This is a genomic window from Acinetobacter sp. ANC 4654, from assembly GCF_002135425.1.
In the GTDB taxonomy this organism is placed as follows: Bacteria; Pseudomonadota; Gammaproteobacteria; order Pseudomonadales; family Moraxellaceae; genus Acinetobacter; species Acinetobacter kyonggiensis.
Map to the genome: position 1 here is coordinate 1 of NZ_NEGL01000008.1, position 57,671 is coordinate 57,671.

Here is a 57,671-nt window from a genome sequence, read left to right on the forward strand (position 1 = left end):
AAATCTTAACAATCCAACCAACTTATTGATTTATCAGAGGTTTTATTTAACATCACCGCCGATGGATACGCATTATAGGGGAAAAAAATTCCTGCGCAACCCCTTTTTCAATCTTTCTCTATCGGATGGGTGTTTATTCTACAAAAAAGCTTTTTTTGATTACTTAATGTCCATTTTTATCACTATTTTTATACTCTTTTTTTAGTTAAACTCATTCTTACCACATATTCCACCTTAAAACCCCTTCAAAATGCCTTCACTAAAACAAAAAATTATCCTATTTTTACTAGCATTGTCATACATAAGCCCAAGCTATGCAGCTCCTCATCAAAATAACGGTATTGCTACAACAACTTTTTCAATTTTAAGTTATTCAAGATTAAGTAACCCATCTAATATTTGCATCATTAGTAATGAAGCACTTGCCACTCAATTTAAAATCCACAACCAACAAAACAATCTGCAATATCAAATTTACTCAATCAACACCAATGAATTGGCAAGCACCTCTTGCCAAGCAATCATCTTTTCCTCACTCACAGCCCAAGAAGAACAACATCTTCTCAATACAGCTGTGCGCTATCCCGCACTATCTATTAGTACAAATAATCTCAATTGCGAGATAGGAAGTGCTTTTTGCCTTTATAAAAAAAATAAGCATTTAAGCTTTAAAATCAATTTAGAAAGTTTAAGTCAATCTAAAGTTCATATTGATCCGCGCGTTTTACTTTTAGCAAAGCCAAGTGAGCAGCAATAATGAAAAGAATAAACAGCATTACCTCGCTACAGCAGCTATTTAAACGCTCACAACTCGCTATCTTTATTCTTACTTTTACAATTTGCACTATCATCTTTGCAGTCATTTCCACCTACACAATGGAAACTTACGCCAATCGCAATTTACATATTTTATCGGAAGCTCTGGGTGAACGGATTCAACCCGCTGTTGTTTTTAAAGACCAAATTACAATTGCACAAATCCTTGCAGAATATTCAGAACAATATCCCATTCGCTCGATTCAAGTTTTAGACAATCAAAATAATTCACTTGCGCAGATCAAACATACTGAAAACCCAACCTTCTCAAGTCAGGTCATTTTAGATCACCTTTTCTTTAATCAACCTGCAACCATTAACATTCAACATGACCAAGAAAATTATGGAAAATTAATTGTTTATGGCAATTCATCCGCTTTAGTGAGTTTCTTTTACAAACTACTATTGGGTTTAGCATTAGGCTTTCTCATGATGCTTGCTGTTCTTTTCTGGTCTGTCAGCACCCTCTATCAACACCTTATGAAGTCACTACAGCCAATTGTCGAAACAGCACAGATGATTAGTGAAGAAAAAAACTATCAATTACGCTTAGCAGATTCAGATATACAAGAATTTCAAGAGCTTAATATTGCTTTCAATGAGTTGTTAGAAAAAATCCACACATCAAGCCAACAGTTGCAAACTGAAAATATTAAACTCAGCCATCAAGCACATCACGATGAACTCACCCAACTTCCCAACCGACATTATTTTTACCAAACTTTATTCAATTTATTCGACTCTAAACACCGAGAACATATTGCTTTATTTTTTATTGATAACAATAACTTTAAAGACATTAATGACCAATATGGCCATTTAGCGGGTGATGCGGTACTGCAAGAAATGGCAAAGCGATTAAAATCCAACTCACGTCAAAATGATTTTATTACTCGCCTTGGCGGAGATGAATTTGCGATTATTGTCCACAATATTCAACAACCGCAACAATTAGCCAGCATTTGTGAACATTTGTTAAGTTGCAGTAAAGCACCGCTTATTTTCGAAAAATCTGAAATTCATTTCAGCTTCAGTATTGGGATTGCTTTTGCAAAAAATGCAACATCCCCAGAAGAACTCATTACTCAAGCCGACAGTGCAATGTATCGCGCAAAAACGTTACCGCACCACTGGTTTATCTCCCCCAACCTAAATAACACATAGGCCCAAGCAGATGCATGTCAAAATAATCAAGACAACTTTCACTATTTTATTCTGTACTTTTTTAACAGCATGTATGAATCTCGGTCAGCTCAACTACAAACAAGTACATATGTTAAAAAAAGAGGGATTTTCACTAACAAATGAAGGCTGGACACTCGCACTCCCCGAAAAACTACTGTTTGGTTTTGACAGCACAGAAATTCAAGAATCACATAAAGCATCACTCAACCGACTATCTTCACAATTGCAAAAATATGATTTAGATAAATTAAAAATCATTGGGCATACCGATGACATTGGAAATGAAAGTTACAACCAAACACTCTCAGAAAAACGCGCGCAAAATGTTGCCAATGTTTTTATTCAAGCTGGCTATAAGCAACAAAATATTCAAACGTTTGGACGTGGCCCAAGCCAACCCCTAGTGCAAAACAATTCCAATGAAAATCGAGCAATCAACCGTCGTGTGAATATCATTATTATTCCGTAATTATTTTTTTAATATAAAAACCCTCCCATTCAAGAGGGTTTTATTTTTTCACATTAAATTCCACAAATTTTAGGCATAAAAAAACCGCATTTAAGCGGATTATTTATATCATCTTTTTAAAGATGGTCGGAGCAGTAGGATTCGAACCTACGACCCCCTGGTCCCAAACCAGGTGCGCTACCAAGCTGCGCCATGCTCCGAATTGGGGTGAATGATGGGGCTCGAACCCACGACAACCGGAATCACAATCCGGGGCTCTACCAACTGAGCTACATCCACCGTTACAACATTTTAGATTCTAAAATATCAAGCTACCAAATGGTGCGCCTGACAGGATTCGAACCTGTGACCATCCGCTTAGAAGGCGGATGCTCTATCCTACTGAGCTACAGGCGCATGACCTATGATACCAAAATATCATTAAACCTTCGCCTTGAAGAATTGGTCGGAGCAGTAGGATTCGAACCTACGACCCCCTGGTCCCAAACCAGGTGCGCTACCAAGCTGCGCCATGCTCCGATTCATCTTAGCTTCGTACTACACATCGTGCGGTACGGTGTGCATTCTAGGCGTGACGCTTAATAACGTCAACACCTATATTCAAAAAAAATCAAAAAATCGCTTCAAATGTATATTTATCAAGCATGTTAGACATTTTATATACAAATATTAGCGTTTTAAACTGGCACTGAAGTTCAACATGCGATCTAGCGGCAATTTAGCCCGTGCTGCCAGTACAGGGTCAACGTGTATTTCTTGATCAGAGTTTTGTAAAACCGCTAAAATCCCATCCAATTCATTCATTGCCATCCAAGGACAATGTGCACAAGAGCGACAAGTTGCCCCCTCACCTGCTGTTGGTGCTTCAATCAAAATCTTATGCGGCACCGCTTGTTGCATTTTATAGAAGATGCCACGATCCGTTGCCACGATTAAACGCTCATTTGGTAAAGTCTGTGCGGCTTTAATCAATTGAGAGGTACTACCGACAGCATCTGCAACATCGACCACCGACTCTGGCGACTCTGGGTGCACCAATACTGCTGCATCTGGATACAATGCTTTCATATTGGCAATGCCACGCGCACGGAATTCCTCATGCACAATGCAAGCACCGTCCCAAAGCAACATGTCCGCACCCGTTTTCTTTTGAATATAGCGCCCCAGATGTTGATCTGGCGCCCAAATAATCTTTTCACCCAAGCTATCTAGATGTTCAATAATTTCAACCGCACAGCTTGAAGTAACCACCCAATCCGCGCGTGCTTTAACCGCAGCAGAAGTATTGGCATAAACGACAACAGTATAATCAGGATGTGCATCACAGAATGCTGTGAACTCCTCTACAGGACAACCCAAATCTAAAGAACAGGTGGCTTCTAAAGTTGGCATAAGCACCGTTTTTTCTGGAGAAAGAATTTTTGAGGTCTCCCCCATAAATTTCACACCAGCAACCACCAAGGTTGAAGCCTCATGATCACGGCCAAAACGCGCCATTTCTAATGAGTCTGAAACACAACCACCCGACAGTTCAGCCAACTCTTGAACTTCAGGATCGCAATAGTAATGTGCGACAAGGACAGCATCGCGTTTTTTGAGTTCTGCAAGAATTTGCGCAAATTTTTCCTGTTTGACCTCATCACTCAAATGAATATCTTTAGGCTCGCCTAAACGATCTAAATGCGCCTGCACAATCGATTTAGCCTCATTGGCAATTAAATTGGTCGCATCATTCATAAAAACGTCTTCTCTATCCTTAGTGCCTGTTCACTTACAAGCAATACACTCAATTCACTGATCAAAATGGCATCATGCTTTTTTGATCAAGCATTAAAAACTTTTCATTACAAAAAAGCCTCACAACGGAGGCCTTTCATTCAACCAAACTTAAGAACGGTAATCTGCGTTAATCTTGACATAGTCATAAGAAAGATCACAGGTATAGACCGTATCTTTTGCCTGTCCTCGCCCTAAATCGACACGAATAGTGATTTCGGCTTGAGACATGACACGTGCGCCAGCTTCTTCCGTATAGTCCGCTGCTGCACCACCATCTTTACAGATTTGTACATCATCCAACCAAACTTGGATTTTTTCAACGTCTAAATTTTTAACCCCTGCATAACCAATTGCGGCAAGGATACGTCCCCAGTTTGGATCGGATGCAAAGAAAGCCGTTTTAACCAAGGGTGAATGCGCAATGCTATAAGCAATATCGCAACATTCTTGCGTATCTGCACCACCTTCGACGGCAACAGTCATAAATTTAGTCGCACCTTCACCATCACGTACAATCAGTTGTGCTAAACGCTTCATCACGCGGGTGAGAACATCCAAAACCACCTTATAACGCGCATCATCGACTGATGTAATTTCTGTGCCGCCCGCTTGACCTGTAGCAACAAAAATACAGGAGTCATTGGTTGAGGTGTCACCATCAATCGTAATACGGTTAAATGAAACATTTACCGTGGTTTTTAATAGCTGTTGTACCAATTCACGACTAATCGGGACATCAGTTGCTACATAACCCAACATGGTCGCCATATTCGGACGAATCATGCCTGCGCCTTTAGAAATACCAGTCATGGTATAAGTAATACCATCCAACTCAAATTGTTCAGATGTACCTTTAGGCAAAGTATCTGTGGTCATAATACCAGTCGCGGCATCTAACCAAGCATCATCCTTCAGTGTATTAAGTGCAGGTTGTAAACCTGTCAATAAACGCGCTAACGGAAGCTGTTCACCAATCACACCGGTTGAAAAAGGCAGAATTTCGGTTGCAGATACGCCTGCAAGCTCAGCCAATTTTGCACAGGTTGCTTCAGCATTCGCCATGCCAATTTTGCCTGTACCCGCATTGGCATTGCCCGTGTTAATCACTAAATAACGTGGATTACCAAGCTGAAGATGTGCTTTACATACATGGACTGGCGCGGCACAAAATGCATTTTGAGTAAATACACCCGCAACATTTGAACCTTCTGAAAATTCAAAAATGACAAGGTCACGTCGGTTCTGATAGCGTACATAAGCTTCAGCTGAACCAATTTTTACACCTTTAACCACATGCATTTGTGGCATTGTTACGTCGCCCACCGCCATTTTTAAACTTCCAAATAAGTGCGTGATAAAATGACAGCTTAGTAGAAATTGAATAAAAAATCGAGCAGAACACTTTGTTTGATTTATTTTTTATTGAATTGCACTTTCAAAGCATAAAAAAACCAGTCCGAAGACTGGTCTAAAAAAGAAACTGCGCTTAATTTGAAGCTAATTGTGCAGATTCTGACAATAATGCCTGTTTCGCTTTTTCTTGACTCGCTGTGGATAATGCAGGATTAGAAGCCACAATACGATTTACATTTGCTGCATTCGCAGCAGTTACAGAGGTAGTTTTTAAAATCACTGGACGTTGATTCGGATTCGCAAAAGTATAACGAATCCCTGTACGCGGGCTCATTACTGTGATGTTGTCATCTTTAACCACTGCTTGAGCCGTGGTTGCCCCACGAGCAGCTTGCACTTTATCGACAGTGGTGGTTTGAGCCGTATTTGCAAAAGTCAAAGTAGGAAGCGCTAAAGCTGCAATCATCAATGTTTGTAATACTTTTTTCATTGTCTTTCCGCTTTTCAGAGTTAGATATGCAACTAAATACCATTTAATCTCGCTCTCTGCAAACATATTCACATATTGAAAAACTAAATGGCATATCCAAATTGAATAAAAAAAGCCACTTTAATATATTGTCGCTTAATACAGCAGAGCAATCATTAAAATGGCTGTGTAATCAAGGTAAAATTAAATTTTACCGTGACATTGCTTGTATTTTAGACCTGAACCACATGGGCAAGCCGCATTACGACTTGAAGGTGGAATGATGTTTTGTTCATCAACAGCGCTAAATTGGAAAGTGCTGTCTTCTGACAATGTGATATCACCCGTCAAACCATCCACTTCGGCATGAGAAAGGTTCAATTTCATCGCTTCAGCTTGTGCTTGTTTCTGTGCTTCCATTTCAGCGAGTTCTTCAGCTGTAGGCACATGCACACGTGAAAGATCGGTAATCACATCAGATTTAATCACAGCCAGCATATTCACGAACAAGTTAAATGCTTCTTTTTTATACTCTTGTTCTGGATTTTTTTGTGCATAACCACGTAAATGAATTCCTTGACGCAAGTAATCCATGGCTGCCAAATGGTCTTTCCAATGACGATCCAAAGCACTGAGCATAAAGTGACGTTCAAGCATGGCCGCAGATTCAGCACCCATTTGTTCACGGCGATTACGATAGCGATTCACAATTTCATCAGAAATTCGTTCCACCAAGGCTTCTTCATCTAAACGACGATCTTCTTCCAACCATTGGTTCACAGGTAAATCAATACCGAGGTCATCACGTAAGGCACGTTCTAGACCTGCAATATCCCATTGGTCATGAATTGATTCAGGTGGAATATAGTTTTCAATTACACCTTTCATCACTTCGTGATGCATTTCTTCAATGTAATCTTGCAAAGTAGTTTCAGCAAGTACGTCATCACGTTGTGAATAAATGATCTTACGTTGTTCATTATTCACATCATCGTATTTCAACAAGTTCTTACGAATGTCAAAGTTACGTGCTTCTACTTTACGTTGCGCATTTTCAATTGAACGTGACACCATTTTATGTTCAATGGCTTCATCTTCTTGCAAGCCCATTGCTCGCATCATGCTGACAACACGATCACCCGCGAAGATACGCATCAAGTCATCTTCTAATGACAAGTAGAAACGTGAAACACCTGGATCACCTTGACGACCTGCACGACCACGCAACTGGTTATCAATACGACGTGATTCGTGACGTTCTGAACCAATAATATGTAAACCGCCAGAACTGAGCACCATCTCATGGTATTGTTCCCATTCGGCTTTTAAGCGTGCTTCATCTTCAGTCGTATAATTTTCAATTTTAGCAAGTTTGGCTTTCCAGTTACCGCCGAGCAAAATATCAGTACCACGACCTGCCATATTGGTAGCAATGGTCACCGCATTGGGTGAACCTGCTTGCGCAATAATATCGGCTTCACGCTCATGTTGTTTCGCATTCAATACTTCATGAATAATGCCCGCTTCTTTTAATTTATCAGACAAAATTTCCGAGGCTTCAATGGTCGCTGTACCAATCAAAATTGGCGCAACACCCGCTTCATGAATATTTTGAATTTCTTGAATGATGGCATCGTATTTACCATTACGATTTAAATAAATTAAATCGTTCATATCATTACGGATCATTGGTCGATGTGTTGGAATTAACACCACATCCAAACCATAAATTTCTTTCATTTCCGCAGCTTCAGTATCGGCTGTACCCGTCATACCAGACAGCTTTTTATAAAGACGGAAATAGTTCTGGAACGTCGTGGTTGCCAATGTCTGGTTTTCAGGTTGAATTTCTAAACCTTCTTTGGCCTCAACTGCTTGGTGCAAACCTTCTGACCAACGACGACCTGGCATAGTACGGCCAGTGTTCTCGTCGACAATAATCACTTCACCATCATGAATGATGTATTGAACATTGCGTTGGTATAGATAATGCGCACGAATTGCCGCAGTCACATGATGAACCAAGTTTAAGTTTGCTGCCGAATAGAGGCTTTCTCCTTCAGCCAACAACCCCATACCAATCAGTTCATCTTCCACTGTTTCAAAACCAACTTCAGTCATTTCAACTGAACGTTGTTTTTCATCAATCCAGAAGTGTCCACCATCGGCAACTTTTTCTTCTTTCTGTGCACGAAGTTTAGGTGGAATACTATTAATTGCAGCATACAATTGTGAAGAGTCATCACTTTGACCCGAGATGATCAAGGGGGTACGTGCTTCATCAATTAAGATCGAATCGACCTCATCGATAATGGCATAGCTGAGACCACGTTGTTTTTTCTCAGCCAGTGAAAACACCATATTGTCACGGAGGTAGTCAAAACCGAATTCATTATTGGTACCATAGGTAATATCAGCACGATAGGCTTCAGCTTTTTCTGTCGGATTCTGCATCGAGTAAATAATACCAATGCTTAAGCCTAAGAATTCAAATAATGGGCGGTTTAGCTCGGCATCACGTTGTGCCAAATAGTCATTTACCGTGATGACATGTACACCTTGACTGCTAATCGCATTCAGATAACACGCTAACGTTCCCATGAGGGTTTTACCTTCACCGGTACGCATTTCTGCAACTTTACCTTCGTGAAGGGTAATACCACCAATCAACTGTACATCGTAGTGGCGCATCCCCATGATTCGCTTTGCCGCTTCACGACAAACAGCAAATGCTTCTGGCAATAATTTATCCAGACTTTCGCCTTTGTTATATCGTTGTTTGAATTCTTCAGTTTTAGCAGATAAGTCTGCATCGCTTAGTGCAGATATCGTCGGCTCGAGCGCATTAATCTTATCTACGATTTTACGCATGCGTTTGAGTTCGCGCTCATTTTTGGTACCGAAGATGCCTCCGATCAGACTTGCCAACATGAATAGACTCTCTAAATCTTGCTTGTCAAATGAATAAATTTTTTCTCAGTCGTTATTATGGTGCTAGAAATTTGAAGTACAAGGGCTTTAGACAAAACCAATAAAATAATTCTGCTCGCTCGTTCTAGCACGTGACAGCCAAGGGAAATCAATGTAACAAATTTTAAACAACCAATATAGTCATAGAATTCGTCATTTATACAGTTTTTACAAATCAAATCCGGCTGCTATATTCCATATACTCATAAAGAAATATCAAAATGCTATTTTCCTTGGCAAAAGAAATGCGCCATATTCGATCTCAGCAAAGTTCATAACAAATAATTTGAGGCGATAAAGATGACATTACGTTTAGGCGATACTGCACCGAATTTTGAGCAAGACTCAAGTGAAGGCTTGATTAATTTTTATGATTATTTGGGTGATCATTGGGGGATTTTATTTTCCCATCCCGCTGATTATACCCCTGTATGTACCACTGAACTTGGATTTACTGCAAAACTGAAAGATGAATTTAGCAAACGTGGGGTGAAAGCCATCGCCCTGTCTGTCGATGATGTTGAATCGCATCACGGATGGATTCACGACATTAATGAAACTCAAAATACTACGGTGAACTTTCCCATTCTTGCCGATAAAGACCGTAAAGTTTCAACTCTATACGATTTCATTCACCCCAATGCCAGTGAAACACTTACTGTACGTTCTTTAGTGATTATTGATCCAAATAAAAAAGTTCGCTTAATCATTACCTACCCAGCATCGACAGGACGTAATTTCCATGAAATTTTACGTGTCGTAGACTCGCTACAACTGACAGATCAACATAAAGTTGCCACACCAGCCAATTGGCAACACGGTGATGATGTGGTGATTGTGCCTTCGCTGAAGGATGAAGATGAAATCAAACAACGCTTCCCTAAAGGCTACACAGCGGTTAAACCATACTTGCGTTTAACCCCACAACCTGAGACCAAATAAGACATTGTCTTATTTGTCGCAAGGCAAACGAAGTGCGTAGTAAAGGATAAGTGGAGCACCGCTCCACCCTGAGGAATATATTCCGCAAGAAGATGAGAAGCTGTGCTTCGAGTACAAAAATAAAGACACTGTCTTATTTTGTCGCAAGACAAGCGAAGCGCGTAGTTTCGGATAAAGAACACAATGCTTTAATTGCAGCGCAAGGCAAACGAAATATGGAGTATCGAAAATAAAGCCAGCATCGCTCGCTAGAAATACAGGATTAACATGACGAGCCAAATCCTGATTGTTCTACAGCCTGTCTATGACTAATACTGATCAGCTAAGGGGTTTTACAATTAACTTCTTAGCTTTTTAGTTATTCGCGACGGAGTCTTATCGTTTTAAATCAAATTTTTGGAGCTCATTTTTTCTTTTGTTTCGCCAAAAGAACCAAAAACATTTGTCATCCGCAAAACTCGTCAAATACCTTTTATTGACCGATTAACCGCAGAAACCTTACTGTTTCAATCTTGCGGTGTATACACCTCATGCCTCGAACAGTTGCGGATGACATTTCCGTGAATTACATAACATCATGAATTTAAAATAAACAAGCCAATCAATTTCTGAACTAACTGGCATTATGTCTTATGACAGGCTTTTTATTTGACTAAGGAGTTGAATTACAAAATCAAGTTGGTATTTATTTTACAGTCCGTTTATAAATACGCTTACTTAATTTTAAGAATAATGACTGTGATCTATAATATTCATCATTTACATTGCGGCACCATGTGTCCTGTTTGTGCACCGCTTTTTGGGCAAAAAGGTTTACATGCCAAAGTGGTTTGTCACTGTCTGCTTGTTGAAACAGATCAAGGACTGGTACTGATTGATACCGGCTTAGGCATCCAAGATTATCTACACCCCCAAGCCCGTTTAGGCAGTTTCGCTGCACGATTCGGGCGTATAGAGCATGATTTAGAACTGACTGCCATTGCCCAGATTCAACGCTTAGGCTTTAGCCCTCAAGATGTCAAACATATCTTGGTTTCACATCTCGACTTTGATCATGCCGGTGGTATTTCAGACTTTCCGCATGCCACCGTACATGTGCTCTCGACGGAATATAATGCGACACAAAGTTTTTTCTCACTTAAAAATAAAGCGCGCTATAAAATCCAACAATTTAAACAACACCGCTACTGGAATTTCATCGAACCAGAGCAAGGTGAAGCATGGTTTAACCTGCACCAAGTGCAAGGATTTCGCTTATTTCAAGATGAAATTTTAATGATTCCATTATTGGGTCATAGCAAGGGTCACTGTGGCATTGCGATTAAGCAGCAAGATGGCTGGGTGTTCTTCTGTGGCGATGCTTATTTTTCACATCTACAGCTAAATCCCCAAAATAAACTCAGAACGCTGGCTAAATTAGAACGTATTTTTGCTGAAAATAATTCGATGCGTTTAGATAACTTACATAAAATCCAACAACTCGCACAAAGCCAAAAAAATATCGAAATTATTTGTGCACATGATCCTGTTGAATTGGAACGCTATCGAGCATGATGAAAAGAACCCTACTCGCTATTCTTATCAGTAGCTCAAGTCTAGTTGGATGTATCACTACACCCACCATTTCAGCGCAACAGCGTCCGCCCCACTGGGGCAAAATCATTCATCAACCCGATAATTTTTATCAAATCAGTGAGCAGCTATTTCGTAGTGAACAACCTGATGCTGAACTGATTCCACAATTAAAGGCGCACAATATTGATGCTGTGATTAATTTAAGATCAAGAAATGCAGATTTAGCTGTACTGCCAACTACAGATTTTCAATTGATTCATATTCCAATTAATACGTGGGCAATGAACCGTGACGATTTATTGCAGGTGATGCAACACATTCAGCAAGCCAAAGCCCTGAATCAAAAAGTATTGATTCATTGCTATCATGGCTCTGACCGCACGGGTGCAAGTGTTGCCATGTATCGCATTATTTTTGAAAATTGGCAAACTGAAGACGCACTGAATGAAATGAAATATGGGGGTTACGGCTTCCATCCTGTTTGGGTTCATATTGAAAAAATATTTAGCCCTGAAAATATAAAATGGATTCGACAACAACTGTCGAATCCATTTTAATTTTTGCTTTAATCTCTATTTAGCGTTTCTCGAGTGGTACCCAGTCAATCACCCATGCTGATTTCATGCCTAAGCTTGTATCACTGGTAATTTTCTTCCGTGCTGAATCTGCAACCTCTCGATTTTTAGCAGGCCCGACCATAATTCGAATCCCTTTCGAGGTTGGGCTTTTGGTAACCTTATAACCTTTGGCACGTAATTTAGATGCTACTGCATCTGCATTGGCTTCATTTGCAGCCAATGCCACTTGCACCATCCATTGTTTATCACCATTTTCCAATAGATCGCGGGCTTTTTCAGCCTCAGCCTTTTTCTTTAAATCTGCCTCATGCTTGGTTTGTGCTTGTTTTTTCTCAGCCTCTTTCTTTTCTGCTTCTTTTCTTGTGGCTTCCTGCTTCTCAGCTGCTTTACGTTTTTCCTCAGCTTGTTGTTGCGCTTTATCCTCTACTGCTTTTTTCTCAGCAACTTTCTTTTCAGCTAACTTTTTTTCGGCTTCAGCTTTACGTTTATCTTCAGCTATTTTTTTATCAGCATCAGTTTGTTGTTGAACTTTCTGCTGTTGTAACTTTTTTTCAGCACCAAGCTTCTCTTCAGCCAAACGCTTTTGTTTTACTTTTTCATCTTCAATCAGTTCAGGAGGAATATTATCCGAACTTTGCTGTGCGCCTGTACGATGTGCATTTAAAGCTGCATATTCTTCTGCTGCCTTACGTGCAGCTTCTGCTTCTGCTTGTTGCTGCATGACTAAAAACTCTGCTGCACGTACTTCTTGTTCTGCAACTGCTTTTTCACGTGCCCGACGTTGTTCTTCAAGCAAACGTTTTTCGGTTTCAACATCAACCGTTAAAGGTTGCAGCTGAACCATTTCTCCAGTTGTAGCAGGCTTTTGCTGCTCGATTTGGGAAGCATGTTCTGGGGTTTTAAATTCATTTTGATATATTTCGTCTTTACCCTTCAAGAGCAATGCTGCCAATAAAACACCACCACCTAATAAAACAACGCCACCCATCCAACGTTGTGTGCTATTCATTGACATTCTTCCAAATACTCCCATACCGCTTCTAAGGTATGAAATGAACCACATACCAAGATCAGCTGATTATTTTTCGTTTCATTCAGCGCTGATTTAAAAGCCAATTGAACACTTTCAAAGTGTTGTACTGTTTCACCCTGTAATGCCTCATCAAGCTGTGCTCTTTCAGCTGCTCGCGGAACAGTTAAGGGGGCAATTTTCCATGTTAAAACAGTATCTTTCAATAACTCTACGACAGAATTGATATCTTTATCTGCCAGCATTGAAAAAACACCGATCACTTCTGTGTACTGTTTATTGTATTCTAAGTATTTTCGCAACTGCTGTAACAAAAATTTAACACCATGCGGATTATGCCCCGCATCAAAAATAACCGTTTTATCTTGAATTTGACAGATTTCAAAACGACCTGCTAGTCGTGCCTGTTGAATGCCTTGTACAATCGCTGCTTGGCTAACCGTTAAACCACTGAGCAAAATGGCAGCAACTGCCGTTGAAATATTTTCTAATGCTAAAGAGCCGAGAGGAAGTTTTAGGGTTGTACCTGAGGATGAAAACATCCAAGTTTGACCATCGTCGCTATATTGATAACAATAATCACGCTCTGCTACATAAAGTTGCGCATGACATTCATCGACTTTATTTTGAATCGCCTGTGGCAGTGATTGTAAACCACCAAAAATTACGGGAATATTCGGGCGAATAATTCCGGCTTTTTCAAAGGCAATTTTTTCAATCGTGTCGCCTAACCAATCGATATGATCTAGACCAATATTGGTAATCACAGCCACATCTGGGTCTACGACATTCACCACATCTAAGCGACCACCCAAACCGACTTCTAAAACCCAAACATCACATTGTTGATGTTTAAAAATTACAAAAGCAGCCAAAGTGGTTGCTTCAAAAAACGATAAGCTTAAATCACAAGCACGACGTGCTTGATCCACTTGTACAAACGCATTCACCAAAGTCTGGTCATCCACTTCAACCCCAGATAACTTCACCCGTTCATTAAAACGGTAAATATGTGGGGATTGATATAAACCGACTTGATAGCCTTGCGCATTTAAAATGGCAGCTAAAGTCGTGGTGGTTGAACCCTTACCATTGGTTCCTGCTACAGTTAGGACTTTTGCCTGTGGTTGTGTCACTCCGAGCTTTTCAGCCACAGGAATGACACGTTCTAGACCTAAATCAATGCCCGTAACGTGAACATGGCTCCAATAATTGAGCCATGTAGTTAAAGAGTCTGTTGCAAGTGGTGCTGTGTTCAAGGCAAATTCATCAGTTTCGCGACAATACGATATACAGTATCACGTAATGCGTGACGATGAACAATTTGATCGATTACACCATGATCAAGCAAATATTCAGCACGTTGGAATGGTTCTTCCAATGTTTCACGTACAGTTTGCTCAATCACACGTTTGCCCGCAAAACCAATCATGGCTTTCGGTTCAGCAATATGAACATCACCTAACATCGCAAGTGAAGCCGTTACACCACCATATACTGGATGCGTCAATACCACTAAATACGGTAAACCTGCATCTTTCATACGTTGAATCGCTGCTGAAGTTCGTGCCATTTGCATGAGTGACAACATGCCTTCTTGCATACGTGCGCCACCCGATGCAGCGAAGCAGATTAATGGTTGTTTGTCTTTAATCGCACGTTCAGCCGCCTGTACAAAACGGTCACCCACAACCGTACCCATTGAACCGCCCATAAAGTCGAATTCAAATGCACATGCAACCAAAGGAATACCTTTCAACACACCTTGCATCACCACCAATGCTTCAGTTTCACCAGTTTTCTTTTGTGCTTCAGACATACGGGCTGGATATGGCTTGGTGTCCACAAACTTGAGTGGATCTTTCGCAACAAATTCTTGACCCAATTCATTTTGAACTTGGTCAAAGAACCACGTTAAACGTTCACGTGCTTTCATACGCAAATGTTCGTCACATTGCGGACAAACATAAGCGTTAAATGATATCGCTGTACGTGTCACCAGTGCGTGACATTCAGGACATTCGATGGTTGGTTCTGTAAACGTTGCTTTGAGTGCAGTTTGCTCATCGGGTGTGTGAATACCCGGAACATGACGTTCCGTCCACGGCGTCGCTGGGCTCAGAATTTTGCCTGATTTCACTTCTTGATTCATACTAACTCATCGAGCGCTGCTCGAAGCTCCTTGACTTTATTAACCGTTTCGACAACAGCTTGTTCTGGCGCTAAGTTCGCAAATTGTTTGACAAAAGCACTACCAACAATTACCGCATCAGCCGCTACACCCATTGCTTTCGCAGAGGCAGCATCGCTAATACCAAAACCCACACCAACAGGAATATCAGTCACAGCTTTAATTTTTTGGATACGAGTCGCAGCTTCAGAGACATCTAAGGTTGCAGCACCCGTTACCCCTTTCAAGGACACATAGTAAATAAAGCCACTGGCTTGATTCGCCACATATTGAATACGTTCATCGGTAGATGTTGGCGCAAGCAAGAAAATTTGATCCATGTTGAATTTTTTCAACACGTCATCTAAATCTTTTGCTTCTTCAGGTGGTAAATCCACCAAAAGTAAACCATCTACACCGCATTCATTGGCATAAGACACAAATTTTTCATAACCAATCACTTCAACTGGATTTAAATAGCCCATTAAAACGACGGGTGTTTCTGTGTCTTTTTGACGGAACTCTTTCACCATATTCAAAGCATCTAAGGTATTGGTTCCGCCTGCCAATGCACGTTCTGCTGCAAGGGCAATCACTGGACCATCTGCCATAGGATCTGAAAATGGAAGACCAAGCTCAATCACATCTACACCTGCCTCAACCATCTGGTGTAACAATGGAACCGTTACTTGCGGATGAGGGTCACCAGCCATCACATAAGAAACTAGCGCCTTACGCTGTTGAGATTTAAGCTGTCCAAAACGAGTGGCTAAACGTGACATAAGGGTATGCTTTCCTTGAATTATTTTAAAACTGAGGAGTTGGCTTTGTAGAAACACAAGACAACGCATTGTAACGCTATTTTTTACTCATTGAATAGAGTCTGAAAACTTCACGATACACTAGACTGACAATCTCATTTTTTCAGAACAATCCGAGAACACCATTTACTGATATTTACGATTTTTTCTCAATGATCAAAGATGCCTAATTTTGCTATTTAAAAAAATACCCAACATTAAGATAAACTTATTTTTATTGGTAAAAACTTGATAAAAATAACTAAGTTAGCTTTTACATTTAATGTTTTATGAAATAGCAAAACCTGCACTATACTACACACGATTTTCCTTTTTTCTATTTTATATGACTCCCAACTCCCAAGGTAAAGTGCAGGCGCGTGCGTTGGCACTGCTACCTCTTATTGTATTTTTAGCCATTTTTTTAGGCAGTGGTATCTATCATTCCATGATTGGTACTGAGTTTGCTTTTTATCAAGTTAAAGCACCTGTGGCAGTGCTGCCTGCTATTATTCTTACAGTGTTGATTTACCGTGGCAAAGTAAATGTCGCGATCGATGAGTTCTTAAAAGGCGCCAGTCATCCCAACTTGGTTTTGATGTTTATGGTGTTTATGCTGGCAGGTGCATTTGCCAGTACCAGCAGTGCGATTGGCAGTGTGGATGCAACGGTTCAACTGGGGCTCTCGATTATTCCACCTGCGTTCGTGTTACCGATGCTGTTTGTCATTTCGGCATTTATTGCAACAGCAATGGGCACTTCGATGGGCACCATTGCGGCGTGTGCCCCGATTGCTTTCGGCTTTGCACAAGTGACCAACATTGAAGCCGTTTATGCGATTGGTGCAGTGGTGGGCGGGGCAATGTTTGGTGATAATTTATCCATGATTTCAGACACCACCATTGCAGCTACCAGCAGTCAAAAAGTACAACTCCGCGATAAGTTCAAAGTTAATGTATGGATTGCAGTTCCTGCGGCCATCATTACCATTTTAATTTATATATTGACCAGCCATACTTCACAAAATATTGTATATAAAGATTATGACCTCTGGCTCATTCTGCCTTATGTCGCTGTATTTTTACTGGCTTTTTCACGTTTACACGTCCTTGCCGTTTTAACCCTTGGGGTCGTACTTTCAGGCTTGATTGGTCTGGTTGTCCGTCCAAATTTTGATTTATTACAGCTCAACACATCCATCTATGATGGCTTTGTGAGTATGTTTGAAGTTGCATTACTGTCTATGTTTTTAGGCGGTTTGTCTGCTCTCATGCAAAAAGAAGGCGGGCTACAATGGTTAATTGAACGCATTTACAGTGTGACCCGTTTGCTAAAAGTCGGACGGCAACGTGCAGGTGAATTGGGAATCAGTTTCCTTGTGCTGTTCGCCAATCTTTTTGTGGCCAACAATACCGTTGCAATTATTTTATCGGGTGATATGGCACGTGAAGTGGCAAAAGAATACGGTGTAGATCCGAAACGTGCTGCGGCCTTAATGGATATATTTTCCTGTATTGTACAGGGCTTGATTCCCTACGGTGCTCAATTACTCTTGGCATGTTCGATTGCAAAACTATCGCCCGTAGAACTGATTGGTAATATTTACTATTGTTGGGTATTGGCGATTTTTGCAATTTTAGCGATTGTATTTCGCTTTCCAAGATTCAAAGCGGCTTAAACATCAGCCCGATAAAAAAATGATCTGAAAAGGTAATGCTCGTCAGTTAAGTATTGTTGAATCCTCCCCTTGCGAAACAGTGTTTCTCATCCTTTTTCAAAGGAGGGAGTATCTGGAATTCAATACCTTATTGAATTATGCTTAACTGATCAGTATTCATCTTAAATAGGTCGTTTTTTTATGGCGCACGTTATTCTTTGAGCTGTTGCTTTCGCTGCAATAGCGTTTGACCATTATAGGCTTTATAAGCACGTGCCAAAGCAGACTGGTCTGAATAGCCCAAATATATTGCAATTTCAGTCAAGCTCATATTTTGCAGTAACAATTGCTCACAGCGCTTCATTCGCTCTATTTCAATAATTTTTTTAAACGATGAATTTTGCTCATTCAATTGACGTTGTAGTGTTCGTGAAGAGATATGTAATGCTGTGGCAATTTGCTCAATTTTCGGCACACTATTTTGTAAGCGCAAATATTCAGCCACTCTCATATGCAGCTGTTGATCTAAAGTTTCATAACTTAATCTAGACGCAATCGCCTCTTCAGCTTGCTTGGTGAGTAAATGAATCAGCGATGGATCGGATTGGTACGGTTGTAACTCTAAACTGTCTAAACTCAATACCAGTTGATAATCCGTTTGTTTAAATAACACCTCACAACCATAAAACTTCTGATATGCATATAGACTCATTTGCGCTGCATGAGCAAAATGTAAAGATCTTAAAATAGGTTGACTTAAACCAAAAATTTGTCGTGCTAATTGCACAATACAGGCAAAAGTCATTTCATGAATTAAGGCATATTTTTCATCAATATTGGGCCATGCCAAATGAATTTCATCCCCATGTTGATAGACGTGTACCCGCGTTGCCGCAGAACCATCAATCACCAAACGACTAAAACGCATTACATAATGAATCGCCTCTGCTACGCTTTTACTTCTCGATGCGATATAACCTAAAACCCCAAAATGCTCAGGTCGTATATGCCGCGCCATTTCAAAAATCAGTTGTGGGCAATCAAGATGCTGCTGCGTGCGCTGGATGATCTCTAAGAAGAATATATACGATGACTGTGTATCGATAGGCATGTTTAACACCTGACGTAATTGTGCTTGATCCTGTTGAAGAAAATCGAGTTGCAACCCATCTAAACCACGTTCTGCCAAATACATTTGCCAGAGTTGAAAATAGCCATTCGGTATCTGTATTTCGTGCATGGCTTTGCTCTATATGTTCGGACTATTGTGACAGGCGATCTTTTTATTCTGTCGTCAAATGTATAAAAATTGGCAATTACTGTCAAAACAAAATCCAAAAAGACCGACATACTGCAATTATTCAAGGCGATTTAAGTAAAATAAAATGAATGCCATTGTCCAAAATCCAATCACTCCTGTTGTTCGTAGTCATCTCGATTTTAAACTCAATGAAATCCCACGTTTTTGGTTTGGGGGAGATCCCTTTATTACCCGTATGTTTGATGCGTTAAGCCTGACTTTCCCAGATGGCGAGCGCTATTTTATTCAATCCGTTCGTTTGTTCCGCGATCAAATTACTGACCCAGATTTAAAGCAACGCGTTGCGGACTTTATTCGCCAAGAAGCACAACATGGTATCGCCCATGACCAAATGAATCAGGTCATGAAAGAGCAAGGTATGCCTGTTGACCTGTTTATTCGGCGTTTAACGAAAATTTTTAAATTCGAACTGGAACAGCGTTCACCTCAATACAACATTGCCATGACCGCCGCAGCTGAACACTTGACTGCACTCATGGCAGAAACTTTTTACAATAAAAAAGCAACCTTACGGGATGCTCACCCCTATGTTCGCGCACTCTTTGCTTGGCATGCGATTGAGGAAATGGAACATCGGGATGTCGCTTTTGATGTCATGAAACAAGTCGGCAATGTACCTGAATCCACCCGTAAATTTACACTGGCATGGACCACCTTGCTGATGCTTGGTTTTACCATTTACCGTACCAATGTGATGTTAGAATATGACGGGTTTACGCCATTACAACGGCTCAAAATGAATATTCGAGGATTGCCTTGGTTTTTGGGTAAAAATGGCATCTTTAGAAGAATGGGCAAGCAATACCGCGACTGGTTTAACAAAGACTTCCATCCTAACCAACATCCTGTCATTGCCCAATATGATGTTTGGGTAAAAACCCTAGAAGAAACAGGTGATCCAATTGCCGCAGGAGAAGCTTTTTGGCAAGCGGCTAAAGATTAAAAATATATTGATTCATATTGACCAAGTCCCTATCCATAAGGACTTGGTCTTATTGTTTATGCTATAGCATCTTACCATTTGGCATAATGCTGCTCTAACAAGCCATATTCATTTAACAAGACAATTTCTTGCCCATCTTGCTGAATCGTGCCGCTAATTTTAGCTTGCCATTGGCTAAATTGGCTTCCGACTAATCTTAAATTAAGATTTTCATAGCGTCGCCATCCCGTCTTCACATCCAAATTTAATTTTTCATCGAGTGAACGAATCGTCCAATGCCCTTCATCTTGATGTTGAAATAAAACATCGCTTAAAGGATACAAAACCCCATTCACCCACAAACAATTTTCATTGCCAAAACTTTCATTTACCCCAGAAGCTAAATTTAAGCCAATGCGATTATTATTCGCATCCCAAAAATTACATGACAACCAAAACCAAGCTGTTTCTGGGCGTAGAAAACCACAGGTGTCATCTAAAGAAGCAAAAGTTCTTTCATTAAACTGGATGGTTTCACCCTGCTTATTTATAAAAAAACCTTCGCAAGCTAAAGTCGTCAGTTTTTGCGTATACGTCCAACCATTAATGCCTGTTGGGCTACACATACTCAGTGGATCTGTTCCTGCACAAAAAATTCGCGCGCTGAGTTTAATTTCACCATATTTAGTCACATGGATATAACGCACGCCATTGGCATGCTGAATATCAATTTGAAAAGGAGACTTAGAAAAAAAACTTTGATTATAAAGCGGTTGTTCATCAACAACGGTATGACGGGATAAAAAGTTAATTGCATTCCATTCTAAAACTTCATGGGTCATATGGTTATAAACATATACAAAGCCATGACCTGCCCAAGCAATATCAGCAATGGCTAAACCAATGGTGTAGTGTTCATGCTGAATACAACAAAACTTAAATTTTTTATATTTTAGCCGCTTACGCCAACCTGTAAGCACTTCACCATAAGGCGTTTTATATTGATATTTATTTAAATCGATAATCTTTGGAAGAGCACTGAAACGTCCATAATTCGGTTGTCCATTTGATTGAATCAAATCCATTTATCAAATTCCATCTAGCTAAGAGATCATAAATTCCATAATCTTATTATGCCTATAAAAATATATGAAAACAGTGTCATTAATCGTTATTTATCCAAAATTTGCAAAAACTTCATCTCATTCTTTTAAGTTGATTTATGCATAAATAATATTGATTAATCATTAAGATACGCCTATTAATCATTGAGCATTAAATAGGTGTTTTCCCACTGATTCCCTGAAAACTCACCTTCAATTAATTGCACATAACGACCATGTACTTGATCAATGGCAATACAATCATCCACATCTAATACGCGGTCTGTATGTTGTTTTTGCCAATGCTGTGCAAAGTGGGCTTTGCCACGTTGTTTGGCCACCATTGCATTTTGTGCAACCACTAAAACATAGCGATGCAACTCACCAAATTCAAGTGCATCATAGCCGCCTAGGTTAAGCAAATAGAGTTTTTGATCGGCTTGATTCGGTGCAGCATCGGTAAATTGAATTTGATAATTTTGACCTTCAAATGCCACACCATAAATCTGTGCCCAAGCATCAATATGTAAACCTTTTTGTTCACCAAACCATGCAGTTTTAAGTTGTGGGTAAATGTCTTCAAGCGAATCACCCACGGCTAAAACCACATCATGAACTTCTGTGTTGGCACGGACATGACGACCACCGAGCATGACAATAAATAAGCTGGGCATGTTCTTCCCTCTATTCAATAATTTCTCTTACATCGCAAAATGATTAATCTAAATGATACACGCCAAACTTATCAGCAACTGTTCGAGTCAGACTAAAATTAAATAAATCATGTTTCTGCGAAGTATAAATCACATGATGGGATTCGACGAGTTTTGCTGATGGATCGTATTTTGGTTACTTTTTTAAAAGTAACATTACCAACTCCTACCATGAGATGAATAAACGGTAAGACTCCGTCATGATAAAAATAATGATAGATTAAAAGTATGGGAGACGCGGAGGCGACATGGATGTCGCCGTTTTACTGTGCTGCAAGGATGCAGCATCAGTAAAACAAATGGTTTTGCTTACTTTTGCCAAAACAAAAGTAAGATATTTCCTACGCAAACCAATCACAATTCATCACTTAAAATGAGGAAGTGCATTTATAAATTTTCCCTCTTTTAAATTACCTAAGCCATTTTCATTAAAGTAAATAAAAAATCGTGCTGAGCTTTTACCCAACACGATTCTTTAAATCCCCTCTCCAAACCTCCTCCAAATAGGGAGGCTGCAAAGAAGTAATTACATCTCAACCATTTCCACGCCATCAATACGCGCAACCGTCATCAAGTCTTTATCACCACGACCTGAAACCGTCGCAATAATAATTTGATCTTTTGACATGGTTGGCGCAAGTTTCGTCACATACGCCATGGCATGTGAGCTTTCTAGCGCAGGAATAATCCCTTCAATTTGGGTCAAATCACGGAAGCCTTGTAATGCTTCTTGGTCATTGATGGGCACATATTCAACACGGTGCATATCTTTTAAGAAACTGTGCTCAGGGCCCACACCCGGATAATCCAGCCCAGCCGAAATCGAATGCGTTTCAATGATCTGACCTTGATCATCTGACATTAAATAGGTACGGTTACCGTGCAACACGCCCACATGACCTGCATTTAATGGTGCAGAATGCTTGCCTGTTTCAATGCCATAACCTGCGGCTTCAACACCATACATTTTCACATCTGGATCATTCAAAAATGGATAGAACAAGCCCATTGCATTTGAACCACCGCCTACACAGGCCACGAGTGCATCAGGCAGACGACCTGCTTGTTCCTGAATTTGCTTACGTGCTTCACGACCAATAATCGATTGGAAATCACGAACCAATTGTGGGTATGGATGTGGCCCTGCAACCGTACCAATCACGTAGTACGTTGAATCCACATTGGTCACCCAGTCACGCATCGCTTCGTTCATGGCATCTTTCAATGTTTTAGAACCACTTTCTACCGGTACAACGGTTGCACCGAGTAAACGCATACGATAGACGTTCATCGCTTGACGTTTTACGTCTTCTGCGCCCATAAACACAACGCATTCAAGACCTAAACGTGCTGCAATCGTTGCCGTTGCTACACCATGCTGACCCGCACCTGTTTCGGCAATAATCCGTTTTTTACCTGAAAGTTTGGCAAGAAGCGCCTGACCAATGGTGTTATTTATTTTGTGTGAACCTGTATGATTCAAGTCTTCACGTTTTAAATAAATTTGCGCACCGCCTAACTCTTTTGACCATCGTTCAGCATGATATAACGGACTTGGACGACCCACGTAATACGCGAGGTCACGGTCGAATTCTGCCAAAAACTGTGCATCATCTTTCATACGGAAATAGAGTTTTTCTAAATCCTGTAATGCAGCCATTAAAGTTTCTGACACAAAACGCCCGCCATGAATACCAAAATGCCCTTGTGCGTCAGGGAATTGGGTATAGTCAATCTTATTTTGCTGATCCACAATGGACTCCTTGCATAAAGCGTTCTATAAGTTGTTGGTCTTTAATACCTTTTGCGGACTCTACGCCTCCGCTGACATCAACTGCGTAAGCCCCAGTCGTCGTTATAGCGTCTTTAATATTTTCAGGGTTTAAACCGCCTGCCAAAATTAAAGGAATATCCAGTTTCGGGAACTGTGACCAATCAAATTGGTGCCCTGTTCCGCCTTTAAGCTCAGGATGCCAAGCATCCAATAATACTGCGCTCGCACCGACGTGTTGATAGCTTTTTATCACCTCTACAACATCTAAATCGGGTTTCACTTGAATAGCTTTATACCAGCGTCGACCCGTTTTTTGTGCAATCGCCTGACATTGTTCAGGTGTTTCATCACCATGAAATTGAATCATGTCCAAGGGTACTTGTTGCAAGACCTGCGCAATTTCATCAGCTGTTGCATTGACAAATAAGCCCACCGTTTGCACATAAGCAGGCACATGCTTTACCAGCACCTTGGCTTGTTCAAGCGTGACATTACGTGGGCTTGGTGGATAAAAGACAAATCCAATAGCATCTGCACCTGCCTGTACAACAGATTGAATATCTTGAATTCGTGTAATTCCGCAAATTTTGGCGCGCGTTCGCATACAGTTTTGGCTCTGGTTTTAGCTCTGTTTAAGCCCAATGTATAAGCTATATATAAATCTTGGACGAATCATTGTAATGCAATTTTAAAAGCTTGAGTAAAGTTCATCCCGAATATTATTTACATACATTGTGTAATTCACATACAAACTTTATACTGCGCGCAAAATGCAACAAGTCTAAGCATTCGCTTTAGGGAAGTTGGTGAAAACCCGACACTGCCCCCGCAACGGTAAAAATGAAAAACATATCAATGAAATCTTTTTTAAGATTGACGCCACTGCACTGAAGGTGTGGGAAGGTGGATATGCAAATATCAACGCTTTGATATTACATTTTAGTCCGGAAACCTGCTTGTTGCTCCTTTAACTCAATCATTCACGGGGGGTGAATGTATGGAGCGTAAAAACATGTCTACTCTTTTTCAACCTACTGCGCTTGTAGGCGCTATCGCTATTGCGATGGGTTTCTCCACTGTAACTTCTGCACAAGCAAATACCGATTCTGTTAATACCTCTTTAGAAACTTTAGTGGTTACCGCATCTCGTTCTGAAGAAAAAATTAAAGATGTACCTGCTCGTATTTCGATTATTGAGCCACAAATTCTTGAACAGTCGCCAATAGCAGCTTTACCAGATTTATTAAAAACAGATCCAAGCATTAATGTTGTTCAATCTGGTGGTTATGGTCAACAAACCTCTATTTTCCTTAGAGGATCTAACTCGAATCAAACCTTAGTGTTACGTGATGGTGTACGTTTAAATACGGCAACAACTGGTGCAGCATCTATACCATTTATAGATACCACTGATATTAAACAAATTGAAATTCTTAAAGGCCCTGCATCTGTTTTATATGGTACAGATGCGATTGGTGGTGTAATTCAATTCGTTTCAAAAACACCTGAAAAAACGGGTGCATTTATTACAGGTGAAATGGGTGAAAATAAAACTTACAAATCACTTGTTGGGGCTGATTTAGCAGAAAATGATTTTTATGCACAAATTCGTGGTCAACGCTTAGAAACTGATGGTACATCTGTATTTAACATCAATGATAATCGCAAATATAGTTATGATCAAAAAGGCTATAGTGCAAAACTTGGTGTAAACAAAGAAGCTTATGCTGCTTCTATAGACTATAGCCAAAATGAAGGAAATAGCCAATATTACAATAATGGCAATTTGGCAAATCAAGATTTTGAAAATGAAATCATCAATTTAAAAGGTCGTATTAACCCGATCCAAACACTTGAAGTAAATGGACGTCTTTCACAATTTAAAGATAATTTAGATCAAAGAACATCTAGTGGCTTTGTACACAGTACAACTCAAGAAGCTGAAATTTATAGCAAATGGAATTTCACATCTGCACAAAATGTTTTATTTGGTGTAACTCATCGTAATACAGATGCAAAAACTCAAGCAATTGATGAAGATATCGACTCTACAGGCTATTATATTCAACATCAATATGAAACCGATCGCCTACAAACACAAGTGGGCGTACGTGTAGAAGACAATGAAAAATTTGGTACACATAAAGTTGCTCAAGGTAGTATACGTTACCAGTTGCTTCCGAATACAAGCATCTATACTAATATAGGTTCTGCATTTAAATCACCAACGTTAAATGACTTGTATGGTTTTGGGGGTAATGAACTGCTTAAACCAGAAGAAAGTATTTCTTATGAAATTGGCATTGATCAAGTATTGCCGCTCAATATTTTAGTTGGCGCGTCTGCCTTTTATACTGAAGTTGATAACCTAATCAATTCTATTTGTGTGAGCACTTGTGACGGTGACTGGGTAACAACATTCCCAGTCTATCAAAACCAAAACGTTGACCAAGCATCAATGACTGGTGGTGAGTTAACTGCACAATGGAAAAATGAACAATATTTCATTAATTCAGGATACACTTATGTGAAAACTGAAGATGAAAAGAAAAATACTGAACTACTTCGTCGCCCACGCCAATCATTGACAATTTCTACAGGTCTACAAAATGTAAATTATGGTCTCAGTGCAGCATTGGTTGCAAAATCTAAAGCAAAAGACTTTAACCGTGACATTCCAGGTTATGCACGTGTTGATTTAAACGCTTATTGGAATATCAATCCAAGTATTAAATTATTTACGAACATTGAAAATGTCGGTGACGTAAAATATAAGACTGTTCATAGTAGCGGTGAGAAATACTATATCAACGGCGGTCGCCTAGCTTCTGCTGGAGTTACTTTCCGTTATTAATTTAACCTAAAGCCTCAAAAATACATTTAAAACAGCGCAGTTTATGGATAATGTTCTGACCGACATTATCCTTTTTTATGACTTAAAAATTTTAGGAAAAACTATGGGCCACCGTTTAAGCAAAATTTACACCCGTACAGGCGACTCAGGCACGACAGGTCTTGGCGATGGTTCACGCGTTGCCAAAGATGATTTGCGTATTATTGCTTTAGGCGATGTTGATGAACTCAATTCTTGCATTGGTATTTTACGTGCACAAATTACTGTCAGTTCAATTGAAGATAAAGCCGCTTGGGACAAATCTTTAAGCTTAATTCAACACTGGTTATTTGACCTGGGTGGCGAAGTCTGCATTCCAAACTACAATATGGTCTTGCCTGTTGCAGTTGAATTTTTAGAAAATGAAATTGACCGTATGAATGAAGACTTACCTATGCTCAAAGACTTCATTTTACCTGCGGGCACTTTGGCATGTAGTTATGCGCATCAAGCACGTTCAGTATGCCGCCGTGCAGAACGCAGCCTGATGACCGTACATAGCCGTGACCAAAATATTCAAGCCACTTCATTACAATTATTAAATCGTTTATCCGATTGGTTATTTGTCGCTTCACGCACTTTGCAACGTGCTGAAGGCGGTAGTGAAGTACTTTGGCAAAAAAATATTAATGAGACCATTTGAAATGCTCCTCATTAAATAGCATCTATTTAAATAACCGCAGACCATCCCTCAAAAATGTTCTGCCTAAATGCAATTCACAATTGTTCGATATATGAGGTGCATTGCACCGCAAGATTAAAAGTTGAATGTTTCTGCGATAAATTAACGCTCCAAAGAATATTCAACGCGTTTTGTGAATGGCAAAGTTTTTATTACACTATGTTTTAGCTCATTTAACGCTTTAAACTATCAGACTGTGTCGTAATAATAAAAACTCTGTAATGGAAAATCAGATATGAAAATTATCGGTCATCGTGGTGCACGTGGTGAAGCTCCTGAAAATACGTTAGGAGGCTTTCAATACATTCATGACTTAGGTATTCGAGCCGTTGAATTTGACGTTCGCCAACTTAAAGATGACGAACTAGTGATCATGCACGATGACAATTTTATCCGCACCACAGGTATCGATAAAAATCTTTATGAATGTACTCAGGCAGATTTAAACATTTATAATCAAGCCTCTATTTGGCTAGATTGGAAAAAAATTGAAGTCACTCCCACACTGCAACAATCCCTAAAAATCATGCACGACTTTGAACACCTTGAAGTTGAAGTCAAAGCCGTCACAACCATGCAAGAAGCTGAAAAACTGGTATTGCAATTAGAAAAGCAATTAAGTGGCTTTGAACACACTGCTGTCATCACCAGTTTTGACCTTAAAATTCATCAAGCCTTACAACAGCAACAATCCATCTTTAAACGAGGCTTACTGGTTGAAGATGATATTAAAGAACAAGCCATTGAACAGGCATTAAACTTAGGTTGTGGTCAAATCGGCTGGATGAATCAACTTGCAACTGATGACATCATTCAAGCCACACAAAATGCTCAACTCAACATTAGCGTGTGGACAGTCAATGCTATTGAACGTGCAAAGCATCTTCAACGTTTAGGCATTGATGGTTTAATTACTGACTTTCCTAAAATGATGCTAGAACACTTATCTGTATGACATCCACCAGATCCACTGATGTCACTTTTTTGCAATGAATGTGCTTTATTTCATAATAATAAATGCGCACAAAACAATCTATTTCGACATCATCAACAGTAAGGATAAATAAGATAACTCCAAACAGAACAAGCTCTTACTTTATGCTTCAAATATCATTTTTTAAGCCCTATCGTCGATCTTTAAATAAGCGGTCTTAGTCTTCGATAAAATCAATCAAATCTACTTATTATTCTGTTACTGTTTAGTACAATACAACTGTAGAATAATGCTAGTGCATATTTATTCGCTCATGCTAATATGACCAAGTTTTAATCCCTATAAATTGTATTGAATTAACAAATTCATTTATACCTTACCTTTACAAGGTTCTAGGAGTGCTGTTGGAGATGAATGCTCCCTTACCCAAAGCCCCAATTAACTGGATTGCAGTGTTTGCATTGGTACTTTTACCAATTGTGGCTGTAATCGCTATCCCTTTATATGCTTATCATCATGATTTTAGCTTAGGCGCATGGATCAGCTTATTTGTACTACTTGGTTTAAGTAGTTTAGGGATTACTGCGGGTTATCACCGTTTATGGGCCCATCGTGCCTATGAAGCGACCTTACCATTAAAAATCATTTTAATGCTTATGGGGACTTTTGCCGTTCAAAATAGTATTTTGTTTTGGGCTTCAGGTCATCGTACGCATCACCGTCATGTTGATGATATTGAACAAGATCCATATTCAATTAATAATGGCTTTTGGTATGCGCACATTGGATGGATGCTTCGTAACTATCCAGCAGCAGAATCAAATTATAAAAATGCACCAGATTTGTTAAATGACAAAGTGGTGATGTTCCAAGACAAATATTACATTCCGCTTGTCGTTGCTGTACATGTCGTGATTCTGACCACGGTTGGTTGGGCAGTTGGCGATATGTGGGGCGTATTATTATTGGGTGGTTTGCTTCGCCTGATTCTAAGTCATCATGTCACCTTCTTCATTAATTCACTTTGCCACATGTGGGGAAAACGTCCTTATACCGACGAAAATACTGCACGTGACAACTTCTGGTTAGCTATTGCAACTTGGGGTGAGGGTTATCATAACTACCACCATATTTTCCAATATGACTACCGTAATGGTGTGAAATGGTGGCAGTACGATCCGACGAAATGGTTGATTTGGTCGTGTTCAAAATTAGGTTTAGCCAAAAACTTACGCCGTATTCCAAGCTTTAATATTAAAAAAGCAGAATTGGCAATGCGCTTTAAATACGCTGAACAAGATTTGGCTGTTTATGGGCACAATGTCAATGAAGATATGGCCACTGCCAAACTCCGCATTGCACAGGAATATGAAGCGTTTACCCAAACATTAAATGACTGGGCAAAGCTGAAAGAACAAGAAATTCAAGCCAAGAAAGCCTCTGTCGCTGAAAAAATTCAGCAAATGGATCACAAACTTAAAGTGGATTTCCAATTGGTTGAACAGCGTCTTGCACACCACCGCAATACGTTAAAAATCCTGATGCGCAGTGTTAAAAAGAATCCTATTTCTGACTAAAATACTGTTCCGATAAAGCCCCCATTTTTGGTAATGCCAGTCAGTTAAGAAAATGACTGGCATTTTCTTTTGTAAATCCTAGATTTTATCGGATACACAGAAACGTCATCCGCAACTGTCTGAGGCAGGACTACATTGGCAATATATTGTTTTTGCAATTTTTTTGTTAATCCTCGGTAGTTGGCGAGTTTTGCGGATGACAAATGTTTTTGGTTCTTTTGGCGTATGAGAAACATTGTTTCGCAAGGAACGAACGAGCTCCAAATATCTGATCCAAAATGGTAAGACTCCGTCATGAATAACCAAAAAATTAAGGAAATTAAAACTGAACAACATGCAGGTGAACATGGTCATGCCCTATGGCGTACACAACAATTTGACAATATTCGGGTGCGGATTGTGGAATATTCAGCAGGTTATTTAGCCTTGCACTGCAAATAAAGCAGTGCTTTATTTTTGTTCATGGTGCTTAAAAGGGCACATCCTATTCTGTCTTGAAGGTGAATTACATACTGAACTTGAGGATGGTCGTAGCTTTACATTGACCGCTGGCATGAGTTATCAAGTTGCAGATCATGCCGAAGCTCACCGCTCCTCCACAACTACTGGTGCAAAACGCTTTATTGTGAATTAATCCTGTTTTAATCGTGCATCTATATCAAGTATAGTAAATCAACCCCCATTCAGTATTTTCCACTATGCAATTCAATCCCCGCTATCCTTTGCTCAATCCCAAGCTTTTTCATCAGCAAATGCCAGTTCCGCTAAAAGGGGCAAAAGCAGGTCATTTCAATGCTGCTTTGGCAGAGCAATTGCAATGGTCTGAGGCAGACAAACAGTCTTGGGTTGAAATCTGTAGCGGGCAAAAAACCTTTGCTGAATTTAAACCCCTTGCAATGGTCTATGCAGGACATCAGTTTGGACAATGGGCAGGACAATTGGGTGATGGACGTGGCTTACTGATTGCTCAAATTTTAGATAAAAATAATCAAACCATTGACCTGCATCTAAAGGGTGCAGGCTCGACCCCTTACTCACGTATGGGCGATGGTCGTGCAGTCTTGCGCTCTGTTATTCGTGAATATTTAGCGGGTCATGCACTGAATAGCTTAGGCGTAGCTTCAAGTAATGCCGTGGGCTTTACCTCGTCGGCGCAAGGCGTACAACGCGAAAAATTAGAACTTGGCGCAATGATGCTGCGTACTTCAGACTGCCATATTCGTCTGGGTCATTTTGAGTGGATTAATCAATATCAGCCTGAGCTATTAACAGACTTTGTGCAGAAATGTATTGAATGGCATTATCCTGAATGCCTTGATACTGAACAGCCTATTTTAGCCTTTGCCACCAAAGTCATTCAGCGCACCGCAGTAATGATTGCAAAATGGCAATTGGTCGGTTTCGCCCACGGCGTGATGAATACCGATAATCTTAATATCACGGGTTCCACGCTCGACTTCGGTCCTTATGGCTTTATGGAACGCTTCCGTCCCAATTGGATTAACAACCATTCAGACTACAATGCACGTTATACCTACCAGCAACAACCCAGTATCGGGCACTGGAATTTATGGACATGGCTCAATAATCTTATTCCACTTGCCCCTGCGGGAAATAAAGAACAATTTAAAGAAGATTTGGCCCAATGTTTAGAGCATTTTGAAACTACATTTTTAGAACATTACACGCTTGGACTATGTCAGAAAATGGGGCTACCCAGCTTCCATAAAGACAGTTTTGATTGCAGCATGGCTTTTCTTCGCATTCTGCAAGCAGAACAACTCGATTACACAGACAGCTTTATTCGTCTACAAAACAAGAGCTACACTGCCCTGCGTGATGATTGCTTAGATACCCGTCAGTTCGATACTTTTCTGAGCCAATATCAAAGCATTCGAGCAAACCAAGCAACTGATGAGCTAGATGCGGAAATGTTTAAAGTGAATCCACAATATACTTTACGTAATCACATGCTACAAAAAGCTATTGAGCTGGCAGAACGCAACGATTTCTCTGAAGTTGATCGCTTATTTAAACTATTCAATACACCATATACAAAACAAGAACTTTTAGAACAAGCTTCAGATTTAGCCCCACTACCAAGTGATGTACCTGAAGTGATGGTGAGTTGTTCTTCATAACAAAAAACGGAGCAATATGCTCCATTTTTTGTTGCGGTATTTTAAAGTTGAAAGGTTTTACCAGTGATATTGGGCATATAAAGAAGCACTAAAACGATGTGCCTGATTGCTGTCTAAATCATCGGTCATATATTTAGCACCAAAATTTTTATGCTGTACTGATAATCCCAAAGCATGTGTTTGCGGCTCTATATGTAGACCATATTTTAATTGTTCCGTTTTCCAAAAAGCATTCAGTTGAGCTAATGTTATATATTCATTTGAAAAACTACTAATGCTCGCACTCCAAGGCTTAGTTTGTACATCATAGCTAATTTCCGAACTTAATTTAAAAGGCAGTTTTTGACGATACTGTTTACTCTTACTTAATTGCCCATTTAAATCCATTCGAGGACGTTGATTTTGATCATAATGAAGGTTATAGCGCGTAAATGGAGCGTTATCCCAATACAAATAACTGAATAAATCATCGACCTGAAGATTAATTTTCCAATCTTTTTTGATTTGTCCATGTAAAGCAAAATCTAGGGCATAGCCATAACCTTGACTCGTTCTTCCATCCCAGCCCAATTCATCTTCTTTTAATGCAGGACGGTCATAACTATAGTCCAATGAACCATTTAACCAAGCGACTCGATCCATCAATTCGGTCATATTGGTTGTTTGACCAGTTGCTTGGAATTTACCATCTACATAATGACGTCCGATAAGCGCGGTTGCCCCTGTCACAATGGTCCAATCAGGATGAACCTTCCAATCATAGGCAAAACGAGTTCCCACTGTGTCGACATGTTGAGCTTCTAATGCTAATTGATTGTATTTGTTTGCATCAATTAACTGATCATTTTCAATTTGATAATAAAGCCTTGCCATATCATCACTAAAATGAATCTGATAGTCATAAGCCCAAATCCAACCAACAGTCCAATTATCCTGTTTAGTTTCTAATTTCATTTTCGCATGTGCAAAAGCATTATTCCCTTTTTTTAAATTAGGTGTTTCCCAACCATTTAAAAAGGCATGTACGCCAACAGGTTCACTATAAACATCTGCATTTACACTGTATTGAATCGTTTTTTCCGCATAAGCAGAGCATGGCAAACTTAGGGCCAATATGAATAAATATTTTTTCATTAGATATAAAAGAAGACAGCAAATGCTGCCTTCTTCTCAAGTTAAGTTTTAGATTAGGGAGCAATATAAGTTATTGTGTCATCAGTAAATTTCACGACATATTGCCCAGATGAATTTTTAGTTATAGCACCATAGCTTTGACCAGCGACTTTAATAGCAGATGAAGTAAACTTGTTTATATCTGCTATTTCTAAAGATGCGCCATTTTTATGCTTAATCACACCCGCAATAATTTGATGTTGTTGATCTAAATCTAAGTCATTTGCAGTTAACTCAATATCCAATGCATTTTTATCAACGACTACGGCAACAGTCGCTGTACCTTTGGTAAACTCAGCACGTTTTGCGGCAATATCAATACTAAATGGTGTAGGTGCTGCATTGGCGCCTTTTAAATTACCGCTTAATTTGACATTTAAATTCGCATTGATGAAATTAGTCGATGTTTCCTGTCCAGCACTCACATCAATAGCTTTAGATAAATCATTATTCAAATTGAATTTGGCTTCTAAATTCAACGATTCCTGCTGATAACCTACAAGACCTTTCAGTACCAACTCGGATGGAATCAATTGTTCAAGAGTCTCAACACCTTTATTAAATTGAACTTTTTTTGCCACAAAAGATAATTCACTTAAAGCAACTTTCACATCCATACTTTCAAAAACTAAACCTTGTAATTTCAAAGTCGCTTGATCTGGAATGCCTTCACGGTTTTCCATGGTATCTGCCGTAGCATAAACCATAGATGCAGTACTATCGGCGGTGAAACTAAATTTTGCTTTCTGAGCAGCACTATTTACTATTTCAATTACTCCACCATTCGCAACTTTAAAATTATAAGTACTCTGACTTGCAATAAATGGAGCTTCAATAACCATATTAGTGACATTTATATGTGTTTGATCATTGTAGATAAAATTATTCTTGTCTTTCAGCCAAGCTGGATTATTAAATTGCCAATTGGTCGACGTTTTAAAGCCATCCCAGTACCCAACATCAGCAGAACCATTTACTTTTACAGAACCCGCACTCACCTCAATACTTAAGGTGTTGTTTTTTAAATCATAATTAACAAAAGATTTTCTAGAAATAGCATAGTCTTCAAGTAACTTTTCTAAATCAGTAGAACTATATTGTTTAGATTGGCCATGTGCATCTTCAAGTGCTAATTCAGAAAGTAATGTAACCATTTCCGTTGCACGGCTCAAATCTGGAGATGTATCATTTATGACTTGTGTAGGAACTTTATATTGATCAGCAATATTTTGAAAACCATCATAATAAGAAACAATAGCATTGGTTGTTTTGACAAGTTGTTTTGCTTTTTCTAAATCTGAAGCAGGTGTCGTTACCTGTCCACCATCTGCACTACCAGATAAAGATGATCCACCACCACCGCCACCACAAGCGACTAAAGACAAACTACACATCATCGCAATTAATGTTTTTTGCAACATTATAAATCCCTCGAATTAAATTTTATATTTAGAATGAATTAAGCGAACGAAAATATCTTTTTTTGAACAAAAATTCAACTTATTAATTGGTAATTTATTATTTTTAATAGAATTTATTAAAAAATTTATAATGACCACCAGATAAAGATATAAACTAAAGCAACGGAGCTTTCATAATTTCGTTTCAGCATGTCATGTCAAGCGGTGATACCTCTAAAATACGTCAATCTAACAAATGTGTTTTCTACTAAGTGACTAATTTTATATAAATACCAATCCATATAATCATTGCTTGTTTTTGTATTATAGTTCTTTGGAATATTCGTCTTAGTTTGAGTTTTTTAATTTTGGTTCTGGCAGAGAATCTAAGTCATCAGCTTTATCAATACAACGTACTCCTGTTTGATCTAAATCGAATAGATTGACTAAATCAGAAGTAATGTTGATCTCTTGTATTATTCCATCACCAATCATGACTTCAATAAAATTACCAAAGGCTACGACCAATCTCTTGGTTTTAATCTCCTGTAGCAGGTTAATGTTCCGAATATGCGTAGCATCAATAAAATGCCCATTTCAAATCAACCTTTTTTGATCGTAAACTAAAATCATTTTAGTGATTTACTGCCCTTATATCTGCTCCTAAACTGCTTAAACACAAACTAAATTTACCAAAATATTCATTTAAATCAACTCAATATCTACCTGCTCGCACGCTATAGAGCATAGTTTTAATGAAATTTATGAGATTTTATTGAAGATAAAGATTAAAATTACGAAGAATACTTTTTAGCTTGATCCAGTGTTGCTCCCTCAGTATGGTAGGAGTCATAGCGAGTATTCAATTTTTGGGTAATTCAATTTTACAAACTCGCTATTTTTGAACAACAAATGGCAACAGCCCCTAAAATTTATCCACAAACCCTTTTAATTATTGAACTTTATGTTCAAATAATATGTTTGAACCCACAATGAATAAAAAATACATTCTTGCACTAACTTTTATTATTCTAATCATCATGACTGGTGCTGGCCTTTATTTAAAATATCAAAAATTTATTCCAACCCTATCCAACCAAGTTCAATTTCCCAATACATTGTCTGATATAGAAATCACTCATATCCGTAAGCAAACACCAATTAGTAGCATCCATGTTTATAAAGCAGCGCGCTTGGTCAAATTATTACATCAAGATCAAGTTATTCGAAGCTATCCGATGCGACTTGGCTTCACCCCTACAGGGCATAAAACTCAAGAAGGTGACGGTAAAACACCTGAAGGTCGCTATATCATTGACTGGCGTAATCCTAAGAGTGCGTTTTATAAATCTTTGCATATTTCTTATCCAAACCAGCAAGATAAAGCAACAGCAACTCAGTTAGGTCTCTCTACCGGTGGCAATATTATGATTCACGGTTCTGCCACAAGTAAGCAGGTAGAAAAACTCCCGATGCTCATGGATTATATGCCCCAAAATGATTGGACTTGGGGGTGTATTGCCGTCCGTAATGTCGATATGGATGAAATTTGGAAACTGGTTGATAACCATACGCTTATCGAAATTTATCCTTAACCATATTTTAATCTTCAAGGTAAATATAAAAATGACAATAAATATTCATCAGATTGCCCGAAATATTGCCCAGACACTCACAGCATCTGAATGCTCTCAACCTTTTGGTGCCCAATGTGATGTTTATAAAATTTTAGGCAAAGTTTATCTGATGGCATTTGAACTGAACGGCATCCCTATATTGAATGTCAAAGTTGATCCGCAACACGGCGATATGCTGCGGGATTTCTATCCGTTTATTCATACTGGATATCATATGAATAAACAACACTGGATCTCCATTTATACTCATGAGGCGATCACTAAAGAACTCCTCGAAGATTTAATCCAGTCTTCCTATGAACTTGTAACCAGTAAACTGACCAAGCTGCAAAAACAGCATTTAGCTACTCTTAAATCGATGCCATAAAAAAATGGATGGCGACATGGCACATCCATTTTAATTTTTTAAACTAAACTTGATTAGTCTTCAGGATATTCAAAACGATAACCCACACCATAGACTGCTTGAATCCATTCATGACGGTTGCCTGTTTCAGCTGCATCCGAAATTTTACGGCGTAGATTTTTAATATGACTATCAATCACACGATCCGCCACATCAAAACTATCTGGATTAATATGATCGAGTAACTGTGCACGTGAATACACTTGCCCGACATGCTCTAAGAACAACTCAAGCAAACGAAATTCAGTGGGCGTTAAATTCAAGGTTTTTTGTTGATACCAAATACGTTGTTGCGCTTTATCCATACGGAATAAGTTATTTTGCTCAGGCTCAGCTTGACGATCCAAACGACGTAATACCGCTTGTACACGAGCCACCAACTCTTTCGGACTAAATGGTTTGCAAATGTAATCATCTGCGCCCATGTTTAAACCCAATACACGGTCAATTTCTTCAGTCCGTGCAGTAACCATGATAATCGGTAAATCAGACTGTTCACGCACCTTACGGCAAATGGTTAAACCATCCATACGTGGCACCATTAAATCCAAAATCATTAAGCTAGGTTTACGCTGCGTAAAGCTATCATAGGCTTCCTGACCATCATGAAACATACTGACTTCAAAGCCTGCTGCTTCTAAATAGTCTCGCACCAATTGTGCAAGTTCAACTTCATCTTCAACCAGCATGACATGTTTCATGAATCTTATTCCTTATGAGTTTAACTGTTTTGGAAAAGTCAGTTTGCAACGCAAACCACCTAATGGAGAATGTTCAAAACTCAACTTCCCACCCAATGCCTGCGCAATTTTACCAGATAATGCTAACCCTAAACCTGTACCGCCCGTACTGCGGGTACGTGAATCATCGACGCGATAGAAGCGCTCACCTAAACGTGCCAACTGTTCATCCGTTAAGCCAAATGGACTATCATCGACAATCACGCTCCAATCGGTTGCCGACTGCTCAGTATGCACACGCACCTCACCGCCTGCTTCGGTATAACGAATACTGTTGCCCAGTAAGTTGACCATAATTTGCTTAAAACGATCTATGTCCAATTGTAAATTTGTACCTTCGCCTTGCACCGAAATCGATAAATTGGCTTGAGAAAATTTAGGCTTAAAGTTTTCAACTTCTTGTAGCACCACATTCCAAGGATTCACTTCCGCCAAATAACAAGTTAATTGCTGGGCTTCGGCTTGAGCTAAGTCGGCTAGGTCTTGCGTCAATTTCTTCAAACTGGTGACTTGACGCAACATCGCTTCAAAGTGTTCTGGAGTTGGCTTTCGAATACCATCCTGCATTGCTTCAATCTGAGCTTGCAGTACTGCCAATGGTGTTTTTAACTCATGTGAAGTATCTGCTACCCACTGACGACGTGAACGTTCATGCTGATCTAGAATGACCGCCAATTGGTTAATTTCAGTAGATAAATCACCCAATTCATCATTACGATTAATTTTGACCTGATGCTGATAATGCCCTTTGGTCAATTCACGTGTTGCATTTAACAGCCGTTGAATGGGCTTTTTAAAATAAGTTGCCAGCAATAACGCGGCAATTAAACTACTTAAAAAAGTTAAGCCATAAATCAGCAACAAATAGCGCTTCTGATTACTAAAGAAATTAATACTTAAGGCATCATCTTTATCCAGTACAGGTTTTAAGCCCAAATAACCGACAATTTTATCATTCACCATAATCGGTCGATAAGACACGGGAATATCTGATGGTTCACCCACAACAAACTGCTGATTGGCATCATATAAGGATAATCGAGAACTTAGCCCCAAACGGTCAGGCATCGAAATAAACTGCTTTTTTTTGCTTTGATTGTGTGTTGAATCTGTTTGCGTTCCTTCATTTTTTTTATCAGGACGAAACATATTTTGATTGGAACTTAATGGAAATTGAAGTCCTTCAAAAGGCTGGTATTCCGAAGGCAAATTCAGCTCAATCAGCTTAAGCTCTTCTTCATTTAATATCGGTTTATGTTGTCCAGCCTTATCTAAATTAGGCGAGACATTCATTAAGGAATTGTCCTGAAAATAACGCTGCTGCAAAGCAATATCGTACTGACGGCGTAACCACCAACGCGATAAACGATCATAATCATCAGGTGCTGCCTTGCCTTCAATTTGAAGAATTTGTGCTTGAATGGCATTGCCCCAGTCATGATAAACCGTATATACCCCTGCCAAATTGCTGATGACATGGTCGAGTTTTTGCATTTCAACATCGGCCACATAGCGGGCAAAGTTTTTTTGCATGGTCCAATGCAAAACACCCAGACTCACCGTCGTAATCACTAAGGTCGTGAGTAATACGGTCAAAAATAGGCGTAAAGCAATCGGAACACGACGAATTTTCAAATGCAAAATCTCAAAATTTCTTCTCAATTTATTATTGTAACCAACACCATGCTAAAAAACTCTCCATTGTTTCTTCATCATTATTATCTATTCTTTAACTGATCAAAATTACATTATTTTCATTGGAGCTAAAAACAATGAATTCCATGATAAAAATTGCTTTAGTGGGTACAAGTATTCTCAGTCTAGGCGCTTTAACCGCCTGCCAATCAAGCCATAGCGTTAAAGATAATGACCATGCTCGCATGATGAAAGATCATCATCCTCGGCATGAACGCAAAATGACAGATGAACAACGTGAACAGTTCAAACAAGCACGTCATGAACGTAAACAAGTCTTTGAACAAATTCAAAAAGCCTGTAAGAGCAAAGCAGCAGGTACAACTGTACAAATTCAAGCCGGTGAAAAGACCCTTGAGGGTACGTGCAGCATGACATTTAAACCAGAGCATAAAACTGGTCAAAAAATGCGTGGGGAAAAGTATTCCATGAAAGATGAGCATCGTCCAATGCGCGGTGAAATGCATGAGGGTATGCATATGCAACATGACCAGCCTTTAACAGATGCTCGACGTGCTGAACTAACGCAGCAATTTGATCAGCGTTTAGCTGAACGTCAAGCAATACAACAAGCGATTACTAAAGCTTGCCAAGGTCAAACTCATGGTAAAGCAATTCAGATCAAAGTCGGTGTGCAAACCATCAATGGTCAATGTGAAATTCACTTCCAACCTAAAGCCCCTGTTGCCGCTCCAGTGAAATCAGCCCTATAAATATCTCCACCAAATTTTAAAAGGCGCATTTATGCGCCTTTTTTATTGGACATAAAAATTTACGTATTTGACTATTTATAACATCGAATAAAGGATAAAAGCATTTACACTCAACATACTTAGCAATTTCAAGCGAAAAATCTTTGACTTTACAGTCACCAAGAAAAGGCATGGAAAAGCTTGTACCAAGCGGGAAGATGTTGCACGATTGAGCCATAGAAATACGTGTCATAGAAGGCACGTTCCAATGTTTATTAGGATTATAAGCTGGTTAAACCAGTATTGAGGAAACCGATATGCCACAATACAAAGCGCCCTTACGTGATATGCAATTCGTACTGCATGAGCTATTGAATGCAGAAGAACACTATTCTAAATTACCTGCATTTCAGGAAACCGTAAGCCGTGAATTGGTTGACCAATATTTAGAAGCTGCTGCAGATTTCTGTGAAAACGAATTGTCTCCAATCAACCAAAGCGGCGACCGCGAAGGTTGTACTTGGAATGATGGCGTTGTAACAACACCAACAGGCTTTAAAGAAGCGTATCAAAAATACATCGAACTTGGCTTCCCTTCTCTTTCTGCTGAAGAGCAATACGGCGGTCAAGCTTTACCTGTTTCTTTAGGTAACGTGATTTCAGAAATGGTCGGTACTGCGAACTGGGCATGGGGTATGTACCCGGGTCTTTCTCACGGTGCAGTTCGTACTTTGGAACACCACGGTTCAGCTGAACAAAAAGATGCTTACTTACCAAACCTTGTTTCAGGTGTTTGGACAGGCACGATGTGCTTAACAGAATCACACGCTGGTTCTGACTTGGGTATTATCCGTTCTAAAGCTGAGCCACAAGCTGACGGTAGCTATGCAATCACGGGTGAGAAAATCTTTATCTCAGCGGGTGAACATGACATGGCTGAGAACATTGTACACATTGTTCTTGCACGTCTTCCTGGCGCGCCAAAAGGCACTAAAGGTATTTCTTTATTCATCGTACCGAAGTTCAACTTAAACGCAGATGGTTCTGTGGGCGAGCGTAACGCAGTTCGTTGTGGTTCAATCGAACACAAAATGGGTATCCATGGTAACTCAACCTGCGTGATCAACTTTGACAACGCAAAAGGTTTCTTGATTGGACCTGAAAACCGCGGCTTAAACTGCATGTTCACCTTCATGAACACGGCACGTATTGGTACTGCAATTCAAGGTTTATCTGCATCTGAAGGTTCATTCCAAGGTGCACTTACTTATGCGAAAGACCGTTTGGCAATGCGTTCACTTTCAGGTGTAAAAGCGCCAGAAAAAGAAGCAGATCCAATTATTGTTCACCCTGCTGTACGTAACATGCTTTTAACGCAAAAATCTTTTGCTGAAGGTGGTCGTGCACTGGTTTACTTATTGTCTTTACATGCGGACGTGGTTGAGCAAGGTGCAACAGAAGAAGAGCGTAAATCTTCTGACAATATCTTGTCCCTATTGACACCAATTGCAAAAGCATTCTTAACTGAAACAGGTTCAGAATCTGCGAAGCACGGTGTTCAAGTGTTCGGTGGTCATGGCTTTATTTCTGAACATGGCATGGAACAAATCGTACGTGATACACGTATTGCTTGCTTGTACGAAGGTACAACTGAAATTCAAGCACTTGATTTGTTAGGTCGTAAAGTGTTGGGTACTCAAGGTGCAATGTTGAAAGACTTCACTAAGATTATTCACAAATTCTGCGATGCAAACAAAGACAATGTAGGAATGAAAGAATTTGTTGAACCACTTGCTACTCTAAATAAAGAGTGGGGTGATTTGACAATGCAGATTGGTATGCGTGCAATGCAAAACCCAGATGAAGTGGGTGCTGCTGCGGTAGACTTCCTATACTTCTCTGGCTACGTAACTCTTGCTTACTTATGGGCGCGTATGGCACTTGTAGCACAAGAAACGCTTGCTGCGGGTACTACTGACGTTGACTTCTACAACGCGAAAGTAACTACTGCACGTTTCTACTTCAAGAAAATTCTACCACGCGTTCGCTCACACGTTGACGTGATTGCGGGTGGTTTAGAGCCATTGATGTCTTTAGATGCTGAACATTTCGCTTTCTAATAAAACATTGTAAAAAAACTGTACTCATGAGTACAAAAAAGAAAAAGGACGGTCATAGCTTTGGCGGTCCTTTTTCTTTATAAATACACATAAATATTACCCCTTAGTCGTCTAACATGCTCGAAATCCCTTGCTTAGACTGACTAATACCAAAATTTAAACAAAAACAGGTGTCCGAATCATGCCAATCTATAATGCGCCACTTGCAGATATGAAATTCATCCTTAATGATGTATTCAATGCAGAGCAATTCTGGCAAGCCAATGAAAATCTTGCACATATCGATGCTGCGACGGCAGAAGCTATTCTTGAAGAAATGGCTAAATTTGCGCAAAACGTGACGTTACCCATCAACCGTACCGGTGATGAAGAAGGTGCAACATTTAGCAATGGCAATGTGACGACTCCTGCTGGCTTTAAAGAAGCATTCAAACAATATGCTGAAGGTGGTTGGATCGGTTTAGGCGCTGACGAAGAATGGGGCGGTCAGGCAATGCCAAAAATGCTGACTGTTCTTTCTGATGAAATGTTATTCGCAACCAATCCATCATTCATGCTCTACCCGCTTCTTTCTGTCGGTGCGGGTATGGCGTTAAACAGCTATGCATCACAAGAGCAAAAAGAAACTTATTTACCTAAAATGTATACAGGTGAATGGTCAGGTACCATGTGCTTAACAGAGCCACATGCAGGGACGGATTTGGGTATTATCAAAACCAAAGCTGAACCGAATGCAGATGGTACGTACAACATTACAGGGACTAAAATCTTTATTACTGGTGGTGACCACGACCTTTCTGAAAACATCATTCATCTTGTTTTAGCAAAAACACCGAATGCACCTGCGGGTTCTCGTGGTATTTCTTTATTCATCGTACCGAAATTCATGGTCAATGCTGACGGTTCGTTAGGTGAACGTAATACGGCAGGTCCGGGTTCAATCGAACACAAAATGGGGATTAAAGCCTCTGCAACATGTGTCATGAACTTTGATGCAGCTAAAGGTTATTTAGTCGGCAAAGAAAACGAAGGCTTAGCAGCAATGTTCGTGATGATGAACTACGAACGTTTATCGATGGGTATTCAAGGTCTAGGGGCTTCTGAATATGCTTACCAAAATGCAGCACAATACGCGACAGACCGTTTACAAGGTCGTAGCGCATCTGGCGTTCAATCTCCAAATAAACCTGCGGACAGCATTTTAGTTCATGGTGATGTTCGTCGTATGTTGCTGAATGCACGTGCGAACAATGAAGCATCTCGTGCCTTTGCGGTCTATGTCGGACAACAATTGGATATCACGAAATTCTCAACTGATCCAGAAGCAATTAAAGCGGCCAATAACCGTGTTGCCCTTCTTACTCCAATTGCCAAAGCATATTTAACCGATACCGCTTTTAATGCAGTAATTGATTCACAAATGGTATTTGGCGGTCATGGTTATATTCGTGAATGGGGTATGGAACAATGCGTACGTGATTTACGTATTGCACAAATTTACGAAGGCACCAATGGTGTTCAATCGCAAGATTTAATTGGTCGTAAAACCATTAAATGCAACGGTTTATTCATTGCAGAATATATCTCTGAGATTCGTGACTTTGCTAACGGTTTAGACGCTGAGTTAAACTTCATTAAAGATGCAACATTAGATGCTGCAACTGAAATTGAAGCAGTGACGCAATATGTGATTGAAGCTGCAAGTGAAAATATCGAATTCCCGAACGCTGCGGCGGTTGATTACCTGCATGCAGTGGGTCTTTTAAGCTTCTCGTATATGTTCGCAAAAATTGCCAATGCAGCACAAGCGAAAAATGGCGAGTTTTATCAAAATAAATTGGCACTAGCTCAATACTTCGTACAACGCATTTTGCCAGAGCTTGAACTTCGTATTACCAAAGTAAAAGCTGGTTCAGAAGTGATTATGAACTTTAGCGAAGACTACTTTACCACTCAGGCTTAATTTTCCGAACTAAGCTTTAAAAAACGCCTGCATTGTCAGGCGTTTTTTTGGATGATCTTTTTTATTTTGGATAATATTTCCGAATCGTCCCAGACATTTCAGGATGATGCTTTTCTAAAGCATGTGCGACATTTTCAGCATCTGCTTTTGAACGATTCTGACTAACTTTAAATTTTCCTATAATCGAAGAAATTTCAATTTCGATTGCCACAATTTTCTCAAGTTGTTCTTCAATAAAATCATTCGGTGCATCCCCCATTTTCCAAGGAATATCCTGTAATGATTCATGAGTACGCGTTAAACGCGCCAATATGCCACGTAAATATTTTGGATCCTCTATTTTTTGGATACTTCCTGTGACATGCACCACACGGTAATTCCACGTCGGAACAACGCGATGATGCTCATGTTTACCCGCATACCCATTCGGAGAAATATAAGCCTGCTCTGCCTGAAAAATCACATACGCGGATACAGGGTGATCTAAAATTTCAAACAAGGGGTTTTCTTTTGCAATATGTCCTTTAAGTACCCCTAACTCACCTTGAGTTGAATCTAACTCGAGTGGAATATGATTCGCTTCGATTTGTCCATCATGGGTAACAATGACACTTGCCAATGAATGTTGTTCAATTAAATCGAAAAGCTCCGGAAGGTTTTCCTGTTTAAAATGCGTGGGTAAATACATTTATTATGCTCAAAAAATCAATATCACTAAATTCTAAAACGACTACTGCACATGAGTCATTGTAAAATACTATTCTCTATTGGTCTTTATATGCGACTAGACGAAGCAAACAGCAATAAAGCATGAGCGACATACCCTCTCATTCAAACAGAAAATTGAATCAATAATTTTTTGATTTATCTTTCATGTGCATGAAATTTGCATGCTATTTAATACATCTTAGTTTTTATAAAATAAGGAGGAAAAAATGTCTGAACGAAATCCCAAAGTTGAAAAAATTGAAGCCCTCCTCGACAAATTAGGCAATTTAGCCGTTGAAACCTTTCACTATGTCGCGCTGTTTATTATTGGCTGTATGGTGGCTTGGTCTGCGGTACATACCGTAATTGATATTTTAACCGTCAAACAATATGCAACCATTGATGACATTTTATTGTTATTTATCTATTTAGAATTAGGTGCAATGGTTGGAATTTATTTTAAAACCAATCACATGCCAGTGCGCTTTCTGATTTATGTTGCAATTACAGCACTAACCCGCCTGCTCATTTCCGACATTCAACATGACCATAAAGCAGATATGGATCTGATCATTATCACCGGTTCTATTCTTATTTTGGCTTTTTCAATTTGGATTGTACGTTTTGCATCTTGGAATTATCCATCCGTAATTCGTGACAAGCACAGTGAAAAACCGCTACCAGAAGGTAAAACACCTCGTCCGCAAGATGATGAATTGGCTTAAAAGCATCATGTTTTTTCAATCCCCCTGTAGGTAAAGGGGGATTGAATAAAGTTTAAAGTATTGCTTTAAACCAAGTACAAATTCGGATTGAGCAAGAATTCTTTTATTCAAACACTGTACTAAAAATATTTTTAGATTATCGATTCGGCACTAACACATAACGACCATGTTCATAAATCCAATACATTCCTGTAGGTGGTGCGGGTAAACCTAAACGACGCCAATCGGTAATTAAAACCGAATTTGAACTTTCAATTCGGGCTACATTCGGATCACCATTCACCCAGCTATAACTTTGCGAGTTCTGCGTAATGGTGGTTGGGGCATGATATTGAATACTCACCCCATTTTGGATCGGTGGATAGCCACCATGTGGCGGATATGATGGTGTTGGTCGACTTGGATAATGGGGTCGATGTTGTGGGTGACTACTTTGCGGATAGTTGTTTTGTGGATAATTCGGTTGATGCAAGGAAAAATTAGGTCGACTTGAAGTATAGTCATTTGATGGATAATTATTTTGCGGATAGCTCGGTCGATGTTGATGTTTGCTGGTATCGACACCTTGATAATTTGACCAACGGTTTTCTGCTTGAGTCATTGCTGAAGCCCCAAGAAGCACCATGCCACCCAGAGCATAAAGAATTGCTACTTTCATCAGAGACTCCCAATATCGTTGATACAACCATTCTAATCTTTAGTTTAGGATAAAGAATGAATAAAAAACCATCTAATGCAACGTTTTGTAAACCAAATATTTGAACCATTTCATGCGTTCATGCAACTAAGCATGCCCGATGTTTATGCTAAGATATTCTTTTTTGTTACTGGATCAAGCAGAGTGTCTGATTTAAGTTTTGACCGCCTACATCAATTCTTTTGTAAAGTGCCGAGTATACAAGAAGCATTAATTGATGCTTATGGTTCAGATGGTCAACATGCATGGTGGTTTAAATTTCAAATTAATGTAGAGCACCCTCTGGCATGGCAAACCGTGCAAGAATTGGGGCATGTGCTGAATTACATTTCAAAGAATGAACGCCTGCCAACGCAGTTCCTCCCTGTTTCACCACCGCCCTACATGAATGGTGAAGCAAAAGACTTTTTAGCTTGGGTGATTCAGTGTAATCATCCTGACTTTCCACCTGATGTCGTATGTGATTGGTTAGAAGCACGTTTACCACAACCCGTTGAAGATGAAAGTCAGTGGAAAATTAAAACGGATTTATCTGAACTGGATAAAATAAAAGATGCCGATTTGGATAAATTAGTTCCCCCAAATCCACAATAAAAAAAAGCGCTTAATGCGCTTTTTTATCTTTAATAAATTCAATTTCCCTCTTGTGCCATATATAGCTCATCTTTAAAAAAGAGGGACTTTCATCCTTCCTTATTAATACTTAAATAAGATAGCTCCTCCCTTTCTCAAAGGGAGGTTGGGAGGGATTTAAAAAATTTGGAACGATTTCCTAAAAAGTCGATACCCCACTCCATTCCATAAAGCGATAAATTGCGTATTTAAATTTCGACTCATCCGCATAAGCACTGTAATCAACACTCATATTTTTACCTTCTAAGTTCGACCAAGCAGTATTAAAATACTGATTGGCATCGTTAAAGACCTGCGCTTGTGATGCCCCGACCACACGTAAATCGGTTTCCAAATTATAATTTTTAATGTTCCGTGCCGTGAAATTTGCTGAACCTAAAATCAGCTCGGCATGTTGCGCATTGTGTTTCACAATCATTTTGCTATGACATTGCTCACCTTGGGTCTTACACCAACGTACAGGCACACCCGCATCATTGAGTTCAGATGCCACTTGGCGGTTTGGAATACCATTTTTTTGACGACCAAAAGCATCTTTATTCGGGTCAAGTAACACGCGCAGTTTTACCCCGCGCTGATGTGCCGCAATTAACGCTTTGACAATATCCCGTTCCGACAAATAGAACATGGCTAAATCAATTTGCTCTTGTGGCTTTGCCGTTTCAATCAATCTGAGTGTTGCATCATAAATGGCTTTTTCAGTCAGCACCTGAACTTGCGGCAAAGACTGTGCCGCCTCAAACTCGCCCATAATCACCATCGGAATATCACCTTTGGACATTCTGCCTACAGCCTGTTCAGTCTTTAATACATCAATTGCAGTATTGCCTGAAACCAGCAAGGCGACGTTGGAATGACGTGAACTACCATCGTGCGGGTTAGCAGAGGTCACTAAAGTTTTCCACCCCTGAGCGGTATCTACCACCAAAGTTTTACGATGATTGGCTTTAAAATTAAATAAGTTGAAATAACTCCGCAAGGTAATCTTTTGTTGACCAAATGGGTTAGGCAACCAACCCTTTTCAGGATTATTGCCTGCATCTTGACAACAGATATACCAAATACCAGACCAAAGTGGATTGGATGCACGTAGCGGTGTTAAATCCGTTTCAATCACATCAATCCCCGCTGCGCGTAACTGACGATAATGCGCTGGTGCAACACCGCCATAGACTGAATTAATCGGGTCGGTAATCACCTTAATTTCAATATTCGGTTGCACACGGCGCTTTAAAATTAAAGTATCGGTGAGTTGCTGAGTAAGTGTACGGTGCACGACACCAGATTCGCCAACCTCTTTATTGAATAAGAACATATCCAGCACAACGGTGCTTTGTGCCTCATCAATCATTTGCAACATTTGATTAAAAATATGGTGCTCTTGTTGTTGTTTGCCCTGCATATCAATATAGGTTTGATCAGCGATAAACTTCACCTCAGCATGACGCAACTTACCGGTAAAATCCAAGCCCTCAGGCAAGGGCTTATAGGTATGATAAATCGCTGATGAGAGATAGCCCAAAGCCAATAAACTGACCATTACGCCGACATAACGACGGCGTGACCAATTCAATTTTTGATGAATTCGTTGAAAAATACGCATAACAAAAAACCTAGTCCAATCGCATCAGACTAGGTTTTATGGTTTGATTTTTCAAGAGGTTTTCTGTGAATTAAGCTTCAGCCCTACAGTGTTTTATAGCGTGAAATTAGAAACCAAATTCTAAACCTACAGTAAAGTTACGCCCGACTTGCGGAATATTCGACAGGAAGGACGCATGTGAATAGACCTGATCATCTAACAAGTTGTTGGCTTTAAAATACACACGATAATCATTGTTTTTCGCGTATTGTCCTGCATAAGACACACCAACATTAACCATGTTGTAGCCATCCGTTTCATGCTCATAACTGGCAATCTTGCCCTGATTAAACACATGATAATACTCAGCCAAACCTGACCAATGGTCATCAAAACTGGCATCGACTTTCGTTCCGACTCGACCTGCTGGAACGCGTGGTGCATTGTCGCTTTCAATTTTGCCACGGACATAATCACCGAATACACTAACTTTATACTCATCGGTTACAGCATAAGAGGCTTGTGCTTCTGCACCATAAAATTTGGCTTTGTCTTGGGTGTAATCAACCAAACGAAAATCTTTGTAGGATGCTGTGGTATTGGCATAAATATAATTATCAAACCAGTTATGATAAACATGCACATGATAATCCAACTTATCTTGCTCATAATGCAAACCAAGCTCGATATTATTGGATTTTTCTGCGCTTAAATTTTCATTGCCACGTTCATAGGTATTGGTCGCAAAATGCTTGCCATTGGCATATAACTCTTGCGCCAAAGGTAAACGCTCTTGATGAGAACCAACCACAGACAATTTATAACTTGGTGCAAACTGCCAATTCACGGCACCTGAATAAGAGATGCCATAATCATCAAAATCTTTTTGATTGGAATCAATTTCAATTTTTTGCTGATCTAAACGCGCAGCCAATTCCACATGCACATCATTAAATTGCTTATGTTCTAAAGCAAAAAGACTCCATTTTTGTGTTTTGCTTGGATTCAATAAAGATTCTTCACCGGTAATATCCAGTTTTTGCTGATTATACTGTGTTCCAATTACCCCTTCCCAATTGGCAATAGGATTGTGTACCAATTCTAAACGTGCATCATAGCCCTGACTTTTAAAGCGGGTTGCCACCGTATTTTCTTCCAGTTCGTCATGTTTATAGTCGGTATAACTGGCATGGGCACGTAATTTTTCAAAGCCTGCAAATGGGTTATTCAATTCAGTACGGAAATCATAGCGTTCCGATTTAAGGTCAACCCAAGGGCCAGCAGCATGCTCATCTTCATCATGGGTATGTCCTGTATGACTGCCACAATGCAAGTTATTGTCATGCGGATGACAGTCTTCATATTCATGACTATGCCCCGGTAAACCATACTGATCCTGACGATTACTATATGAAATACCGCTAAAGCCACGATCATAAATCCACGATAAACCGACATTGACAGTATCGCTTTGAGCAAAGGTATTGCCGACACGACGTTCTTTTTCTAATTCGCCATCATGGTCATGAAAATAATTCGGTGCAATATAACTGTTTGCATCTCGGGTCGAACCTTCTACCCGTAGTGCAACTTGATTGCCTAAAGCGACGGTTGCCCCGACACTGGCGAGTTTTTCATCACTGCCTGAGTTATAACGCATCCCCGCCTGTCCCTCAATGCCTTTTTCTGGCATTTGGGTGGGAATTTTATTGTCCGTGACATTGACTAAACCACCCACTGTGCCTGCACTATATAGCAAGGTCGATGGCCCGCGAATAATTTCCACTTGCTTGGCTAAAATTGGATCTACAGTCACGGCATGGTCAGGAGATAGTGCAGAAACATCGGCTGTTTCCGAAGCATGTTGTAGGACTTTGACGCGTGGCCCATCTTGCCCACGAATCACGGGACGGCTAGAGCCTGAGCCATATTGGTTAGAATACACTCCCAGTTCATCTGCAAGTGCATCACCAATGGTTGCTCCACGTTCAGCCAAAGCCTGATGCTCTACCACATGATCTGCCACTGCAAAATCGGCAGCCGATTGTACCAAGGGATGTGCTTTTAATTGAATGGTTTCTAATTGTTGATTTTGAAGATGATCATCAGCAAAAACGACAGGCGTAATGACGGCAAAGATAGACAGTGTAATTAAATTCTTATGGAAGGACATGTGCAGGCTCAAAGCGACAAAATCTGAATAATGTTATAATATAACATTTCATCTTTTTTGCAATAAAAAACATTTCTTTTAAACAGCTTCGGCTAGACTGTGTTTCTACCATTAAATCATCATTGAATTTTAAAGATTTTTAGATGCCTTTTACCATATCGCATGCTGTACTCGCACCGCCTATTTCCAAGTTAACAGGTCATGCACTGCCTGTTGCTGCACTGGCTATTGGTTGTATGGTGCCTGATTTATACCGCTTATTTACCCAAGAAAACTCCAATACCACCCATTTATGGACATCAATTATTCATCCCGACTTATGGATTGGCTTGGTTTTTTGTCTACTTTGGTATCTGCTCTATCGCCCTGTGATTTACCGCTTAAGCGGGATTCAACACCCATTACATATTGAGAGTTTCAAATCAGCGGTTAAATTTTTCATTGGGGTCATTGCTGCGGTGCTTGTTGGCACAGCAACGCATATTATTTGGGATGGTTTAACCCATGTCGATTTTAGAACCTTTGCCTTTAAAGACTTTCTAAGTCAAAACCTCACTTTGTTTAATCATCAATATCCTGTGCATCGCATTTTACAAATTGGTAGCTCTATTGTGGTTTTACCTATTTTGCTTTACATGTGCCTGCAATATTACCGACAACATCAGCAACACCACCCAATTAGCCCAAAAATTAAATACTTTGCTGTCACACTTTTACTAACATCTTTCGCTGTTGGCTGTTTTTCTGCTTGGGATTATGCCCGCTATTTTTCCACAGAAATATGGCAGGCAGATCTGTACTTTTTTGTTGGTAAATCAATCAATGAATTTACCCAAGGGGCTTTATCCGTATTTACCTTAGGCAGTCTGTTGTTGTTATTTTTTGATCGTGATCATCGACTGGGTTAATACGCTAAAGTGAAATGATGCAGCAATTTTCAGTGATTTGGCGTTGTTTTTAGATCTACTTCTTGTGACACCCTGCCCAAAGAGGCATAATTCAACATTCAAAGGCGGTACGCTGTTTACGTATACGCTTGCCTTAACCCATATAGTTGGATTTTTTACGCTATGATGCGAACTCATTACTGCGGTACTTTAACCGAAGCTCAAATTGACCAAACCGTTACATTATGCGGTTGGGTACATCGTCGTCGTGACCACGGTGGTGTTATCTTCCTCGACATGCGTGACCGTGATGGTCTTGTGCAAGTGGTGATTGACCCTGATACACCTGAAGCATTCTCAACTGCTGACAAAGCACGTTCTGAATTTGTACTTAAAATTACAGGTCGTGTACGTCGTCGTTATGAAGGCACAGAAAATGCCAACATGGTGAGTGGTCAAATCGAAGTTCTAGCCAAAGACATCGAAGTTCTTGCTGCTTCTGAAACACCGCCATTCCCATTAAATGATGAAAATACCAATATTTCTGAAGAAGTTCGTTTGAAATATCGCTTCCTCGATATTCGTCGTCCTGAAATGCTTGATCGTTTACGTTTCCGTTCTAAATTGACCAACCTCATTCGTAACTATTTCGAAGAAAATGGTTTCTTAGACGTTGAAACACCAATTTTGACCCGTGCAACGCCTGAAGGCGCACGTGACTATTTAGTGCCAAGTCGTGTATCGAACGGTAGCTTCTATGCACTGCCACAATCACCACAGTTGTTTAAACAATTGTTGATGGTGGGTGGTATTGACCGTTATTACCAAATTGCTAAATGTTTCCGTGATGAAGACTTACGTGCCGATCGTCAACCAGAATTCACCCAGATCGACGTTGAAACATCGTTCATGAGTGACGATGACATTATGGATTTGATGGAAGTTTTAACCATTAAAATGTTCAAAGAACTGCTTAATGTTGACTTCGGAAAATTCCAACGTATGACTTATGCAGATGCGATGCGTGATTATGCATCTGACAAACCAGATATGCGTATTCCTTTGAAATTGGTTGACGTTGCAGACATGATGCAAGACGTTGAGTTCAAAGTATTCGCAGGCCCTGCTAAAGATCCTAAAGGTCGTATTGTTGCACTTCGTGTACCGGGCGCAGGTTCATTGCCACGTAGCCAAATTGATGAATATACTAAATTCGTCGGTATCTACGGTGCGAAAGGTTTGGCTTATATTAAAGTCAACGAACTTGAAAAAGGCATTGAAGGTCTTCAATCACCAATCGTTAAATTCATCGAGCCAATCGTGCTTGATTTGTTGAAACGTGTCGGTGCTGAAAATGGCGACATCGTATTCTTCGGTGCAGACAAAGCCAAAGTTGTGAACGATGCGATGGGTGCGTTACGTATCAAAGTCGGTCATGACATGAAATTAGCGACTTGCGAGTGGGCACCACTTTGGGTTGTTGACTTCCCAATGTTTGAAGAAACAGATGATGGCAAATGGACTTCTGTACATCACCCATTCACGCTACCAAAATCAAGCGTTGAAGAAGTGAAGAACAACCCGGGTGCTGCGCTGTCTGTCGCTTACGACATGGTCTTGAATGGTACTGAAGTGGGCGGTGGTTCACTGCGTATTTATACTTTAGAAATGCAACAAGCCATTTTTGAAGCGCTAGGCATTGATGCTGAAGAAGCTGAAGAAAAATTTAGCTTCCTACTCAATGCATTACGTTACGGTGCGCCTCCACACGGTGGTTTGGCATTCGGTCTTGACCGTCTGGTGATGTTAATGACAGGTGCTTCTTCTATTCGTGAAGTGATTGCCTTCCCGAAAACCAAGACTGCGGAATGTCCTTTAACTCAAGCGCCTGCGCCAGTTGAAGCGAATCAATTACGTGACCTCGGTATTCGTCTACGCGAAAAACCAAAAGCTGAAGTTAAAGCAGAAGCTTAATCCTTTAAATTCAGTGCTAAAAAACCCTGCTCATGCAGGGTTTTTTATTGCATTGAGATCATGTCTTGAGAATGGCATAATAGCGACCTATTTTCTCCTTTGGTGTGAGCTAAACCTTATGGCTATGCGTCCTGCTGTCCGTCGTCGTGCACTTGTATTAATGGTATTCGCTATCGCTCAGTGGTTATTTATGCGTTACATTTTAGCCAATGGTTTATTTAATATTGATACTAATCAACGTATTCTTTATTTTTGTGTCAGCAGCTTAGGTGGGGCCTTACTCATTTTTGTCAGTTTGATTTATATGGTCTTAAAAGGTAATGCCGATAAAGCTGAATAGCTTTTTCTCTATCGCCACTAGGTTGATCTCATTTTATTGCCTAGTGGTCGTACTTCATTTTTTATTTTGTTCTCAAGACTTTTAACCTCATTTTCTATGCTTTAGAAATGGCGCAGCCGCATTCATGCGATAAAACTCTTTCCAGAATTATTCTTCTTATAATGATATTAACTATAAATAAGTTGCGCTGTTATGTATCTTTTATTCAAAATAATCGCCTTGCTTCCTCTTTCTCTCTTGCAGTTGATTGCCTCTTGGATTGCTATTTTACTTAATCGTTACAACTCATCCATGAAACGAATTACCCGAATTAATCTGCAATTGGCCTACCCAAGTTTAAGCACGCAGCAGCAAAAAATATTCATCAAAAATAGCTTAAAAAGCCAATGTATGACCTATGTTGAGTCGATTAAATGTTGGGGTATGCCGCCCGAATATAATTTAGCTTTATTGAAAAATACTTATGGTGAACAGTACTTTACTGAAGCCTTAGCCAATAAGAAAGGTGTGATTGTGGTGATTGCACATTTTGGCTGTTGGGAGCTTTTAAATACATGGCTGAATCAATATGCCTCACCAATGATTATGTACAAGCCCAATAAAAACAAAGGCATTGATCGCTTTATGTTGGAAGCACGGCAACGGCTCAATACCACCCTCGTTCCAACCAATGAAAATGGTGTGCGTTCAATCTTTAAGCACCTAAAACAAGGTGGCTTGACGGTCATATTACCCGATCACCTGCCCAAAGAATCTGGTGGAATTTATTCAAACTTTTTTGGACAAAAAACCTTATCAACAACATTGGTGTCAAAATTAGCCAGTAAAACCCAATGTAATATCATTGGACTCAGTTGTATTCGTGATGAAGTTTCTGGTTTTAATGTTCATTGTTCACGACTTTCCGATGACATTTTGTCCAAAGATTTACAAACTTCCGTAGATCGCCTCAATCAAAATTTAGAAGCTATGATTAATATCGCTCCTGAACAGTATTTATGGTCTTACAAGCGTTTTCGTAAAGTTGAAGGGCAAGAGAATATTTATCTTCCACAGCAACATTAAATTTTCATGTATCTATACTAGGCTGAAATCTAAAACTATTTAATAGAATATTCGTAATTTTATTTTGAGATAATTATTTTTATTTAATTGAGATAATTTATCTAAAATGGCATAATCTTCTCATTCTTGCATATAGTAAATTTTCCTTATACTTTATGGATCCTTAAAATTTTTATATCATTGTTTTAAAAGTAAGTTCTGATAAATTAACTCGCTAAAAATAAGACTCTTCCTCTTGTTTATTTCCCTAAAATTTTATAATTCGGATAACTTGAATGATTCCTAAAATTATTCACTACTGCTGGTTTGGAACTAAAGAGCTCCCTGAGGAATGTCAAAAAATAATTAACGATTGGAAAATTTATTGCCCAAATTGGGAAATAAAATTATGGAACGAGCAGAGTTTCAATTTATCTGCCCATCCATTTACACTATCCGCATATGAACAAAAAAAATATGCTTTTGTTTCAGATTACGTTAGAGCATGGGCACTTTATGAGTATGGCGGTATATACCTTGATACAGATGTAGAACTAAAAGCACCTCTAGATCCTTTTTTAAAATGTCAGGCTTTTTCTGGATTTGAATCTACTGGGTATCCATTTACGGCTGTATGGGGTGCAATACCAAATCACTCATTGAGTAGAAAAGTCTTAGCTTATTATACTGAACGCTATTATGAGAAAAACCAAGAAACAAATACCATTTCTGTATCCCGACTAATTATTAACGATTTTGGTATCAATCCCAAAGATGATTCATATCAACAAGGTTATGATGGGCAATATACTATCGACATTTATCCCTCTACTCATTTTTGCTTAGATCTTCCTGTAAATTATGCCACCCATCATTTTTTTGGCTCATGGGTAGAAAATCAAACTAAAACTGCTAAAAACTATCTCAACGATCAATTTCAGATAAAGCAATTAAACCAGCATCCTGATTGTGTGAACAGTAAAGATTACCTACGAGCATTATCTAAAGTGCTGACCATTAAATCTATATGGTACTTAATACGTCAATTTATAAAGAATAAAGAATAAGCAGATAAAGACTATTAACGTTTTTCTAGCATATACACCATAAATTTATTGCTATTAAAAGCAAAACAATGCCAAAAATTTGTGGCGAGTTAAATATTTTTCATAAAGACATTGATGGAAAAAAATTGAGAGAGCTTATAGAATTGATATAATATTTAAGTAAAATATCGGTAAAATCCGAATCATAAAATATTTACCTTCATTTTGATAAATTTTAGAGTCAAATAAATAACATGAACAAAAAACGTCTTCTATTTATTTTAGATCATGCCTATGGTGGCGGGGCAGAAATCATTACGATTAATTTGGCAACAGCCTTAAGTCATGACTATCATGTCGGCTTAATCATATTAGATAGAAGCAAGTTAAACGTAAATATTCCGAATAGCATTACTGAAATTAATGTTGAAAATAACAGTAATTTCATAAACTCTAATTTTTGGAGAATGAAAAATTTCTCGGATGAATATAAACAAGAAATACAAAGTAAAGTGGATGATTTTCACGCTGATCTGGTGGTCATAAGCTTCTGGAACAGTCTGCATCTTTCTAAATTTTTAAATCATCCAAATGTTTATTATTGGATTCATGGTGATATTTTTTACCAACCTCCAAGCCCTTCTTTTAAATATATATTACGTGATTTTTTACGAAAAATTAGACAACCGTATTTTTTCAAATCCCTTTTAAATGGTCATAATATTATTGTTGTAAATAAAGATTTAAATAAAAAAATATCAAAAATTTGTTCTGAATCTAAAGTTATAACTTTATATAATGGCATTCAGGAACGGTCAATAGCCCAACAAAAAAATATCATTTGGGATGCAATATATGTAGGCCGTTTATCTTCAGAAAAACAAGTTCACCATGCAATTCAAGCTTTTGCCCAGAGTCACCTGACTGGGAGAATGGCCATTGTCGGTGACGGATATTTGAAAGCTGATTTATTACGGCTCACTCATGATTTGAACTTACAAGATAGAGTCTATTTTTTAGGATGGTTAGAATCAGACCAAGTTGCCCATCATATCCATTCGAGTCGCTTACTTATTTTAAGTTCACACACTGAAGGATACCCACTTGTCATTTCAGAGGCAATTTTACTTGATACTCCAGTAGTTGCCTACAAATGCTGTGAAGGCGTTTGTCACCAGCTATCGAATCAATTAGCAAATGGGTTAGTTCCACCTCAAAATATCAAGGCTCTGGCACAAACCATCAATCATATATCTGAGTCTTCTTATAAAATTACTGAAAAAGATAAGAAAAATTTATCTTTGGATACAATGAAAAATCAATTTAAAAAATTGACAGGCATTTAGAGGTATCCATCCCAGTCCATTTTTTCATTTTACTCGCATCAATAGCATAATGAGGATTATGGAATGATATTGAACAAAAGTGATTAAAGATGTGTAGATTGTTCATCACTTCGTGGCTGAAGCTCATCTCATATTTGGCAAATAGTTCTGGCCACTTCAATATTTTGCTTTTCATTATGACCACCAATCGCGCATTTATTGACCTTTACTATAGGTTGGTAATGCTTTACCTTCTAGAGCGTTCAAAATCACCAAAGGAATAAATTTTAAAACATATTTATTTAAAGCTAAAAACCGAGTTCTATTACTTTTTATTCTTGGTTCCTACTTTTATTGTAGGAGATAACTCTACGATAGATATAAATTTTAACAACATCGTTAATTTACTCCTTTCACCTTTTTTAGTAAAAAGAATTAGAGATGTACAAAAATATAATAAAGAGTAACCGAACATTGAATAAAGAAAATCAAAAGCTTAGTTGCTGGCTATTTAGTTTAATTTTAGTGGCAAAACTTATAGAATAACGGCAGCTATAATTATTTTTTGAATATCTACATGAAGAAAATCTTAATCTTATGCATATCTTTAAAAGATAGCAAAGCAAGACAAAACAACATATCTCATCAAATACAAGCCCTCAAACAAACTGTATCCGATATTCAAATTGATTTTCAGTTTTTTGAAGCGGTATATGGAAAAGAACTTCCACCTGAATACATCGTTTTTTTAGATCTTAGAAGGAAATTTTCTGGGCAATGTGAACATGCATTAGGACCTAGCGAATTTGGTTGCTTTTTAAGTCATATGACGTTATGGCAACGCTTAGCACAAGGTGA

At 39.2% G+C, this 57,671-nt stretch carries 48 protein-coding genes, 4 tRNA genes, 1 pseudogene and 1 riboswitch (1 of these 54 running past the window's edge); of the genes and pseudogenes, 28 read left to right on the top strand and 25 right to left on the bottom strand.

Annotated features, from left to right (window positions below):
* Nucleotides 1-250: 250 nt before the first annotated feature.
* Genes B9T24_RS12720 through B9T24_RS12730 form a run of 3 tightly spaced genes read left to right on the top strand, consistent with a single transcriptional unit; the run spans nucleotide 251 to nucleotide 2,470 of the window.
* Nucleotides 251-757: a YfiR family protein gene (locus B9T24_RS12720; protein WP_086166122.1), complete on the top strand. Its 507-nt coding sequence runs from the start codon at nucleotides 251-253 to the stop codon at nucleotides 755-757.
* Nucleotides 757-1,980 carry a sensor domain-containing diguanylate cyclase gene (locus B9T24_RS12725; RefSeq protein ID WP_086166123.1) on the top strand — a complete coding sequence of 408 codons (1,224 nt, stop codon included), beginning with the start codon at nucleotides 757-759 and terminating at the stop codon, nucleotides 1,978-1,980. The genes B9T24_RS12720 and B9T24_RS12725 overlap by 1 nt, the downstream gene beginning before the upstream one ends.
* A 10-nt stretch (nucleotides 1,981-1,990) precedes the next feature.
* Nucleotides 1,991-2,470 carry an OmpA family protein gene (locus B9T24_RS12730; RefSeq protein ID WP_086166124.1) on the top strand — a complete coding sequence of 160 codons (480 nt, stop codon included), beginning with the start codon at nucleotides 1,991-1,993 and terminating at the stop codon, nucleotides 2,468-2,470.
* Between the two features lie 123 nt (nucleotides 2,471-2,593).
* Here the strand turns inward: B9T24_RS12730 and B9T24_RS12735 are convergent.
* From B9T24_RS12735 to secA, 8 genes are all read right to left on the bottom strand, one after another.
* Nucleotides 2,594-2,670 (bottom strand) — tRNA-Pro (locus tag B9T24_RS12735).
* 3 nt (nucleotides 2,671-2,673) lie between these two features.
* Nucleotides 2,674-2,749 (bottom strand) — tRNA-His (locus B9T24_RS12740).
* A 40-nt stretch (nucleotides 2,750-2,789) separates the two neighbouring features.
* Nucleotides 2,790-2,866 (bottom strand) — tRNA-Arg (locus B9T24_RS12745).
* A gap of 46 nt (nucleotides 2,867-2,912) precedes the next feature.
* A tRNA-Pro gene (locus tag B9T24_RS12750) sits at nucleotides 2,913-2,989 on the bottom strand.
* Nucleotides 2,990-3,139: 150 nt separating this feature from the next.
* Nucleotides 3,140-4,207 carry a quinolinate synthase NadA gene (gene nadA, locus B9T24_RS12755; RefSeq protein ID WP_086166125.1) on the bottom strand — a complete coding sequence of 356 codons (1,068 nt, stop codon included), beginning with the start codon at nucleotides 4,205-4,207 and terminating at the stop codon, nucleotides 3,140-3,142.
* Between the two features lie 150 nt (nucleotides 4,208-4,357).
* Entirely contained in the window at nucleotides 4,358-5,578 is a 1,221-nt protein-coding gene (gene argJ, locus B9T24_RS12760) for a bifunctional glutamate N-acetyltransferase/amino-acid acetyltransferase ArgJ (RefSeq protein ID WP_086166126.1), read from the bottom strand.
* A gap of 157 nt (nucleotides 5,579-5,735) precedes the next feature.
* Nucleotides 5,736-6,092, bottom strand: a complete 357-nt coding sequence (locus tag B9T24_RS12765) for a hypothetical protein (protein WP_086166127.1) — start codon at nucleotides 6,090-6,092, stop codon at nucleotides 5,736-5,738.
* Between the two features lie 183 nt (nucleotides 6,093-6,275).
* Complete coding sequence (gene secA / locus B9T24_RS12770) at nucleotides 6,276-9,002, bottom strand: preprotein translocase subunit SecA (protein WP_086166128.1); 2,727 nt, start codon at nucleotides 9,000-9,002, stop codon at nucleotides 6,276-6,278.
* Nucleotides 9,003-9,341: 339 nt separating this feature from the next.
* Between secA and B9T24_RS12775 the strand changes: the two genes are divergently transcribed.
* From B9T24_RS12775 to B9T24_RS12785, 3 genes are all read left to right on the top strand, one after another.
* On the top strand, nucleotides 9,342-9,983 hold the full coding sequence (locus B9T24_RS12775) for a peroxiredoxin (protein ID WP_086166129.1): 642 nt from the start codon (nucleotides 9,342-9,344) through the stop codon (nucleotides 9,981-9,983).
* A 738-nt stretch (nucleotides 9,984-10,721) separates the two neighbouring features.
* A complete protein-coding gene (locus tag B9T24_RS12780) occupies nucleotides 10,722-11,537 on the top strand; it encodes an MBL fold metallo-hydrolase (RefSeq protein ID WP_086166231.1) in 816 nt (271 codons plus the stop codon).
* A complete protein-coding gene (locus B9T24_RS12785; protein ID WP_086166230.1) occupies nucleotides 11,537-12,115 on the top strand; it encodes a dual specificity protein phosphatase family protein in 579 nt (192 codons plus the stop codon). The genes B9T24_RS12780 and B9T24_RS12785 overlap by 1 nt, the downstream gene beginning before the upstream one ends.
* A 19-nt stretch (nucleotides 12,116-12,134) precedes the next feature.
* On the opposite strand, the gene B9T24_RS12790 is transcribed toward B9T24_RS12785, so the two are convergent.
* Genes B9T24_RS12790 through trpA form a run of 4 tightly spaced genes read right to left on the bottom strand, consistent with a single transcriptional unit; the run spans nucleotide 12,135 to nucleotide 16,118 of the window.
* A complete protein-coding gene (locus B9T24_RS12790; protein ID WP_416224363.1) occupies nucleotides 12,135-13,151 on the bottom strand; it encodes an SPOR domain-containing protein in 1,017 nt (338 codons plus the stop codon).
* Nucleotides 13,142-14,425, bottom strand: coding sequence for a bifunctional tetrahydrofolate synthase/dihydrofolate synthase (gene folC, locus B9T24_RS12795; protein ID WP_086166131.1), 1,284 nt, complete (start codon nucleotides 14,423-14,425; stop codon nucleotides 13,142-13,144). Before folC ends, B9T24_RS12790 begins: the two co-directional genes overlap by 10 nt.
* The gene (gene accD / locus B9T24_RS12800; protein ID WP_086166132.1) at nucleotides 14,422-15,318 is read right to left on the bottom strand and encodes an acetyl-CoA carboxylase, carboxyltransferase subunit beta; all 897 of its coding nucleotides are present in this window, start codon (nucleotides 15,316-15,318) and stop codon (nucleotides 14,422-14,424) included. The genes folC and accD overlap by 4 nt, the downstream gene beginning before the upstream one ends.
* Nucleotides 15,315-16,118 (bottom strand): tryptophan synthase subunit alpha, encoded by an 804-nt coding sequence (gene trpA / locus B9T24_RS12805; protein WP_004649507.1) that lies wholly within the window; start codon nucleotides 16,116-16,118, stop codon nucleotides 15,315-15,317. The genes accD and trpA overlap by 4 nt, the downstream gene beginning before the upstream one ends.
* Before the next feature lie 364 nt (nucleotides 16,119-16,482).
* Between trpA and B9T24_RS12810 the strand changes: the two genes are divergently transcribed.
* Complete coding sequence (locus tag B9T24_RS12810; RefSeq protein ID WP_086166232.1) at nucleotides 16,483-17,814, top strand: Na+/H+ antiporter NhaC family protein; 1,332 nt, start codon at nucleotides 16,483-16,485, stop codon at nucleotides 17,812-17,814.
* A gap of 190 nt (nucleotides 17,815-18,004) precedes the next feature.
* On the opposite strand, the gene B9T24_RS12815 is transcribed toward B9T24_RS12810, so the two are convergent.
* Nucleotides 18,005-19,033, bottom strand: a complete 1,029-nt coding sequence (locus B9T24_RS12815) for an AraC family transcriptional regulator (protein ID WP_086166133.1) — start codon at nucleotides 19,031-19,033, stop codon at nucleotides 18,005-18,007.
* A gap of 145 nt (nucleotides 19,034-19,178) precedes the next feature.
* Between B9T24_RS12815 and B9T24_RS12820 the strand changes: the two genes are divergently transcribed.
* Nucleotides 19,179-20,057, top strand: a complete 879-nt coding sequence (locus B9T24_RS12820; RefSeq protein ID WP_086166134.1) for a metal-dependent hydrolase — start codon at nucleotides 19,179-19,181, stop codon at nucleotides 20,055-20,057.
* 71 nt (nucleotides 20,058-20,128) lie between these two features.
* On the opposite strand, the gene B9T24_RS12825 is transcribed toward B9T24_RS12820, so the two are convergent.
* The 4 genes from B9T24_RS12825 to B9T24_RS12840 all read right to left on the bottom strand — a co-directional run bounded on the left by B9T24_RS12825 (nucleotide 20,129) and on the right by B9T24_RS12840 (nucleotide 24,230).
* On the bottom strand, nucleotides 20,129-21,121 hold the full coding sequence (locus tag B9T24_RS12825; protein ID WP_086166135.1) for a DUF2804 domain-containing protein: 993 nt from the start codon (nucleotides 21,119-21,121) through the stop codon (nucleotides 20,129-20,131).
* A 176-nt stretch (nucleotides 21,122-21,297) separates the two neighbouring features.
* Nucleotides 21,298-21,813 (bottom strand): DUF1543 domain-containing protein, encoded by a 516-nt coding sequence (locus tag B9T24_RS12830; protein ID WP_086166136.1) that lies wholly within the window; start codon nucleotides 21,811-21,813, stop codon nucleotides 21,298-21,300.
* Nucleotides 21,814-22,378: 565 nt separating this feature from the next.
* Nucleotides 22,379-23,605 (bottom strand): tryptophan synthase subunit beta, encoded by a 1,227-nt coding sequence (gene trpB, locus B9T24_RS12835; RefSeq protein WP_086166137.1) that lies wholly within the window; start codon nucleotides 23,603-23,605, stop codon nucleotides 22,379-22,381.
* Nucleotides 23,589-24,230, bottom strand: a complete 642-nt coding sequence (locus tag B9T24_RS12840) for a phosphoribosylanthranilate isomerase (protein ID WP_086166138.1) — start codon at nucleotides 24,228-24,230, stop codon at nucleotides 23,589-23,591. The genes trpB and B9T24_RS12840 overlap by 17 nt, the downstream gene beginning before the upstream one ends.
* A 156-nt stretch (nucleotides 24,231-24,386) precedes the next feature.
* Nucleotides 24,387-24,601, top strand: a riboswitch (cobalamin riboswitch).
* A 37-nt stretch (nucleotides 24,602-24,638) separates the two neighbouring features.
* Between B9T24_RS12840 and B9T24_RS12845 the strand changes: the two genes are divergently transcribed.
* From B9T24_RS12845 to B9T24_RS12870, 6 genes and pseudogenes are all read left to right on the top strand, one after another.
* A complete protein-coding gene (locus B9T24_RS12845; RefSeq protein WP_086166139.1) occupies nucleotides 24,639-26,480 on the top strand; it encodes a TonB-dependent receptor plug domain-containing protein in 1,842 nt (613 codons plus the stop codon).
* Between the two features lie 103 nt (nucleotides 26,481-26,583).
* Complete coding sequence (locus B9T24_RS12850) at nucleotides 26,584-27,162, top strand: cob(I)yrinic acid a,c-diamide adenosyltransferase (protein ID WP_086166233.1); 579 nt, start codon at nucleotides 26,584-26,586, stop codon at nucleotides 27,160-27,162.
* Between the two features lie 274 nt (nucleotides 27,163-27,436).
* Nucleotides 27,437-28,156 (top strand): glycerophosphodiester phosphodiesterase, encoded by a 720-nt coding sequence (locus B9T24_RS12855; RefSeq protein ID WP_086166140.1) that lies wholly within the window; start codon nucleotides 27,437-27,439, stop codon nucleotides 28,154-28,156.
* Nucleotides 28,157-28,545: 389 nt separating this feature from the next.
* Complete coding sequence (locus tag B9T24_RS12860; protein WP_086166141.1) at nucleotides 28,546-29,712, top strand: acyl-CoA desaturase; 1,167 nt, start codon at nucleotides 28,546-28,548, stop codon at nucleotides 29,710-29,712.
* Between the two features lie 294 nt (nucleotides 29,713-30,006).
* Nucleotides 30,007-30,346 (top strand): annotated as a pseudogene (locus tag B9T24_RS17025) (DHCW motif cupin fold protein).
* Between the two features lie 64 nt (nucleotides 30,347-30,410).
* Complete coding sequence (locus tag B9T24_RS12870) at nucleotides 30,411-31,853, top strand: protein adenylyltransferase SelO (RefSeq protein WP_086166142.1); 1,443 nt, start codon at nucleotides 30,411-30,413, stop codon at nucleotides 31,851-31,853.
* A gap of 57 nt (nucleotides 31,854-31,910) precedes the next feature.
* Here B9T24_RS12870 and B9T24_RS17145 read toward each other — a convergent pair whose 3' ends face one another.
* The gene (locus tag B9T24_RS17145; protein ID WP_228145719.1) at nucleotides 31,911-32,987 is read right to left on the bottom strand and encodes a hypothetical protein; all 1,077 of its coding nucleotides are present in this window, start codon (nucleotides 32,985-32,987) and stop codon (nucleotides 31,911-31,913) included.
* A gap of 53 nt (nucleotides 32,988-33,040) precedes the next feature.
* Nucleotides 33,041-34,447, bottom strand: a complete 1,407-nt coding sequence (locus B9T24_RS12880) for a hypothetical protein (protein ID WP_086166143.1) — start codon at nucleotides 34,445-34,447, stop codon at nucleotides 33,041-33,043.
* Nucleotides 34,448-35,418: 971 nt separating this feature from the next.
* Here B9T24_RS12880 and B9T24_RS12890 point away from each other — a divergent pair.
* Both B9T24_RS12890 and B9T24_RS12895 read left to right on the top strand, forming a co-directional pair.
* Complete coding sequence (locus B9T24_RS12890; RefSeq protein ID WP_086166145.1) at nucleotides 35,419-36,021, top strand: L,D-transpeptidase family protein; 603 nt, start codon at nucleotides 35,419-35,421, stop codon at nucleotides 36,019-36,021.
* A gap of 31 nt (nucleotides 36,022-36,052) precedes the next feature.
* The gene (locus B9T24_RS12895) at nucleotides 36,053-36,430 is read left to right on the top strand and encodes an MmcQ/YjbR family DNA-binding protein (protein WP_086166146.1); all 378 of its coding nucleotides are present in this window, start codon (nucleotides 36,053-36,055) and stop codon (nucleotides 36,428-36,430) included.
* Between the two features lie 53 nt (nucleotides 36,431-36,483).
* On the opposite strand, the gene B9T24_RS12900 is transcribed toward B9T24_RS12895, so the two are convergent.
* Entirely contained in the window at nucleotides 36,484-37,170 is a 687-nt protein-coding gene (locus B9T24_RS12900) for a response regulator (RefSeq protein WP_086166147.1), read from the bottom strand.
* Between the two features lie 12 nt (nucleotides 37,171-37,182).
* A complete protein-coding gene (gene baeS, locus B9T24_RS12905; protein ID WP_086166148.1) occupies nucleotides 37,183-38,844 on the bottom strand; it encodes a sensor histidine kinase efflux regulator BaeS in 1,662 nt (553 codons plus the stop codon).
* Between the two features lie 137 nt (nucleotides 38,845-38,981).
* On the opposite strand from baeS, the gene B9T24_RS12910 reads away from it, so the two are divergent.
* The 3 genes from B9T24_RS12910 to B9T24_RS12920 all read left to right on the top strand — a co-directional run bounded on the left by B9T24_RS12910 (nucleotide 38,982) and on the right by B9T24_RS12920 (nucleotide 43,679).
* Nucleotides 38,982-39,617, top strand: a complete 636-nt coding sequence (locus B9T24_RS12910) for a hypothetical protein (protein WP_086166149.1) — start codon at nucleotides 38,982-38,984, stop codon at nucleotides 39,615-39,617.
* A gap of 296 nt (nucleotides 39,618-39,913) precedes the next feature.
* The gene (locus B9T24_RS12915; RefSeq protein WP_086166150.1) at nucleotides 39,914-41,716 is read left to right on the top strand and encodes an acyl-CoA dehydrogenase C-terminal domain-containing protein; all 1,803 of its coding nucleotides are present in this window, start codon (nucleotides 39,914-39,916) and stop codon (nucleotides 41,714-41,716) included.
* A 181-nt stretch (nucleotides 41,717-41,897) separates the two neighbouring features.
* Nucleotides 41,898-43,679, top strand: coding sequence for an acyl-CoA dehydrogenase C-terminal domain-containing protein (locus B9T24_RS12920; protein WP_086166151.1), 1,782 nt, complete (start codon nucleotides 41,898-41,900; stop codon nucleotides 43,677-43,679).
* Nucleotides 43,680-43,740: 61 nt separating this feature from the next.
* On the opposite strand, the gene B9T24_RS12925 is transcribed toward B9T24_RS12920, so the two are convergent.
* Nucleotides 43,741-44,367: an FMN-binding negative transcriptional regulator gene (locus B9T24_RS12925; RefSeq protein WP_074946743.1), complete on the bottom strand. Its 627-nt coding sequence runs from the start codon at nucleotides 44,365-44,367 to the stop codon at nucleotides 43,741-43,743.
* Nucleotides 44,368-44,614: 247 nt separating this feature from the next.
* Here B9T24_RS12925 and B9T24_RS12930 point away from each other — a divergent pair, with 247 nt between their 5' ends.
* Nucleotides 44,615-45,112 carry a phosphate-starvation-inducible protein PsiE gene (locus tag B9T24_RS12930; RefSeq protein ID WP_004650176.1) on the top strand — a complete coding sequence of 166 codons (498 nt, stop codon included), beginning with the start codon at nucleotides 44,615-44,617 and terminating at the stop codon, nucleotides 45,110-45,112.
* A gap of 136 nt (nucleotides 45,113-45,248) precedes the next feature.
* Here the strand turns inward: B9T24_RS12930 and B9T24_RS12935 are convergent, their stop codons facing one another.
* The gene (locus tag B9T24_RS12935; protein WP_086166152.1) at nucleotides 45,249-45,770 is read right to left on the bottom strand and encodes an RcnB family protein; all 522 of its coding nucleotides are present in this window, start codon (nucleotides 45,768-45,770) and stop codon (nucleotides 45,249-45,251) included.
* 183 nt (nucleotides 45,771-45,953) lie between these two features.
* Here B9T24_RS12935 and B9T24_RS12940 point away from each other — a divergent pair, with 183 nt between their 5' ends.
* Nucleotides 45,954-46,403 (top strand): hypothetical protein, encoded by a 450-nt coding sequence (locus B9T24_RS12940; RefSeq protein WP_086166153.1) that lies wholly within the window; start codon nucleotides 45,954-45,956, stop codon nucleotides 46,401-46,403.
* 178 nt (nucleotides 46,404-46,581) lie between these two features.
* On the opposite strand, the gene B9T24_RS12945 is transcribed toward B9T24_RS12940, so the two are convergent.
* Both B9T24_RS12945 and znuD read right to left on the bottom strand, forming a co-directional pair.
* Nucleotides 46,582-48,045: a phospholipase D family protein gene (locus tag B9T24_RS12945; RefSeq protein ID WP_086166154.1), complete on the bottom strand. Its 1,464-nt coding sequence runs from the start codon at nucleotides 48,043-48,045 to the stop codon at nucleotides 46,582-46,584.
* A 106-nt stretch (nucleotides 48,046-48,151) separates the two neighbouring features.
* On the bottom strand, nucleotides 48,152-50,197 hold the full coding sequence (znuD, locus tag B9T24_RS12950) for a zinc piracy TonB-dependent receptor ZnuD (RefSeq protein ID WP_086166155.1): 2,046 nt from the start codon (nucleotides 50,195-50,197) through the stop codon (nucleotides 48,152-48,154).
* A gap of 143 nt (nucleotides 50,198-50,340) precedes the next feature.
* On the opposite strand from znuD, the gene B9T24_RS12955 reads away from it, so the two are divergent.
* The 7 genes from B9T24_RS12955 to B9T24_RS12985 all read left to right on the top strand — a co-directional run.
* On the top strand, nucleotides 50,341-51,105 hold the full coding sequence (locus B9T24_RS12955; protein ID WP_086166156.1) for a DUF4184 family protein: 765 nt from the start codon (nucleotides 50,341-50,343) through the stop codon (nucleotides 51,103-51,105).
* A 162-nt stretch (nucleotides 51,106-51,267) separates the two neighbouring features.
* The gene (aspS, locus tag B9T24_RS12960) at nucleotides 51,268-53,058 is read left to right on the top strand and encodes an aspartate--tRNA ligase (RefSeq protein ID WP_086166157.1); all 1,791 of its coding nucleotides are present in this window, start codon (nucleotides 51,268-51,270) and stop codon (nucleotides 53,056-53,058) included.
* A 118-nt stretch (nucleotides 53,059-53,176) separates the two neighbouring features.
* The gene (locus tag B9T24_RS12965) at nucleotides 53,177-53,398 is read left to right on the top strand and encodes a hypothetical protein (RefSeq protein WP_004650184.1); all 222 of its coding nucleotides are present in this window, start codon (nucleotides 53,177-53,179) and stop codon (nucleotides 53,396-53,398) included.
* A gap of 192 nt (nucleotides 53,399-53,590) precedes the next feature.
* Nucleotides 53,591-54,463, top strand: a complete 873-nt coding sequence (locus tag B9T24_RS12970; RefSeq protein WP_086166158.1) for a lysophospholipid acyltransferase family protein — start codon at nucleotides 53,591-53,593, stop codon at nucleotides 54,461-54,463.
* Between the two features lie 275 nt (nucleotides 54,464-54,738).
* Nucleotides 54,739-55,509 carry a glycosyltransferase family 32 protein gene (locus B9T24_RS12975; protein ID WP_086166159.1) on the top strand — a complete coding sequence of 257 codons (771 nt, stop codon included), beginning with the start codon at nucleotides 54,739-54,741 and terminating at the stop codon, nucleotides 55,507-55,509.
* 233 nt (nucleotides 55,510-55,742) lie between these two features.
* The gene (locus tag B9T24_RS12980) at nucleotides 55,743-56,834 is read left to right on the top strand and encodes a glycosyltransferase (RefSeq protein WP_086166160.1); all 1,092 of its coding nucleotides are present in this window, start codon (nucleotides 55,743-55,745) and stop codon (nucleotides 56,832-56,834) included.
* A 556-nt stretch (nucleotides 56,835-57,390) separates the two neighbouring features.
* Nucleotides 57,391-57,671, top strand: partial view of a glycosyltransferase family 25 protein gene (locus B9T24_RS12985; RefSeq protein ID WP_086166161.1) — the 5' end (the start) only. 565 nt of this gene lie beyond the right edge of the window; only the first 281 of its 846 coding nucleotides appear in the window; the start codon lies at nucleotides 57,391-57,393; its stop codon lies beyond the right edge, outside the window.

Excerpts from the sequence above, each read along its gene's own strand:
- B9T24_RS12720 (WP_086166122.1), top strand. The coding sequence starts at position 251 with ATGCCTTCACTAAAACAAAAAATTATCCTATTTTTACTAGCATTGTCA.
- B9T24_RS12725 (WP_086166123.1), top strand. The coding sequence starts at position 757 with ATGAAAAGAATAAACAGCATTACCTCGCTACAGCAGCTATTTAAACGC.
- B9T24_RS12730 (WP_086166124.1), top strand. The coding sequence starts at position 1,991 with ATGCATGTCAAAATAATCAAGACAACTTTCACTATTTTATTCTGTACT.
- nadA (WP_086166125.1), bottom strand. The coding sequence starts at position 4,207 with ATGAATGATGCGACCAATTTAATTGCCAATGAGGCTAAATCGATTGTG.
- argJ (WP_086166126.1), bottom strand. The coding sequence starts at position 5,578 with ATGGCGGTGGGCGACGTAACAATGCCACAAATGCATGTGGTTAAAGGT.
- B9T24_RS12765 (WP_086166127.1), bottom strand. The coding sequence starts at position 6,092 with ATGAAAAAAGTATTACAAACATTGATGATTGCAGCTTTAGCGCTTCCT.
- secA (WP_086166128.1), bottom strand. The coding sequence starts at position 9,002 with ATGTTGGCAAGTCTGATCGGAGGCATCTTCGGTACCAAAAATGAGCGC.
- B9T24_RS12775 (WP_086166129.1), top strand. The coding sequence starts at position 9,342 with ATGACATTACGTTTAGGCGATACTGCACCGAATTTTGAGCAAGACTCA.
- B9T24_RS12785 (WP_086166230.1), top strand. The coding sequence starts at position 11,537 with ATGAAAAGAACCCTACTCGCTATTCTTATCAGTAGCTCAAGTCTAGTT.
- B9T24_RS12790 (WP_416224363.1), bottom strand. The coding sequence starts at position 13,151 with ATGTCAATGAATAGCACACAACGTTGGATGGGTGGCGTTGTTTTATTA.
- accD (WP_086166132.1), bottom strand. The coding sequence starts at position 15,318 with ATGAATCAAGAAGTGAAATCAGGCAAAATTCTGAGCCCAGCGACGCCG.
- trpA (WP_004649507.1), bottom strand. The coding sequence starts at position 16,118 with ATGTCACGTTTAGCCACTCGTTTTGGACAGCTTAAATCTCAACAGCGT.
- B9T24_RS12810 (WP_086166232.1), top strand. The coding sequence starts at position 16,483 with ATGACTCCCAACTCCCAAGGTAAAGTGCAGGCGCGTGCGTTGGCACTG.
- B9T24_RS12815 (WP_086166133.1), bottom strand. The coding sequence starts at position 19,033 with ATGCACGAAATACAGATACCGAATGGCTATTTTCAACTCTGGCAAATG.
- B9T24_RS12820 (WP_086166134.1), top strand. The coding sequence starts at position 19,179 with ATGAATGCCATTGTCCAAAATCCAATCACTCCTGTTGTTCGTAGTCAT.
- B9T24_RS12825 (WP_086166135.1), bottom strand. The coding sequence starts at position 21,121 with ATGGATTTGATTCAATCAAATGGACAACCGAATTATGGACGTTTCAGT.
- B9T24_RS12830 (WP_086166136.1), bottom strand. The coding sequence starts at position 21,813 with ATGCCCAGCTTATTTATTGTCATGCTCGGTGGTCGTCATGTCCGTGCC.
- B9T24_RS12840 (WP_086166138.1), bottom strand. The coding sequence starts at position 24,230 with ATGCGAACGCGCGCCAAAATTTGCGGAATTACACGAATTCAAGATATT.
- B9T24_RS12845 (WP_086166139.1), top strand. The coding sequence starts at position 24,639 with ATGTCTACTCTTTTTCAACCTACTGCGCTTGTAGGCGCTATCGCTATT.
- B9T24_RS12850 (WP_086166233.1), top strand. The coding sequence starts at position 26,584 with ATGGGCCACCGTTTAAGCAAAATTTACACCCGTACAGGCGACTCAGGC.
- B9T24_RS12855 (WP_086166140.1), top strand. The coding sequence starts at position 27,437 with ATGAAAATTATCGGTCATCGTGGTGCACGTGGTGAAGCTCCTGAAAAT.
- B9T24_RS12860 (WP_086166141.1), top strand. The coding sequence starts at position 28,546 with ATGAATGCTCCCTTACCCAAAGCCCCAATTAACTGGATTGCAGTGTTT.
- B9T24_RS12870 (WP_086166142.1), top strand. The coding sequence starts at position 30,411 with ATGCAATTCAATCCCCGCTATCCTTTGCTCAATCCCAAGCTTTTTCAT.
- B9T24_RS17145 (WP_228145719.1), bottom strand. The coding sequence starts at position 32,987 with ATGAAAAAATATTTATTCATATTGGCCCTAAGTTTGCCATGCTCTGCT.
- B9T24_RS12880 (WP_086166143.1), bottom strand. The coding sequence starts at position 34,447 with ATGTTGCAAAAAACATTAATTGCGATGATGTGTAGTTTGTCTTTAGTC.
- B9T24_RS12890 (WP_086166145.1), top strand. The coding sequence starts at position 35,419 with ATGAATAAAAAATACATTCTTGCACTAACTTTTATTATTCTAATCATC.
- B9T24_RS12895 (WP_086166146.1), top strand. The coding sequence starts at position 36,053 with ATGACAATAAATATTCATCAGATTGCCCGAAATATTGCCCAGACACTC.
- B9T24_RS12900 (WP_086166147.1), bottom strand. The coding sequence starts at position 37,170 with ATGAAACATGTCATGCTGGTTGAAGATGAAGTTGAACTTGCACAATTG.
- B9T24_RS12910 (WP_086166149.1), top strand. The coding sequence starts at position 38,982 with ATGAATTCCATGATAAAAATTGCTTTAGTGGGTACAAGTATTCTCAGT.
- B9T24_RS12915 (WP_086166150.1), top strand. The coding sequence starts at position 39,914 with ATGCCACAATACAAAGCGCCCTTACGTGATATGCAATTCGTACTGCAT.
- B9T24_RS12920 (WP_086166151.1), top strand. The coding sequence starts at position 41,898 with ATGCCAATCTATAATGCGCCACTTGCAGATATGAAATTCATCCTTAAT.
- B9T24_RS12925 (WP_074946743.1), bottom strand. The coding sequence starts at position 44,367 with ATGTATTTACCCACGCATTTTAAACAGGAAAACCTTCCGGAGCTTTTC.
- B9T24_RS12930 (WP_004650176.1), top strand. The coding sequence starts at position 44,615 with ATGTCTGAACGAAATCCCAAAGTTGAAAAAATTGAAGCCCTCCTCGAC.
- B9T24_RS12935 (WP_086166152.1), bottom strand. The coding sequence starts at position 45,770 with ATGAAAGTAGCAATTCTTTATGCTCTGGGTGGCATGGTGCTTCTTGGG.
- B9T24_RS12945 (WP_086166154.1), bottom strand. The coding sequence starts at position 48,045 with ATGCGTATTTTTCAACGAATTCATCAAAAATTGAATTGGTCACGCCGT.
- znuD (WP_086166155.1), bottom strand. The coding sequence starts at position 50,197 with ATGTCCTTCCATAAGAATTTAATTACACTGTCTATCTTTGCCGTCATT.
- B9T24_RS12955 (WP_086166156.1), top strand. The coding sequence starts at position 50,341 with ATGCCTTTTACCATATCGCATGCTGTACTCGCACCGCCTATTTCCAAG.
- aspS (WP_086166157.1), top strand. The coding sequence starts at position 51,268 with ATGATGCGAACTCATTACTGCGGTACTTTAACCGAAGCTCAAATTGAC.
- B9T24_RS12965 (WP_004650184.1), top strand. The coding sequence starts at position 53,177 with ATGGCTATGCGTCCTGCTGTCCGTCGTCGTGCACTTGTATTAATGGTA.
- B9T24_RS12970 (WP_086166158.1), top strand. The coding sequence starts at position 53,591 with ATGTATCTTTTATTCAAAATAATCGCCTTGCTTCCTCTTTCTCTCTTG.
- B9T24_RS12975 (WP_086166159.1), top strand. The coding sequence starts at position 54,739 with ATGATTCCTAAAATTATTCACTACTGCTGGTTTGGAACTAAAGAGCTC.
- B9T24_RS12980 (WP_086166160.1), top strand. The coding sequence starts at position 55,743 with ATGAACAAAAAACGTCTTCTATTTATTTTAGATCATGCCTATGGTGGC.